Source organism: Streptomyces sp. V1I1 (genome assembly GCF_030817355.1).
GTDB lineage: Bacteria > Actinomycetota > Actinomycetes > Streptomycetales > Streptomycetaceae > Streptomyces.
The window spans coordinates 1,474,030-1,529,999 of the sequence record NZ_JAUSZH010000001.1 but is presented as its reverse complement, the minus strand read 5'-3'; the positions used below and the strand labels follow the sequence as shown (position 1 = coordinate 1,529,999).

The 55,970-nt window shown below is 70.4% G+C and carries 52 protein-coding genes and 5 pseudogenes (1 of these 57 running past the window's edge); 36 read left to right on the top strand and 21 right to left on the bottom strand.

Annotated features, from left to right (window positions below; all coding sequences use genetic code 11):
- Nucleotides 1–256 precede the first annotated feature (256 nt).
- Both QFZ67_RS07495 and QFZ67_RS39065 read left to right on the top strand, forming a co-directional pair.
- On the top strand, nucleotides 257–1,045 hold the full coding sequence (locus QFZ67_RS07495; protein WP_307660311.1) for an AAA domain-containing protein: 789 nt from the start codon (nucleotides 257–259) through the stop codon (nucleotides 1,043–1,045).
- 91 nt (nucleotides 1,046–1,136) lie between these two features.
- Nucleotides 1,137–1,721: pseudogene (locus QFZ67_RS39065) on the top strand (protein kinase); the annotation flags it as partial.
- Nucleotides 1,722–1,784: 63 nt separating this feature from the next.
- On the opposite strand, the pseudogene merB reads toward QFZ67_RS39065, so the two are convergent.
- From merB to QFZ67_RS07465, 4 genes and pseudogenes are all read right to left on the bottom strand, one after another.
- Nucleotides 1,785–1,961, bottom strand: a pseudogene (merB, locus tag QFZ67_RS07485) (organomercurial lyase); the annotation flags it as partial.
- Between the two features lie 259 nt (nucleotides 1,962–2,220).
- The gene (locus QFZ67_RS07480; protein WP_307660310.1) at nucleotides 2,221–3,237 is read right to left on the bottom strand and encodes a DNA-directed RNA polymerase subunit alpha; all 1,017 of its coding nucleotides are present in this window, start codon (nucleotides 3,235–3,237) and stop codon (nucleotides 2,221–2,223) included.
- An 832-nt stretch (nucleotides 3,238–4,069) separates the two neighbouring features.
- The gene (locus QFZ67_RS07470) at nucleotides 4,070–4,798 is read right to left on the bottom strand and encodes a spermidine synthase (RefSeq protein WP_307660309.1); all 729 of its coding nucleotides are present in this window, start codon (nucleotides 4,796–4,798) and stop codon (nucleotides 4,070–4,072) included.
- Nucleotides 4,799–4,938: 140 nt separating this feature from the next.
- The gene (locus QFZ67_RS07465; RefSeq protein ID WP_307660308.1) at nucleotides 4,939–6,624 is read right to left on the bottom strand and encodes a ribonuclease J; all 1,686 of its coding nucleotides are present in this window, start codon (nucleotides 6,622–6,624) and stop codon (nucleotides 4,939–4,941) included.
- Between the two features lie 90 nt (nucleotides 6,625–6,714).
- Here QFZ67_RS07465 and QFZ67_RS07460 point away from each other — a divergent pair, with 90 nt between their 5' ends.
- Complete coding sequence (locus tag QFZ67_RS07460; RefSeq protein WP_307660307.1) at nucleotides 6,715–6,852, top strand: hypothetical protein; 138 nt, start codon at nucleotides 6,715–6,717, stop codon at nucleotides 6,850–6,852.
- 273 nt (nucleotides 6,853–7,125) lie between these two features.
- On the opposite strand, the gene QFZ67_RS07455 is transcribed toward QFZ67_RS07460, so the two are convergent.
- Entirely contained in the window at nucleotides 7,126–7,392 is a 267-nt protein-coding gene (locus QFZ67_RS07455) for a transposase (RefSeq protein WP_373429961.1), read from the bottom strand.
- 474 nt (nucleotides 7,393–7,866) lie between these two features.
- A pseudogene (locus QFZ67_RS07450) lies at nucleotides 7,867–8,468 on the bottom strand (IS701 family transposase); the annotation flags it as partial.
- Between the two features lie 96 nt (nucleotides 8,469–8,564).
- On the opposite strand from QFZ67_RS07450, the gene QFZ67_RS39060 reads away from it, so the two are divergent.
- Nucleotides 8,565–8,966, top strand: coding sequence for an endonuclease domain-containing protein (locus tag QFZ67_RS39060; RefSeq protein WP_373430211.1), 402 nt, complete (start codon nucleotides 8,565–8,567; stop codon nucleotides 8,964–8,966).
- A 529-nt stretch (nucleotides 8,967–9,495) separates the two neighbouring features.
- Here the strand turns inward: QFZ67_RS39060 and QFZ67_RS07445 are convergent.
- Nucleotides 9,496–9,654, bottom strand: coding sequence for a hypothetical protein (locus QFZ67_RS07445; protein WP_307660306.1), 159 nt, complete (start codon nucleotides 9,652–9,654; stop codon nucleotides 9,496–9,498).
- 112 nt (nucleotides 9,655–9,766) lie between these two features.
- Between QFZ67_RS07445 and QFZ67_RS07440 the strand changes: the two are divergent.
- The 7 genes and pseudogenes from QFZ67_RS07440 to QFZ67_RS39055 all read left to right on the top strand — a co-directional run.
- Nucleotides 9,767–9,955 (top strand): annotated as a pseudogene (locus tag QFZ67_RS07440) (short-chain fatty acyl-CoA regulator family protein); the annotation flags it as partial.
- Between the two features lie 604 nt (nucleotides 9,956–10,559).
- Nucleotides 10,560–11,840, top strand: coding sequence for a 4-carboxymuconolactone decarboxylase (pcaC, locus tag QFZ67_RS07435; protein WP_307660305.1), 1,281 nt, complete (start codon nucleotides 10,560–10,562; stop codon nucleotides 11,838–11,840).
- Nucleotides 11,841–11,852: 12 nt separating this feature from the next.
- Nucleotides 11,853–12,485, top strand: coding sequence for an MBL fold metallo-hydrolase (locus QFZ67_RS07430; RefSeq protein WP_307660304.1), 633 nt, complete (start codon nucleotides 11,853–11,855; stop codon nucleotides 12,483–12,485).
- Between the two features lie 45 nt (nucleotides 12,486–12,530).
- A complete protein-coding gene (locus QFZ67_RS07425; protein WP_307660303.1) occupies nucleotides 12,531–13,310 on the top strand; it encodes an exodeoxyribonuclease III in 780 nt (259 codons plus the stop codon).
- Between the two features lie 58 nt (nucleotides 13,311–13,368).
- Nucleotides 13,369–13,815: a DUF6278 family protein gene (locus QFZ67_RS07420; RefSeq protein WP_307660302.1), complete on the top strand. Its 447-nt coding sequence runs from the start codon at nucleotides 13,369–13,371 to the stop codon at nucleotides 13,813–13,815.
- 119 nt (nucleotides 13,816–13,934) lie between these two features.
- Nucleotides 13,935–14,678, top strand: coding sequence for an amino acid ABC transporter ATP-binding protein (locus QFZ67_RS07415; protein ID WP_307660301.1), 744 nt, complete (start codon nucleotides 13,935–13,937; stop codon nucleotides 14,676–14,678).
- Between the two features lie 34 nt (nucleotides 14,679–14,712).
- A pseudogene (locus tag QFZ67_RS39055) lies at nucleotides 14,713–14,857 on the top strand (amino acid ABC transporter permease); the annotation flags it as partial.
- A gap of 47 nt (nucleotides 14,858–14,904) precedes the next feature.
- Here the strand turns inward: QFZ67_RS39055 and QFZ67_RS07410 are convergent.
- Nucleotides 14,905–16,506: a CocE/NonD family hydrolase gene (locus QFZ67_RS07410; RefSeq protein WP_307660300.1), complete on the bottom strand. Its 1,602-nt coding sequence runs from the start codon at nucleotides 16,504–16,506 to the stop codon at nucleotides 14,905–14,907.
- A 152-nt stretch (nucleotides 16,507–16,658) separates the two neighbouring features.
- On the opposite strand from QFZ67_RS07410, the gene QFZ67_RS07405 reads away from it, so the two are divergent.
- From QFZ67_RS07405 to QFZ67_RS07395, 3 genes are all read left to right on the top strand, one after another.
- Nucleotides 16,659–16,817 (top strand): hypothetical protein, encoded by a 159-nt coding sequence (locus tag QFZ67_RS07405; protein WP_307660299.1) that lies wholly within the window; start codon nucleotides 16,659–16,661, stop codon nucleotides 16,815–16,817.
- 88 nt (nucleotides 16,818–16,905) lie between these two features.
- Entirely contained in the window at nucleotides 16,906–17,682 is a 777-nt protein-coding gene (locus tag QFZ67_RS07400) for an alpha/beta fold hydrolase (protein ID WP_307660298.1), read from the top strand.
- Nucleotides 17,683–17,692: 10 nt separating this feature from the next.
- Complete coding sequence (locus tag QFZ67_RS07395) at nucleotides 17,693–18,931, top strand: cytochrome P450 (RefSeq protein WP_307660297.1); 1,239 nt, start codon at nucleotides 17,693–17,695, stop codon at nucleotides 18,929–18,931.
- Nucleotides 18,932–18,944: 13 nt separating this feature from the next.
- Here QFZ67_RS07395 and QFZ67_RS07390 read toward each other — a convergent pair whose 3' ends face one another.
- Nucleotides 18,945–19,688 (bottom strand): hypothetical protein, encoded by a 744-nt coding sequence (locus QFZ67_RS07390; RefSeq protein WP_307660296.1) that lies wholly within the window; start codon nucleotides 19,686–19,688, stop codon nucleotides 18,945–18,947.
- A 105-nt stretch (nucleotides 19,689–19,793) separates the two neighbouring features.
- Here QFZ67_RS07390 and ggt point away from each other — a divergent pair, with 105 nt between their 5' ends.
- Nucleotides 19,794–21,632 (top strand): gamma-glutamyltransferase, encoded by a 1,839-nt coding sequence (ggt, locus tag QFZ67_RS07385; RefSeq protein ID WP_307660295.1) that lies wholly within the window; start codon nucleotides 19,794–19,796, stop codon nucleotides 21,630–21,632.
- A gap of 65 nt (nucleotides 21,633–21,697) precedes the next feature.
- The gene (locus QFZ67_RS07380) at nucleotides 21,698–22,417 is read left to right on the top strand and encodes a glycoside hydrolase family 75 protein (RefSeq protein ID WP_307660294.1); all 720 of its coding nucleotides are present in this window, start codon (nucleotides 21,698–21,700) and stop codon (nucleotides 22,415–22,417) included.
- Between the two features lie 8 nt (nucleotides 22,418–22,425).
- On the opposite strand, the gene map is transcribed toward QFZ67_RS07380, so the two are convergent.
- On the bottom strand, nucleotides 22,426–23,193 hold the full coding sequence (gene map, locus QFZ67_RS07375; RefSeq protein WP_307660293.1) for a type I methionyl aminopeptidase: 768 nt from the start codon (nucleotides 23,191–23,193) through the stop codon (nucleotides 22,426–22,428).
- 55 nt (nucleotides 23,194–23,248) lie between these two features.
- Between map and QFZ67_RS07370 the strand changes: the two genes are divergently transcribed.
- The 9 genes from QFZ67_RS07370 to QFZ67_RS07330 all read left to right on the top strand — a co-directional run bounded on the left by QFZ67_RS07370 (nucleotide 23,249) and on the right by QFZ67_RS07330 (nucleotide 32,420).
- Entirely contained in the window at nucleotides 23,249–23,503 is a 255-nt protein-coding gene (locus QFZ67_RS07370; RefSeq protein ID WP_307660292.1) for a helix-turn-helix domain-containing protein, read from the top strand.
- An 84-nt stretch (nucleotides 23,504–23,587) separates the two neighbouring features.
- Nucleotides 23,588–23,956, top strand: a complete 369-nt coding sequence (locus QFZ67_RS07365) for a helix-turn-helix domain-containing protein (RefSeq protein ID WP_307660291.1) — start codon at nucleotides 23,588–23,590, stop codon at nucleotides 23,954–23,956.
- Between the two features lie 38 nt (nucleotides 23,957–23,994).
- Complete coding sequence (locus tag QFZ67_RS07360) at nucleotides 23,995–24,375, top strand: PPOX class F420-dependent oxidoreductase (RefSeq protein ID WP_307660290.1); 381 nt, start codon at nucleotides 23,995–23,997, stop codon at nucleotides 24,373–24,375.
- 87 nt (nucleotides 24,376–24,462) lie between these two features.
- A complete protein-coding gene (locus tag QFZ67_RS07355; RefSeq protein ID WP_307660289.1) occupies nucleotides 24,463–26,136 on the top strand; it encodes a hypothetical protein in 1,674 nt (557 codons plus the stop codon).
- A 158-nt stretch (nucleotides 26,137–26,294) separates the two neighbouring features.
- Nucleotides 26,295–27,137: a nitrilase-related carbon-nitrogen hydrolase gene (locus QFZ67_RS07350; protein WP_307660288.1), complete on the top strand. Its 843-nt coding sequence runs from the start codon at nucleotides 26,295–26,297 to the stop codon at nucleotides 27,135–27,137.
- Nucleotides 27,134–28,417, top strand: a complete 1,284-nt coding sequence (locus QFZ67_RS07345; RefSeq protein WP_307660287.1) for an aspartate aminotransferase family protein — start codon at nucleotides 27,134–27,136, stop codon at nucleotides 28,415–28,417. The genes QFZ67_RS07350 and QFZ67_RS07345 overlap by 4 nt, the downstream gene beginning before the upstream one ends.
- 29 nt (nucleotides 28,418–28,446) lie before the next feature.
- Nucleotides 28,447–29,853 (top strand): dihydropyrimidinase, encoded by a 1,407-nt coding sequence (gene hydA, locus QFZ67_RS07340; RefSeq protein WP_307660286.1) that lies wholly within the window; start codon nucleotides 28,447–28,449, stop codon nucleotides 29,851–29,853.
- 12 nt (nucleotides 29,854–29,865) lie between these two features.
- Complete coding sequence (locus tag QFZ67_RS07335) at nucleotides 29,866–30,867, top strand: TIGR03842 family LLM class F420-dependent oxidoreductase (protein ID WP_307660285.1); 1,002 nt, start codon at nucleotides 29,866–29,868, stop codon at nucleotides 30,865–30,867.
- 14 nt (nucleotides 30,868–30,881) lie between these two features.
- Nucleotides 30,882–32,420 carry an NCS1 family nucleobase:cation symporter-1 gene (locus tag QFZ67_RS07330; protein ID WP_307660284.1) on the top strand — a complete coding sequence of 513 codons (1,539 nt, stop codon included), beginning with the start codon at nucleotides 30,882–30,884 and terminating at the stop codon, nucleotides 32,418–32,420.
- Nucleotides 32,421–32,452: 32 nt separating this feature from the next.
- Here QFZ67_RS07330 and QFZ67_RS07325 read toward each other — a convergent pair whose 3' ends face one another.
- Nucleotides 32,453–33,247, bottom strand: a complete 795-nt coding sequence (locus QFZ67_RS07325) for an SDR family oxidoreductase (protein ID WP_307660283.1) — start codon at nucleotides 33,245–33,247, stop codon at nucleotides 32,453–32,455.
- 55 nt (nucleotides 33,248–33,302) lie between these two features.
- On the opposite strand from QFZ67_RS07325, the gene QFZ67_RS07320 reads away from it, so the two are divergent.
- The 3 genes from QFZ67_RS07320 to QFZ67_RS07310 all read left to right on the top strand — a co-directional run bounded on the left by QFZ67_RS07320 (nucleotide 33,303) and on the right by QFZ67_RS07310 (nucleotide 36,958).
- The gene (locus tag QFZ67_RS07320) at nucleotides 33,303–34,733 is read left to right on the top strand and encodes an amidase (protein WP_307660282.1); all 1,431 of its coding nucleotides are present in this window, start codon (nucleotides 33,303–33,305) and stop codon (nucleotides 34,731–34,733) included.
- A gap of 5 nt (nucleotides 34,734–34,738) precedes the next feature.
- A complete protein-coding gene (locus QFZ67_RS07315) occupies nucleotides 34,739–35,344 on the top strand; it encodes a TetR/AcrR family transcriptional regulator (protein ID WP_307660281.1) in 606 nt (201 codons plus the stop codon).
- Nucleotides 35,345–35,440: 96 nt separating this feature from the next.
- Nucleotides 35,441–36,958, top strand: a complete 1,518-nt coding sequence (locus QFZ67_RS07310) for a DUF6056 family protein (RefSeq protein WP_307660280.1) — start codon at nucleotides 35,441–35,443, stop codon at nucleotides 36,956–36,958.
- Here QFZ67_RS07310 and QFZ67_RS07305 read toward each other — a convergent pair.
- The 3 genes from QFZ67_RS07305 to QFZ67_RS07295 all read right to left on the bottom strand — a co-directional run bounded on the left by QFZ67_RS07305 (nucleotide 36,933) and on the right by QFZ67_RS07295 (nucleotide 39,361).
- A complete protein-coding gene (locus QFZ67_RS07305) occupies nucleotides 36,933–37,388 on the bottom strand; it encodes a GtrA family protein (protein ID WP_307660279.1) in 456 nt (151 codons plus the stop codon). The two genes, QFZ67_RS07310 and QFZ67_RS07305, sit on opposite strands and share 26 nt — an antisense overlap.
- A complete protein-coding gene (locus QFZ67_RS07300; protein WP_307660278.1) occupies nucleotides 37,385–38,380 on the bottom strand; it encodes a glycosyltransferase family 2 protein in 996 nt (331 codons plus the stop codon). Before QFZ67_RS07300 ends, QFZ67_RS07305 begins: the two co-directional genes overlap by 4 nt.
- Before the next feature lie 198 nt (nucleotides 38,381–38,578).
- Entirely contained in the window at nucleotides 38,579–39,361 is a 783-nt protein-coding gene (locus QFZ67_RS07295; protein WP_307660277.1) for a TIGR02569 family protein, read from the bottom strand.
- Between the two features lie 174 nt (nucleotides 39,362–39,535).
- Here QFZ67_RS07295 and QFZ67_RS07290 point away from each other — a divergent pair, with 174 nt between their 5' ends.
- A complete protein-coding gene (locus QFZ67_RS07290; protein ID WP_307660276.1) occupies nucleotides 39,536–41,272 on the top strand; it encodes a gamma-glutamyltransferase family protein in 1,737 nt (578 codons plus the stop codon).
- Nucleotides 41,273–41,313: 41 nt separating this feature from the next.
- The gene (locus QFZ67_RS07285) at nucleotides 41,314–42,135 is read left to right on the top strand and encodes an inositol monophosphatase family protein (protein WP_307660275.1); all 822 of its coding nucleotides are present in this window, start codon (nucleotides 41,314–41,316) and stop codon (nucleotides 42,133–42,135) included.
- A gap of 86 nt (nucleotides 42,136–42,221) precedes the next feature.
- Here QFZ67_RS07285 and QFZ67_RS07280 read toward each other — a convergent pair whose 3' ends face one another.
- On the bottom strand, nucleotides 42,222–43,016 hold the full coding sequence (locus QFZ67_RS07280) for a nucleotidyltransferase domain-containing protein (RefSeq protein ID WP_307660274.1): 795 nt from the start codon (nucleotides 43,014–43,016) through the stop codon (nucleotides 42,222–42,224).
- Between the two features lie 86 nt (nucleotides 43,017–43,102).
- Between QFZ67_RS07280 and QFZ67_RS07275 the strand changes: the two genes are divergently transcribed.
- From QFZ67_RS07275 to QFZ67_RS07260, 4 genes are read left to right on the top strand one after another with little or no spacing between them, the layout of a single operon-like run.
- Entirely contained in the window at nucleotides 43,103–44,521 is a 1,419-nt protein-coding gene (locus QFZ67_RS07275; protein WP_307660273.1) for an NAD(P)/FAD-dependent oxidoreductase, read from the top strand.
- A gap of 25 nt (nucleotides 44,522–44,546) precedes the next feature.
- The gene (locus tag QFZ67_RS07270) at nucleotides 44,547–45,080 is read left to right on the top strand and encodes an O-acetyl-ADP-ribose deacetylase (protein ID WP_307660272.1); all 534 of its coding nucleotides are present in this window, start codon (nucleotides 44,547–44,549) and stop codon (nucleotides 45,078–45,080) included.
- 49 nt (nucleotides 45,081–45,129) lie between these two features.
- Nucleotides 45,130–46,605, top strand: a complete 1,476-nt coding sequence (locus tag QFZ67_RS07265) for a DNA-3-methyladenine glycosylase 2 family protein (protein WP_307660271.1) — start codon at nucleotides 45,130–45,132, stop codon at nucleotides 46,603–46,605.
- Between the two features lie 9 nt (nucleotides 46,606–46,614).
- Nucleotides 46,615–47,106: a methylated-DNA--[protein]-cysteine S-methyltransferase gene (locus tag QFZ67_RS07260; RefSeq protein WP_307660270.1), complete on the top strand. Its 492-nt coding sequence runs from the start codon at nucleotides 46,615–46,617 to the stop codon at nucleotides 47,104–47,106.
- Nucleotides 47,107–47,131: 25 nt separating this feature from the next.
- Here QFZ67_RS07260 and QFZ67_RS07255 read toward each other — a convergent pair whose 3' ends face one another.
- From QFZ67_RS07255 to QFZ67_RS07245, 3 genes are all read right to left on the bottom strand, one after another.
- Nucleotides 47,132–47,869: a Sir2 family NAD-dependent protein deacetylase gene (locus tag QFZ67_RS07255; protein WP_307660269.1), complete on the bottom strand. Its 738-nt coding sequence runs from the start codon at nucleotides 47,867–47,869 to the stop codon at nucleotides 47,132–47,134.
- A 115-nt stretch (nucleotides 47,870–47,984) separates the two neighbouring features.
- A complete protein-coding gene (locus QFZ67_RS07250; RefSeq protein ID WP_307660268.1) occupies nucleotides 47,985–48,476 on the bottom strand; it encodes an NUDIX hydrolase in 492 nt (163 codons plus the stop codon).
- Between the two features lie 44 nt (nucleotides 48,477–48,520).
- Nucleotides 48,521–49,597 carry an ADP-ribosylglycohydrolase family protein gene (locus QFZ67_RS07245; RefSeq protein ID WP_307660267.1) on the bottom strand — a complete coding sequence of 359 codons (1,077 nt, stop codon included), beginning with the start codon at nucleotides 49,595–49,597 and terminating at the stop codon, nucleotides 48,521–48,523.
- 142 nt (nucleotides 49,598–49,739) lie between these two features.
- On the opposite strand from QFZ67_RS07245, the gene QFZ67_RS07240 reads away from it, so the two are divergent.
- Nucleotides 49,740–50,894, top strand: a complete 1,155-nt coding sequence (locus QFZ67_RS07240; protein WP_307660266.1) for a glycerate kinase — start codon at nucleotides 49,740–49,742, stop codon at nucleotides 50,892–50,894.
- Between the two features lie 303 nt (nucleotides 50,895–51,197).
- Entirely contained in the window at nucleotides 51,198–52,874 is a 1,677-nt protein-coding gene (locus QFZ67_RS07235) for a GNAT family N-acetyltransferase (protein WP_307660265.1), read from the top strand.
- Between the two features lie 24 nt (nucleotides 52,875–52,898).
- Here the strand turns inward: QFZ67_RS07235 and QFZ67_RS07230 are convergent, their stop codons facing one another.
- From QFZ67_RS07230 to QFZ67_RS07220, 3 genes are all read right to left on the bottom strand, one after another.
- Nucleotides 52,899–54,731 (bottom strand): AMP-binding protein, encoded by a 1,833-nt coding sequence (locus tag QFZ67_RS07230; protein WP_307660264.1) that lies wholly within the window; start codon nucleotides 54,729–54,731, stop codon nucleotides 52,899–52,901.
- A 100-nt stretch (nucleotides 54,732–54,831) separates the two neighbouring features.
- A complete protein-coding gene (gene pssA / locus QFZ67_RS07225; RefSeq protein ID WP_307660263.1) occupies nucleotides 54,832–55,689 on the bottom strand; it encodes a CDP-diacylglycerol--serine O-phosphatidyltransferase in 858 nt (285 codons plus the stop codon).
- Nucleotides 55,682–55,970, bottom strand: partial view of a phosphatidylserine decarboxylase gene (locus QFZ67_RS07220; protein ID WP_307660262.1) — the 3' end only. 359 nt of this gene lie beyond the right edge of the window; only the last 289 of its 648 coding nucleotides appear in the window; the start codon falls outside the window, past its right edge — the gene reads right to left on this strand; its stop codon occupies nucleotides 55,682–55,684. The genes pssA and QFZ67_RS07220 overlap by 8 nt, the downstream gene beginning before the upstream one ends.

Here is a 55,970-nt window from a genome sequence, read left to right as displayed (position 1 = left end):
ACCGGATCGACGGTCCGGACGACGCCCCCGTGCTCATCCTCGGCCCCTCCCTCGGCACCACCTGGCACATGTCATAGCGACCGTCCAGGGGCGTCCGGCCGATCCAGGACGGGAGCTTGATGCCAGGTCAGGGCATCATAGTCCGGGGGAGTCAGCACAGTCCGTGAGGTCCGTGTGAGAGCGCGTGAGACGACGAAGCCCCGCCGGAATGCTTCGGTTCTAGTGGTCGTCGCAACACCCCAGCTCAAGGGGTGCGATGGACTTCGAGATCCGTAAGGTTCGCAAGGCTCAGGGGCCTGTGAAGCTCCGAGCCGAGCGGGAGGAATACTTCCGGCTCGTGCAGATGGGGCTGACCAACCGAGAGGCAAGCCGACGTGTCGGTGGCGAATCCGCGCGCGGCGCAGGAGGCCAGTCCTGGCGCAATGCGGCGGAGGCCGAGCAAGTGCGGGAGACGGTGGACGAGCTGCTCGCGCGGCTGCCCGACCATGCGACGGTCGGGGTGGTCACACCGTTCCGAGCCCAGAAGGAAGCGCTGGCATGCGTATGGGCAGATGACGACCGGGTGCGGGTCGGCACTGTTCACGCTTTCCAAGGTGGGCAGCGTGACGTGATGGTGCTGAGTCCGGTAGCGACCGGCAACACCCCTCCGCGTACGACGCACTGGGTGGCGAGCCAGGTCAACCTGTGGAATGTGGCGGTCACGCGGGCCAAGTCGCAGTTGATCACGGTGGGCAGTCACGCCTTCTGGCAGGGCCAGGCCGGGTTGCCGGCGCTGCTCGCGGAGCGAGCGGCGGTGCTGCGAGCGGGGTCGAAACGAAACAGGACGCGGCCTTCGGGATGCGGGCGCCTTCGGGATTGCGTGAAGAGCTCGGGGACCAGCTCCAGGAGTACCTCGGTCTCCGTGGAGTCACCGAACTGGAGCGCGCAGCGATGGTGGGCGGGCACAGCGTGGACCTGCTGTTCACGGTGGATGGTGCGAACACGGCGGTGCTCATTGATCCTGGGCCCGTGCACGGCCAGGATCAGGCCCGACATTTGCGGCTGATGCATGCGCGCGGCGACTTGCTCACTGGACTGCCCTCCGGTGGTACGGGGGCGAAGTTTGAGCCCGTGGAGCGGACTGTCCGGGTGCCGGCATGGCGGATTCTGGCTGGGCCGGCCCTGTTGGACCCACTGTTCGGCAAGCCGTAGGACTCGGTGTTCCTCGGGACGCCGGCAGTTCCGTCGCCTCAAGGGCGGCGGCGACCGTCAGGACAACGCCGCGCTGCATCGCATCGTCTTCACCAGCCTGCGGGCTGGGCGTGCGTGTACTGAGTGCTCGAGAACATGAAGCGGTCGGCGAGGAGTGGGTGCTGCAGGCCACTCGGATCACGCTGGGTCTGCTGGCTCACCGGATCGGCCAGCTCTCCGAGCAGATCCGGGAAGTGGACGCTCGTCTGGCCCGGCTCGTGGAAGGTCATGCCCCGCAGCTGCTCGACGTGGTGGGACGCGGCGCGATGGGCGAGGTGTGGCGAGCGACTGACCAGGTTCTCGGGCGCCCCGTCGCGGTCAAGCTCCTGAGAACGGACGAGGCGACGGACATCGAGCGGTTCCGGCTGGAGGCACAGACCGCGGCCCGTCTCAACCATCCGAACGTCGTGGGCGTGTACGACTTCGGCTCCCTCCACGGCCGGCTCTACCTGGTCATGGAGCTCGTCGACGGCTGGAGCCTGGCCCAGGAGCGGTCGATGCGCGGCACCCTGGCCCCGCACGAGGCGGCCGCCATCGCAGCACAGGTGTCGGCATTGGTTGCAGAAGGACGCACGGACCGTGGTGGGCGCGTCGGGGGTGACGATGGAGACCACGGCGGTGGCCGGCTCCACGTTCGTGGGTCCGTCGGGCGTCGCGGTGAGGCGGACCGGGTCCCCGGTGGCCCGGCATGGGGAGGTGACCTGGGCGGTGTGGCCGAGGACGGCGGGGAACCCCGGCCGGGGTCGCCTTGCGCCAGACCAGCTGGGGTGACGGGCACAGCAGGCAAGCCCAGAAGCCGGCGACCGCGGCTGGCCGAGCAGCGGGTCGTGCGTGAAGTGGCGGAGCTGCGCCGCTTTGTCGCCGGCTGCCTTCGCCAGGGTTTGTGCGCGGGCGCGGACCCGGCCGAGGTCGCCCAGCGGGCAGGGAACAGCGTGGAGGTTCTCCTGTCCCTGTACGCGAGGTGTCTCTATGACCGGCGCAGCGCAGCGTTCAGTATTGCTCGGTCTCCACGAAACCCGCGTCCGCGTCGTCGTCCGCGCCGAGTGCGGCGGCGGTCGGGTCGAATCCGGGCGGGCTGTCCTTGAGGCCCAGGCCCATGCCGGCCAGCTTCGCCTTGACCTCATCGATGGACTTCGCACCGAAGTTGCGGATGTCCAGCAGGTCGGCCTCGGAGCGGGCGACGAGCTCACCCACGGAGTGGACGCCCTCGCGCTTGAGGCAGTTGTACGAACGGACGGTGAGCTCCAGCTCCTCGATCGGCAGCACCAGGTCGGCGGCAAGGGCGGCGTCCGTCGGGGACGGGCCCATGTCGATGCCCTCGGCGTCGATGTTGAGCTCGCGGGCCAGACCGAACAGCTCGACCAGGGTCTTACCGGCCGACGCCATGGCGTCACGAGGACGCATCGCCTGCTTGGTCTCGACGTCGACGATCAGCTTGTCGAAGTCGGTGCGCTGCTCGACACGGGTCGCCTCGACCTTGTACGTGACCTTCAGCACCGGCGAGTAGATCGAGTCGACCGGGATGCGCCCGATCTCCTGGCCCACCTGTTTGTTCTGCACGGCGGAGACGTAACCGCGACCGCGCTCGACGGTCAGCTCCATCTCCAGCTTGCCCTTGCCGTTGAGCGTGGCGAGGACGAGGTCGGGGTTGTGCACCTCGACACCGGCCGGGGGCGCGATGTCGGCGGCGGTGACAAGACCCGGGCCCTGCTTGCGCAGGTACATCACGACCGGCTCGTCCTGCTCCGAGGAGACGACCAGCTGCTTGATGTTGAGGATCAGGTCGGTGACGTCCTCCTTGACGCCCGGCACGGTGGTGAACTCGTGCAGAACGCCGTCGACGCGGATGGACGTGACCGCCGCACCCGGGATCGAGGAGAGGAGCGTACGACGCAGGGAGTTGCCGAGGGTGTAGCCGAAGCCCGGCTCCAGCGGCTCGATCACGAACCGGGAGCGGAACTCGTCGACGACCTCTTCGGTCAGGGACGGACGCTGAGCAATCAGCACGGGGTGTTGCCTCCAGTGGTTGGGCGCCCGCTATGACGCCGTAGACACCACGAAGGGTACGGGCGATACGGTCTCTGGTGACCACGTGCACTTCCTCGTGGTGCACGGCGCCCGCAACCTCAAGTGCCTCATGGGATGAGCTTTAGTGCTCGTCCCCGATGGCATGACCCTGTACGTCGGTCCTTCGGGGTGGACTCCTGATCGAGGTCACATCGGGGATGGTGAGGCCGGAGCCCGCCGGTGGCGAGCGCAACATAGACCATGATCGCCGGTTAGCCAAACGTCTCCTCGTCACTCAGTTGTGTCAGAACCACCGAAGCCCTCGCGCGCTCCGCCCGACGGACCCGAGCAGACCTGCACTTGGTCCCGCCTCCGCGGCCGTAGATCGGCCCGCGTGACGGCCAGTCAGCTCGCTGCCCTCAGAATTACCCGCCTGACCAGCAGCAATAGCGAACCGCTAGACTTGGAGTGGAAGCCCGGCCCGCTGGTGCGTCCGGTACGGGGTACGGGGATGTGGTGGCGCTTCATGCCGTGCGTCGCTGTGAGTGCGCTGAGCCATCCGGGGCTGCTTCGCGACCGGAACGAGGACAGCCTCGTCATCGGCCCGTGGAGGCTGTGCGTCTCCGTGACCGAGAATCTGCAGACCCTGGTCCTCCTGCTCGGGACACCCTTAGGGTCCAGTTCGCCTCACCTCAGCGGCGCGGGCCGCAGCCGTCCTGGTCGCCGTCGTCGAGGCGCTGCTTCCGGACGAGGCTGGCCGCACCTTCCACCTGATGCGGCCCTGGTACGCGGTGATGGCGATGACCGACCCGGGGCTGGCCGAACTGTTTGCCTACGGCGGGCCTGGTTCTGTCCTGGCCACGTAGACGGTGTTGGTCGAGGTGCCTCCTTGCAGGGGATTGTCGAAGTCGACGAGATGGACCGCTGATTGCGGGAAGACCTCTGTGAGTGCGGAGGTGAACTGTTTGTCTGGCGGGTCGTTCGACCACAGGGCGAAGGCCCCGTTGGGGTGCAGGCGTTCGGTGAGAGCGCGTAGCCCGGCAGGCTGGTAGAGCGCCGCGTGGCGCGGGTGGAGCACATGGCGCGGCGAATGGTCGACATCCAGCAGAATGGCGTGGAAGCGGCGGCCCGGCTCCCTCGGGTCCAGACCGCACGAATCGGCCGCCATCGCGAAGAAGTCGCCTTGAACCAGGCGGCAGCGGGCGTCCGAAGTTAGCCGGGCGCCGAGAGGGACCAGGCCCCGCTGATGCCAGTCGATGACTTCGGCGAGCGTTTCGATCACGGTCAGCGAGCGCACTCGGGGGTCGTCCAGCACAGCCTCGGCGGTGTACCCGAGTCCGAGTCCGCCGACGGCAATGTCCAGTTCGGCGCAGGGCAGTTTCGCCAGTCCGAGTTCCGCAAGCGCGATCTCGCCGGTTGTGAAGAGGCTGGACATCAAGAACTCGTCGCCGAGCTTCACCTCGTATACATCGGTGTCCGATGCCGGGTCGCGTCGGCGCCGCAGGCTGATGTCGCCCATCGCTGTCGGGCGCCAGTCGATCTCCTCGAAACGCGCGCTCATCCGTTTACCTTTCTGACGCGCCGTCGGTGCCCGAAGTCGGTGCCTGGAACGCCGCTCTGCGCAGGTGTGGACGCAGGCGCGAAACCGTCCCTGCTGCCGCCAGGGCAGGGCAGGGCAGGAGAGGGCAAGGGGGCCGCCGGTCAGGCGTCGATGATGACGGGGATGATGAGGGGCCTGCGGCGGTGGGTACGGAAGGCCCAGTTCGCCACGGCACGGGCGATGAGCTGTTCCAGCTGGTGTGCGTCGCCGACGCCTTCCTGGGCTGCGGTCGCCAGAGTCTTCTCGATGACAGGGATGACCGGTTCGAAGGTGGTGTCGTCGTGGACGAACCCGCGGGCCAGGAAGTCGGGAGTCTCGGCAAGGGCGCCCGTGTCGGCATCGACGATCGCCACTACGGTGACCACGCCTTCCTCCGCGAGAGTGACGCGGTCCTTCAGGGACGCCTCGGTGGCGCCGCCGACCTCCATGCCGTCCACGTAGACGTTGCCCGCGGGCACCTTGCCGGTGATCGACGCACGCCCCTCCACGAGGTCGACGACGACGCCGTCCTCGGCGATGACCACCCGCTCGGGATCGACCCCCGTACGGATGGCCAGGTCGGCGTTGGCCCGCAGGTGGCGCCATTCGCCGTGCACGGGCATGACATTGCGGGGCTTGACGATGTTGTAGCAGTACACGAGTTCACCGGCGCTGGCGTGCCCGGAGACGTGCACCTTGGCGTTGCCCTTGTGGACGACATGGGCGCCCCATCGGGTCAGCCCGTTGATCACCCGGTAGATGGCGTTCTCGTTGCCGGGGATCAGGGAGCTGGCGAGCAGGACGGTGTCGCCCTTGCCGATGCGGATCACATGGTCGCGGTTGGCCATCCGAGACAGAGCCGCCATCGGCTCGCCCTGGGATCCGGTGCACACCAGGGTGATCTTGTGGTCCGCCAGCTTCTCCATTTCCTTGATACTCACGACCAGGCCGCTGGGAACCTTCAGGTACCCGAGGTCGCGGGCGATGCCCATGTTGCGGACCATGGAGCGGCCCACGAAGGCGACCTTGCGGCCGTGCTGGTGCGCGGCGTCCAAGACCTGCTGGATGCGGTGCACATGGCTGGCGAAACTGGAGACGATCACCCGGCGCGGGGCGGTACGCATCACCTGCTCGATCGCCGGGTTCAGGTCGCGCTCGGAGGTGGTGAAGCCAGGGACCTCGGCGTTGGTGGAGTCGGTGAGGAAAAGATCGACGCCTTCCTCGCCGAGGCGGGCGAAGGCGCGCAAGTCGGTGATGCGGTCGTCCAGCGGGAACTGGTCCATCTTGAAGTCACCAGTGTGCAGCACCAGCCCGGCCCCGGTGCGGATCGCGACCGCGAGACCGTCCGGGATGGAGTGGTTGACCGCCACGAATTCGCAGTCGAAGGGGCCGAAGCCGCGCCGGTCGCCCTCACGTACCCGCACCGCGCGCGGCCGGATTCCGTGCTCTTTGAGCTTGGCCTCCAGGAACGCCAGTGTCAGCTTCGAGCCCACGACAGGGATGTCGGAGCGCTCTCGCAGCAGATACGGCACGCCACCGATGTGGTCCTCGTGGCCGTGGGTGAGCACCACGGCCACGATGTCGTCCAGGCGATCACGGATCGAGGTGAAGTCCGGCAGGATCACGTCCACGCCGGGCTGGGTCTCTTCGGGGAACAGCACGCCGCAGTCGACGATGAGCAGCTTGCCGGCATGCTCGAAGACGGTCATGTTGCGGCCGATCTCACCCAGACCGCCCAGGGCGACGACCCTCAGCCCTCCTTCAGACAGGGGAGGGGCGGCTTTCAGTTCGGGATGCGGATGACTCATATTCTGACGTTACCGGAGAGTCTGCCGAGGTGATCCACTGGCTGCCCCAACCAGCCGGTTCAACACGGCGCGGCTGCGGCGGTCAGCGGGGTGGAGCGGGGCTGCGCCCGCGCCAGTAGCGACGACGAACTCGCCCTGCTGGATGCCGTCGTCGCCGTCACCAAAGACCTGTCCGGCCAAGCGGACGCGGCCGTCGACCAGGTCGTACGCCGGGTGAGTGCTGCCTGACACTCCCGGACGTTGATCGGCGAACACCTCGGCGCCAGGTCTGCTGCTGATGACCGCGCCGACATCCGTGCCCCTCGCGCCGCCCCCTAGCCGCCGGGCCGCGCTCACCCGGCGCATACGGATCCTGGTCGCCGGTCGCCGCCACCATCACCTACAACATCCTCGAGGCGATTGTCGCGATCGCCGTCGGCACCCGCGCCTCCTCCGCTCTGATCGGCTTCGTACCCGCTCAGCCACCAGCACAGCTTCCCTGCCGCGCACTGCCGGCGAGTGTCATGCCGTCGGCGTGCCGATCCGCAGCCGGTTGCCGTCAGGGTCGCGCAGCTCAATCTCACGCGCCCATGGAGAGTCCTCGAAGACCGCGGCAGTCGGCCGGATCGCTGCCTCCATCATCCACGCCAGCCGGGCGCGCACATGGGCCGGATCCCACGGGCTGGTGGTCACGAAATGGGCCATGGCCTGGCGGTTCCCGTCCTTCCCGAGTCGCGCTGCCATCGGCTCCACCGACTTACGCCGCCCGTCGGGTCGTCGGCGAGCCACGCGCAGGTGCGGAAGAGTTCTCCATTGTTCAGCCCGGCCAGCTTTTCCCGCAGGTTCGGGTCGGCAGTCAAGCCCCCGTCATAGGCGCAGTGACACGTGATGGTTACTGAGGCCCCCGCCGGGCAGGTGCTGGGGGGGTGCCCCTATGGCCTGGGTGCGGGCCTTGACTGCCGAGCCCTTGGCGAGTTTGTACATCCGGGCGATCTGCACCGGTCCATCGCCCGACTTGCTACACCCCTGGGGCCCGTGGTGGCGCGCAGCAGCGGGGGCTGGTACGGAGGCTGGTGCAGCTCCCCTGGATCCCCAGCGACAAGCAGTGGCGGGCCGTGCTGGCGGTAGCCGCCGCCGAGCCGGTACGCACCCGGCTCATGCTGGCCCTGGCCTACGATGCTGCCCTGCGCCGCGAGGAGTTGTGCTCACTGCGCACCGACGACCTGGGCCCAGGTCGTCGGATGGTGCGGGTGCGGGCCAGTCCTGTCCATAGGCCTCGTCGGCGGTCACCCATGCGGCGGGCAGACCTGCGGCGATGCAGCGACGGACCAGATCCTTGGCCAACTCGCCCTTGGTCGCGAAGGCGCGCTCGTCGGGGATCTTCGCCGCCCGGTACCGCTCTCGATCCTTGGTCCAGGACTTGGGCAGGTAGAGCTCGCGGTCGACCAGGGCCCGTCCGCGGGCGGTGGCGTAGGCCGCGAAGACACCGATCTGGCAGTTGTCGATCTTCCCGGACGTGCCGGTGTACTGCCTCGACACCCCGGCCGACGTGGTGCCTTTCTTGATGAACCCGGTGTCATCGATGATCAATACCCCACCCGGGCCCAGCCGTTCGCCGACGTACTCCCTCATGTCGTCTCGAACGGCATCGGCGTCCCAGCGGGCACCGTTCAGTGCTGCAGCCCGGCAGGGTCGCGATGTCCTGCGTACTCGGCCAGTTGCCAGCCGTTCTTGCGGCCCACCGGCGCCAGCAGCCCGCGGACGTAGTCCCGCATCCGCCACCGAAGGTCTGCCCGCCCGAACCGTCCCGCAACACGCGCGAAGACCGACTCCAACTCCGCTGCCCAGCCCTCGACTTCAGCAATCCCCTCCACGACCGGACAACGAGAAGAACCAGCTCAGGACACGATTTCTGACTGGAGTACTAATACAGGGGAGAAGGTCGACGCGCAGGGCACTGCCTGAGCTGTAGTCGGATAGCCCGGCAAGGTCGCCGATACAACCTGACGGCAGGCGATGTGAGGGCCATCCTGGAGCTTCAGGGCGGAGTATGTGCGTTGTGCGGGCGCGGGCCCGACCGTGACGGAAGCTCCTCGTACTGGCACATCGACCATGATCACGCATGCTGTGAGCCGTCGGACGCCGCTTGGTCCATATGCGGAGCGTGCGTCCGCGGCCTGCTGTGTAGCGGGTGCAATGCTCGTGGCCTTGCCTGGTACGAACTCCTCCCCAGAGACCGTAGGGACTGGGGGCGCGTGAACGACTACCTGGCCAACTCACCTGCCCGTCGCCTTCGCCTTGCTGGAACGCTGAAGTTCTGCCTGGGGCACCTCGCGCATGCCGGTGCGGCTCGACACCGGTAAGCCCGCAAGCCCCAGATGGATCCTGCCAACTCGTGTGGATGGCAGTGGTGTTGGCTACTATGTACGTGGTTAACGAGACCCTTGAAAGGCAAGGTGCATCGGTGCAGATGGCCGACTATCACGGCGCGGTGGCAGAGTCCCTATAGGGGCGCCTGGTCGGCGCTCACCTATGGCGACGCCCGATGGGCGGCGACGTCGTGACTCAGATCCGGCGGCGGGTTGACTCCTGCCCTGGTTCCGTAACGGCGCTCTGACGATGCCTGGGAGGGCCCTCCTTGTCCGCAACCACCTCTACCTGCGACCACCGCGTGTACCACGTGGTCGTTGTCGCCTTGATCTCCATGATTGTTGGGCTTACCACCGGGGTCGGCTTTGCCGCTCTCGGACAGTCCCCCCTCACCGCTGTTGCTTCCGGCGGGGCTGTCGTGCCGTTCGTCTTTTCTACTGGCATGACCGCAGTCGCATACGTGAAGCGGCAGGCACGGTAGGCGACTTCGTGGGGTGGCTCCTTCAGGCCACCCCACGCCTGTTACTCGGCGAGCCCCAAGTCCTTCTTGTAGTCAGCGATGGCGAGGACAGCCGCGGACTGCTCCTCGGGCTCAGACTCGTGCAGTTCAATGCGCACACGGCGCCGGTCGCCCTCGGCGACGAGGAGTCGCTCGAAGGCGGAGTAGATCGTCTGAAGCATCTGGCCCGACCGCTACTCCGACTTCTTGCAATGGCAGAGGTCTTCGCACAGCGAATAGGCCAGCACCCAATCGGACTGCTGGTAGAAGTCGGTCTGGCCGGACTCCTTCTACGAGATCCGCCAAGCCCACCGGCTCGTCTACTCCGACGGTCTCGACCTCGGCCGCACCGCGGTCACCACCCCCATCGGGATGGGCTGCCGCGTCTGCGAACGCCTTGAGCGCCCACGGCGGGCGGCGCCGTTGCTCGGCCGCCCACTGAGTAGCGGTCCGAACGCAGCAGGTTGTTGCCCTGCCCCGTAGCGCACGCAGCCGTGGAGAAGCCGCACCGGTCGTGGAGCAACCTGAACGAAGGTGTCGGCTTCTGTGCCGTATGACGATCGGCCGGAGTCAGATCCGGGATGTCCCTGGGGCTGGGACTGAACATGCTCAGTGTTTGTGGGTGGGGATGCTGTGACGGGCGGGAGGATGGGTGGGTGCTGTCCCGGGTCCGCGGTCTGACTCATGACACCTTTGACCGGAGTGTCTGAATTACACAGTGTCGGCCATTGGCTGGGGTTGGTGCGTTGTCGGTGCCGGGCCGGCGGGGCGTGTCCCGATAGGGGCCTGCCGTTCGTTGTGGCGTCCTCACGATTCTGACCGCCCGACGCGGCCCGGTGCCGGCAACGCGACGCGCCGTCGGACCGGAAAGGGGAACGGGCATGTCCAGTTCGACCCTGTCCAGTACGCCGCCTGCTCCGCAGACCTGTCGTCGTCGCCCTGCGGGGGAGGTGGTGCTGGGAGATACGCAATCGGGCCAGGAACTGGGAAGCCGTGAGGCGGCCCGGGCGGTCTTCCACCTGGTCAAACAGCTACAGCCAGGACCCCGCTCATAGGGGCTGTCGTGACAGATGAGAGGGTCGGACGGGTGAGCGAGACACCGAAGAACACCCTGCAATACCGCTTTGACGGGCCAGAAGACGCTCCTGTCCTGATCTTGGGTCCCTCACTGGGTACCACATGGCACATGTGGGACCGGCAGATCGCCGATCTGTCCCGCCAGTGGCGGGTGCTCCGCTTCGACCTGCCGGGCCACGGCGGCGCCCCCGCCCACCCCGCCACCGCCGTCGCCGAACTCGCCGACCGGCTGCTCGCCACCCTCGACGAGCTGGGCATCCAGCGCTTCGGCTACGTGGGCTGCTCCATCGGCGGCGCGATCGGCGTCGAGCTTGCGCTGCGTCATCCGCACCGGCTGGCCTCCCTCGCGCTGGTCGCCGCATCGCCCCGGTTCGGGACCGCGGACGAGTTCCGCCAGCGCGGCGTGATCGTCCGTACCAACGGTCTGGACCCGATGGCCCGCAGCGCACCCGAGCGCTGGTTCACGCACGGTTTCGCCGCCGCCCAGCCCGCGATCGTCGAGTGGGCAGTCCAGATGGTTCGCACCACGGACCCCGGCTGCTACATCGCCGCCTGCGAGGCGCTCGCGGCCTTCGACGTGCGCGGCGAACTCGGCCTGGTGGGTGTCCCCACCCTCGTCCTGGTCGGCTCCGAGGACCAGGTCACCGGTCCCGCCGAGGCCCGCACCCTGGTCGCCGGGATTCCTGACGCCCGGCTCGCGCTGGTGCCCGGCGCCTCGCACCTCGCGCCGGTCGAGCAGCCCGCCGCCGTCACCGACCTTCTCGTACGCCACTTCTCCACCGCCTGGAACGACACACTCTCCGCCATCGCTGCCCCGCCGGTCGCGCCCGCGATCTCCGCCCCGGTGGCGCCTGTCGGCGAGATCGCGTCCGCCTCGCCCGCGCAGCCCGAAGCGGTGCATTCGGGCCGCCCCGATCCGTACGTCGCGGGCATGAAGGTCCGCCGCGAGGTCCTCGGCGACGCGCATGTGGACCGGGCGACGGCCGCCGCCGACGACTTCACCGGCGACTTCCAGGAGCTGATCACCCGCTACGCCTGGGGCGAGGTCTGGACCCGCGAGGGTTTGGACAGACGCACCCGCAGCGTGGTGACGCTGACCGCGCTGGTCGCGGGCGGGCATCTGGACGAGCTGGCCTTCCACACCCGGGCCGCCCTGCGCAATGGCCTGACCCCCGCCGAGATCAAGGAAGTCCTGATCCACGCGGCCGTGTACTGCGGCGTCCCGGCGGCGAACTCCGCCTTCAGGGTCGCCCACGCCGTCATCCAGGAGGAGACCACTCCGGGGCCGTAGCAGGATGGAGGCATGAGGCTCACGAAGAAGACGCATGCCTGCATCAGGCTGGAGAAGGACGGGCAGACGCTCGTCATCGATCCCGGCACCTTCAGCGAGGAGGACGCCGCCGTCGGCGCGGACGCCATCCTCGTCACGCACGAGCATCTCGACCACTTCAACGAGGACCGGCTGCGCGCCGGCCTCGAAGCCAACCCGGCCGCCGGAATCTGGACGCTGCGGAGCGTCGCCGAGAAGATCTCGGCGGCCTTCCCGGGCCGCGTCCACACGGTCGGCCACGGCGACACCTTCACCGCGGCCGGTTTCGACGTGCAGGTCCACGGCGAGCTGCACGCGGTGATCCACCCGGACATCCCGCGGATCACCAACGTCGGCTATCTGGTGGACGGTTCGGTCTTCCACCCGGGCGACGCCCTCACCGTCCCCGACCAACCGGTCGACACCCTGCTGATCCCTGTGCATGCCCCGTGGAACAAGATCTCCGAGATCATCGACTACGTGCGCGAGGTGAAGCCGCAGCGCGCCTTCGACATCCACGACGCCCTGCTCACCGATCTCGCGCGGCCGATCTACGACAGCCAGATCGGCTCGCTCGGCGGCGCCGAGCACGACCGGCTGGTCCCGGGCGAGTCGGCGGACCTGTGACCGCCGCCCTCCTGACTGTCAGACCCCACAGCTAGGCTGTCGCACATGCGCATCGCGACCTGGAACGTCAACTCGATCACCGCTCGGCTGCCCCGGCTGCTGGCCTGGCTGGAGAACACCGGCACGGACGTGCTGTGCATCCAGGAGACGAAGTGCACCGAGGAGCAGTTTCCCTCCGACGAGCTGCGCGAGCTCGGTTATGAATCCGCGGTCCACGCCTCCGGCAGGTGGAATGGCGTGGCGCTGGTCTCCCGGGTCGGTCTTGACGACGTGGTCAAGGGTCTGGCCGGCGGTCCGGACTACGGGGGGCTGCAGGAACCGCGGGCGATCGCGGCGACCTGCGGCCCGGTCCGCCTCTGGTCGGTCTATGTGCCCAACGGCCGCGAGATTGCCCATGAGCACTACGCCTACAAGCTGCGCTGGCTGGAGGCGCTGCAGGCCGCGGTGGCCACGGACGCGTCCGGGAGCCGTCCCTTCGCGGTCCTCGGCGACTTCAACATCGCGCCAACCGACGACGATGTGTGGGACCCGTCGTTCTTCGAGGGGATGACCCATGTCACCCCGACCGAGCGTGCGGCGCTGGAGGCCCTGCGCAAGGCAGGGCTAGCCGATGTGGTGCCGCGCCCCCTGAAGTACGAGCACCCGTTCACGTACTGGGACTACCGCCAGCTGTGCTTCCCCAAGAACCGTGGCATGCGCATCGACCTGGTCTATGGCAATGAATCCTTCGCCAATGCGGTCAAGGACAGCTATGTCGACCGCGAGGAGCGCAAGGGCAAGGGCGCATCGGACCACGCCCCGGTTGTTGTCGATCTGGACATCTGAGGTTTGTTGACGCGCGCCTTGTGGTGCGTGCGGCGGCCGGGATGCGAGGCTGAGCGGTATGAACATCCCTTTCTTGGACAACTGGCTCAAGCGGCACGTCGCTGAGCAGGAGGAGGACGACCTCTCCGCCGAGTACGACCCGGAGCGCGCGGCGGCCGTCGCCGAGCTGCTCTCCGAGTGTGAGCTGCTGCGTGTCCGAGCGGGGCAGGCGGGGCTCGAACTGGACGACTCCCCGACCTCTTTGGCCGCCCTCGACCAGCTGCCGCCGCGCTGGCGCGACGACCCGGAGGAGTTGCCCTGGCTGGGCAATGACGCGGGCCTCTACCTCGGCACCGTGATCGTCCGTACGGTGCGGGGCGCGGCCTGGCACATCTGGCCGGGCGGCCATCCCGTGGTGCGGCTCGCCTCCGGCCGCGAGATCAGCGTGGTGGAGGCGGGCCTCGAGTGGGCGGTCAATGGAGCGCCCCAGCTGTCCCAGGTCTACGCGGAAGCCGCCGAAGCCTGACCTGCGAAGTCGTTATTAATACGGCTTATGCCCTATTTATGCGTGTCGGGTGTGAAGTCCCTTGTCCGGCTGGATAGTTTGCGCTGACCCGACACAGCTGAGAGTGGGTGGGGCAGCGTATGGCCGGCGATCCGTTGATCGAGCTGCGTGACGTCAACAAGCACTTCGGACAGTTGCACGTCCTCCAGCACATCGACCTCACGGTCGGCCGCGGAGAAGTGGTGGTGGTCATCGGCCCGTCGGGCTCCGGGAAATCCACGCTCTGCCGGGCGATCAACCGCCTGGAGACGATCGAATCGGGCTCCATTTTCATCGACGGCCAGCCGCTCCCCGAAGAGGGCAAGGCGCTCGCCAGACTCCGTGCCGACGTCGGCATGGTCTTCCAGTCCTTCAATCTCTTCGCGCACAAGACCGTCCTGGCCAATGTTTCGCTCGGACAGATCAAGGTCCGCGGGCGCAAGAAGGACGAGGCGGAGAAGCGCTCGCGCCGGCTTCTCGAACGCGTCGGACTCGCCGACCAGGCCGACAAGTATCCGGCCCAGCTCTCCGGCGGTCAGCAGCAGCGCGTGGCCATCGCCCGCGCGCTCGCCATGGATCCCAAGGTCATGCTCTTCGACGAGCCGACCTCGGCACTCGACCCGGAAATGATCAATGAAGTGCTGGAGGTGATGCAGCAGCTCGCACGCGACGGCATGACCATGGTCGTCGTCACCCACGAGATGGGCTTCGCCCGTTCCGCCGCCAACCGCGTCGTCTTCATGTCGGACGGCCGCGTCATCGAGGACCGTGCCCCGGACGACTTCTTCACCCACCCCGAGAGCGACCGTGCCAAGGACTTCCTTTCCAAGATCCTCAAGCACTGACGGGGGGATTCTCGCCACGGGCCCGCTCAGCCACTACGATTTGTCGTTCATCCCAGTGGTGATGGTGATCTCGCCGATCTACATCGGGCTACGCCCGAAAAGAGGCCGTGGATGTCGCCCCGGCCGAACCAGGAACGCTGCTGCCGGGTGGGGTTCGCCCCACGGCCCCCAGGTCGTAGGGGGAGCAGTGGCTCAGGGGCAGTACCCGCCCGGCAGCAGCCGGTGATCACTTCTCGCGCAGCGGGACCGACAGATAGGACGGGTCGGCTGCGGACGAGGAGAAGGTCAGCTGCGCGCCGGACGGGTTGTGCTCGATGTAGAGCGGGTCGACGGTGTCGACGACCAGGGCGAGACGGTGGTCTGCCGGAACGTCATAGGCGGTGGAGAACAGCTCCAGGTCGACGGCGAACGGCTTTCCGGGTGACTTGCCGTGGAAGGTGTACGGCGCACTGCTGACCAGCTTGCCGAGGCCGAGCGGGCCCACGTCGTAGAGATATGCGACGAGGGTGCCGCTCTCCTTGGTGCTGGTGACCGTGGTGTGCAGCCTGGCGGTGCCGCGGATCTGCTGCTCGGAGGCGTAGCGCTCGGACTGCCAGACGGCGGCGAAGAGGCGCGGCAGCAGCGGGATCGACGCCATAGGAGGCAGCTTGGCGAACTGGTCCAGGGCGCTGGAGAGGATGGTGACCCCGCCGTTGGCGCCGGAGTCGATATTGGCGGAGATCCTCTTGCTGCCGCCGAGGCCGATCTTGCGCTCCGTCGCGGCCACCGACTTCCAGTCGGGGTAGTTCTCATAAGCGCCGGTGGAACGGGACTTGATGCGGACCGGCTGCTCGCGGTCGACGCCGTTGTCGACGCCCTTGAGGTGGTGGTCGAGCCAGCGACGGGCGCTGGTCCAGGCGTCGTTGGGCAGACCGAGCAGACCGGTGCCCTCGGCCGTCGCATGGTCGCCGGGGCGGAACTCCAGGCGCTTGGGGCCGGTGAGCTTCTCGTAGAAGTCCGCGTACTGGTTGGGCGGGAAGATCGTGTCCCCCCAGGCGTTGCCGAGCATGATGGCGGCGCCGTTGGCATTGATCCGGTCCAGGTAGGTGATGGGGGAGCGCTTCTTCCCCCAGTCGATCAACCCCTGCTCCTTGGCGAGATTGGAGGAGAAGAAGTCCGCCGTGATCTGCTGGAACTCCTTGCTCGGTCGGCCGGTGAGATATCCCGCCCCGGTGAGCAGCGCCGTGGCCTGCACATGCTGGGTGCGGCCGCTGTAGATGGACTCGACGAGGTCGGCCCAGCCGCTGAGCGCCGCGACCGCCTTGATCCGCTTGTCGTGGGCGGCGGCCAGCAGAGAGATGCCCGCGCCGTACGAGACTCCGGCCATGCCGACCTTGCCGGGGTCGGCGGGGGTGTTCGCCAACGCCCAGTCGATCACCTTGGACGCGTCGGCGATGTCGGCCGGTCCTGCCACCTCGATGTAGCCGCCCGACTGCCAGAAGCCGCGGGCGTTGTAACTCACCACCACATAACCGGAGTCGGCGAGTTTCTTCGCCTGGGCGAGGTACTCGATCTGGGGCGTGGCCCAACTGGTGGGCAGCACGATCACGGGGTGGCTGCGACTGTCGTCCGCGCCGGCCGGGGTGACCACATTGGCCTTGAGTACGGTGCCGCCGTCGCCCTCGATGTCGACGAACCGTACGTCCGCGGCCGTGGATTGGGCCTGCGCCCGGGCCTGGGGCTGTGCCGTCGGGGCGGCCGGTGCCGCCCCGACGGCGGGTCCGGCGAGAAGCGCGGCGGAGACCGTACCGATCGCGGTCGTGCGCAGGGCATGGCGGTGCTGTCCCACGGGTCACTCCTCACACGTGTCACTGCAAAGTGACCTGACGGTAACCTCGGGGACTTACTCGGGGTAACTCCTCGGTAAGTTACGCGAGGGTAACGATTATTGGACGCGGTGTCAGTGAGCGGGGCGTGCCGCCGACTTGCCGGGTGCGGGCCGTGTACCGAAGGCTCGCCCCGGAACTGGACCGTTCCTCGGACGGCAACGGGCTCTGTTTCGAGACACAGATTTTCGATCTGGATCCGGCCGAACTACTCGACGCCGTCAGGCAGTACGCGCCGGTAGGGCTCGCGGCCACGGACGAAACGCGCCAGTAGCCTCCACAGGCCCCCTTCCCGGGCTTGCCCGGAAGGGCAGTTGACACCACCGTGGTGGTGTAGGTCTGTGTCGGCGAACGGAGAAGCCGTGGCCCCCTTCCTCCTGCCCCATTCGCTGCACGGATCGGGCCCCCACCGCGTCATCGCCGTGCACGGCTGGCTCGCCGACAGAGCCGACTACGCCGCGACGCTCCCCGACCTCGACCGGCAAAGCTTCAGCTACCTCTTCGTCGATCTGCGCGGCTACGGCGAGGCGCGCGACGCGCCCGGCGCGTACACCACCGCCGAGGGAGCCGCCGACATCCTCACCCTCGCCGACCGGCTCGGCTGGGACTCCTTCTCGCTCATCGGGCACTCGATGGGCGGAGCGGTCGTCCAGCGCGTCCTCGCCGCGGCACCGCACCGGGTACGGCGCCTGGTCGGGATCTCGCCGGTGCCCGCGAGCGGCCTGAAGATGCCGCCGGAACAGTGGGAGCTGTTCGCCTCCGCCGCCGAGAAGCCGGAGAGCCGCCGCGTCATCATCGACACCACCACCGGATCGGTACGTCCCGCGGCCTGGCTGGAGCGGATGGTCGACCGGTCCGTGGCCCGCAGCGACCCGCTGGCCTTCCGCGCCTGGCTCGACTCCTGGGCCGGCGAGGACTTCACCGCCGAGGTGGCAGGCTCCGAGACGCCGGCGCTCGCGGTGACCGGGGCGCTCGACCCGGCGGTCAGCGCGGACTTCATGCGCCAGACCTGGCTGCGCTGCTATGTGCGCGGCGAGGTGGTGGAGCTGGCGTGCGCCGGACACCACGCGATGGACGAGACCCCGCTCCAGCTCATCCGTACCGTCGAGGACTTCCTCCGCGCGGGCGTCCACAGCTGACAATGCCTGTATGACGAGGTCCGATCAGACCGTGCCCGATGTGTTCGATCCGCGGATCTACGCCGCCGGGCTGCCGCACGAGGCGTTCCGCGAGCTGCGGGACGGCCACCCGGTGTCCTGGCAGCAGGAGTACGAAGTCCTGGGCTGGCCCGCCGGACCCGGCTTCTGGGCGGTCACCCGGCACGCCGACGTCGTACGGGTCCTCAAGGACTCGGGAACCTACTCCTCGCACCTCGGGGCCACCCAGATCCGCGACCCCGACCCGGCCGACCTGCCCTTCATCCGGCGGATGATGCTCAACCAGGACCCTCCGGACCACGGGCGGCTGCGGCGTCTGGTGAGCCGCGCCTTCACCCCCGGCCGCATCGACCGCTTCACCGCGGCCGCCCGGACCAGGGCCCGCCAACTGCTCACCGCCGCACGGGACACGGGACCTGTCGTGGACCTCGTCTGTGCCGTCACCGACGACTACGCACTGCTCAACCTCGCCGACCTGCTCGGCGTCCCGGAGAGCGACCGTGGCCTGCTGCTGAAGTGGACCGAGCGCGTCATCGCCTACCAGGACCCCGACGAGCCGCCGGTGCTCGGACCCGACGGGCGGCCCGTCAACCCGCGCTCGCCGGCCATGCTCCAGGAGATGTTCACATACGCCCAGGAGCTCGCCGCGTACAAACGGCGCAGCCCCGCCGACGACGTCATGACCTCGCTCGCGCAGTCGGAACTCTCCGACGCAGAGCTGGAGATGTTCTTCTTTCTGCTGACGGTCGCGGGCAACGACACCGTCCGCAGCGCCGCCCCCGGCGGCTTTCTGACGCTGGCGGAGCACCCGGACGAACAGCGCAGGCTGCGGGCGGGCGAGGCCGATCTGGACCGGGCCGTCGACGAACTGCTGCGCCGCCACCCGCCCGTCCTCAGCTTCCGCCGCACCGCCACCCGCGACACCACTCTCGCCGGGCAGCAGATCCGTACGGGCGACAAGGTCGTCGTCTTCCACGTATCCGCCAACTACGACGAGCGGGTCTTCGATGCGCCGTACGGGCTCGACCTCGACCGTTCCCCGAATCCGCATGTCTCCTTCGGGGACGGGCCGCATGTCTGCCTCGGCGCCCACTTCGCCAGGCTCCAGCTGCGCGTACTGCACGAGCAGGCGCTGGATGTGTTGCCGCCGCTGGTGACCGCCGGCCAGCCCCGGCGGCTGGTGTCCAACTTCATCAACGGCATCAAGTCGCTGCCGCTGACGGCGGCCTGACCGGCCGGGCGGGTCAGCTCGCCGAGCGGTGGGAGTTGCGCGCGGCGGGGGCCGGGGCCTGCGCGGTCCGCGTCACATCGGCGACCAGCTCGACAACATCGGGTCCGTAGGCCGTGGAGTTGACGACCTTGAGTAGCAGGCAGAAGGAGTTGGCGCCGTGCTTGCGGGCGAGCTTCTCGTGGTTGCGGGCCAGATAGCGGGTGGCTGCCTGGTTGGTGATGGCGCGCTGGCCGCAGAAGAGGAAGACGGGCCGGGCGTCCTGCCCCGCCGTGAGCCGCGCCAGCATGACGTACTCGGCGAGGCCCGGCTCCATGCGGTAGCGCTCCGAGCCGATCTGGAACGCGCCCTGGTCGGGGCCCGGCTCAGGGTCCGTGTTGACCTTCACGCCGGGGAGCAGCGAGTGCAGATGCGCGGCCATCCGGCGATTGGAGAACGGGCCGCCCACACAGAATTCCGTACGCTCGCCGAAGCCCTGCTGGGCTATGTCGTGCCAGATGATCTGGGCGTTCGCCCCGCAGTCCTTGATCAGCGCGGAGAGCTCGATCAGTGCGAAGACGTCGAAGCGGTGCACGGAGCCGTCCCGCCCGGCCTCACGGTTGACGACAAGCAGCGATTCGGCGTTTCCCGGCAGCCCGAAGAAGGCCTGCTTGCGGCGGAGTCTGCGCTTCCACAGGTATGTGCGGGCGAGCCAGCCGAGCGTGGCGCTGATACCGGCGGCCAGCACGCCGAGCACGATGTTGCGTACGTCGTCAGTCATGGGCGCGCATGTTAGCGGGGTTGTTGGAACATTGTTCGAGGTGGCCCTGACGAGGCGGCGGTGGTGAAGTTACGCTGCGCGGACGTACGTTGACTGGAGGTACGGATGCGTCGCTCCACCGCACGGTATGTGTCGGTTCTCGCCGTTTCGGCGGCCGTGGTCTCGATCGGCGCGGCCGCGCCGCCGGCGGACTCCCCGCCGGTCAGCACTCCCGCGAAGACGCCGGTGGCGGCCGGGTACGGCGGGGCGGTGGCGAGCGTCGACCCGGACGCCTCGGCCGCCGGGATCGAGGTGCTGCGGCGGGGCGGCAATGCCGTGGACGCGGCGGTGGCGACCGCGGCGGCCCTCGGTGTCACCGAGCCGTATTCGGCGGGCATCGGCGGTGGCGGCTTCTTCGTCTACTACGACGCGAAGTCCCGTACGGTCCAGACCATTGACGGCCGCGAGACCGCACCCCGCTCCGCCGACTCCTCCCTCTTCCTCGAGAACGGCAAGCCCATCCCCTTCGAGGAGGGCATGACGAGCGGCCTGGGCGTCGGCACCCCGGGCACCCCCGCGACCTGGGACGCGGCACTGGATGCCTGGGGCAGCAGGCCGCTGCGGCAGCTGCTGCAGCCGGCCGAGCGGCTGGCGAAGGACGGCTTCACCGTCGACGCCACCTTCCGCTCGCAGACCCAGGCCAACCAGGCGCGCTTCGCGGACTTCCCCGACACGGCGGAGCTCTTTCTGCCGGGCGGTCAGCTGCCGGTGGTCGGCTCGGTCTTCAAGAACCCCGACCTGGCGCGCACGTACAAGGAGTTGGGACGCAAGGGCGTCGGTGCGCTGTACCGCGGCGAGCTGGCCGAGGACATCGTCGACACGGTGCGGAAGCCTCCCGTGCGGGAGGGTGCGACGCGGGTCGTGCGGCCCGGCGATCTGACGGTGCGGGACCTGCGGTCGTACGAGACGGAACGGCGCGCGCCCACCAGGCTCTCCTACCGCGGGCTCGACGTGTACGGCATGGCGCCGTCTTCGTCGGGCGGCACGAGCGTCGGCGAGGCGCTCAACATTCTGGAGCGGACCGACCTTTCGAAGGCCACGCAGGCGCAGTATCTGCACCGCTTCATCGAGGCGAGCCGGATCGCGTTCGCTGACCGGGGGCGCTGGGTCGGTGACCCGGCCTTCGAGGACGTACCGGTCAAGGAGCTGCTGTCCCAGCGGTTCGCGGACTCGCGCGGCTGCCTGATCAAGGACGACGCGGTGCTCACCAGCCCGCTGGCTCCGGGCGACCCGCGCAAGCCCGCGGCGTGCGGGACTTCGGGCCCGGCCGCACCCACCACGTACGAGGGCGAGAACACCACCCATCTGACGGCCGCCGACAAGTGGGGCAACGTCGTCGCGTACACCCTGACCATCGAGTCGACCGGCGGCAGCGGCATCACCGTGCCCGGACGCGGCTTCCTGCTCAACAACGAGCTGACCGACTTCTCCTTCGCCCCGGCGAACCCCGCCGTTCACGACCCGAATCTGCCCGGCCCCGGCAAGCGTCCGCGCTCGTCCATGTCCCCGACGATCGTCCTCGACCACGGCCGACCGGTGCTCGCCGTCGGCTCCCCGGGCGGCGCGACCATCATCACGACGGTGCTGCAGACGCTGACGGGCCATCTGGACCGGGGCCTGCCGCTGGTCGAGGCGATCGCGGCGCCGCGCGCCAGCCAGCGCAACCAGGCGACGACGGAGCTCGAGCCGGCGCTGTGGAACAGCCCGCTGCGCGCCGAGCTGGAGGCCATCGGCCACGCCTTTCGGCAGAACCCCGAGATCGGCGCGGCGACGGGCGTCCAGCGACTGCCCGACGGGCGGTGGCTCGCGGCGGCCGAGAAGGAGCGCAGGGGCGGTGGATCCGCGATGGTCGTCCACCCGAGCGGTGCTGCGGCGGCAGGCCTGCGTAACCCGTCCGGCGGCTGATCGGACGCGCCGGGCCCGCGAACGGGTAGGGAGCCTTTCGTACACTTTCGAACGAAAGGCTCCCTGTGTGCATACGACATGCCGCTCTCGCCGCGGCCGCCGGTTCCGCCCTGCTCGCGGCGGCTGCGCTGCCGGCCGATGCCCTCGCCGACCCCAACCCCAACCCCTGGGGTGCCGCCAGCAACGACTTCGCGAGCTACGAGGGGTCAGTCAGCGCGTCCGACCTGCTCGCCAAGGTCAATGACTGCCAGCAGATATCGAACGGCGGATACCGGACAGACGAGAGCGCGCCCGCGAACATACCGGTCTGCGCCAAGAACGGGGCCGTGTTCTGGCAGGCCGACATGGACATCGACTGCGACGGCCAGCCGACCGACCGGTGCAATGCCGCGACCGACCCGTGGTTCCAGGACGCGACCACCTTCCAGCAGTCCGACGGTGCGCAGTTGAACGCCGAGACACTGCCGTACATCGTCGTGCCCGAGAGCGGGATCTGGGACTACGGCTCGTCGAGGATCACGGGCGGAACGGTCGCCGCCGTCATCTATGAGGGCCGGGTCCAGTACGCGGTCGTGGGCGACACGGGACCCACAGGGATCATCGGCGAGGCCTCGTACGCCACCGCCGAGGCCCTCGGTATCAACCCCGACCCCATGGGCGGCGGCGCCGAGTCGGGGGTCACGTACATCCTGTTCGAGAACTCCCTGGTGTCGCCGATCGAGAGCCACGATGGTGCCGTGACCCTCGGTGAGGCCCTTGCCAGGGACTTCCTGCAGAACAACTAGATCCGGGGCTACAGGGCAGTGAGGATGCGGGGGCCGTCGTCCGTGATCGCCACCGTGTGCTCCGCGTGGGAGGCCCGGCTGCCGTCCGCCGTACGGACCGTCCAGCCGTCGCGCGCCGTGTAGTGGCGGTCCGTGCCGCTGCCGATCACCATCGGCTCGATCGCCAGCACCATGCCGTGGCGCAGCGGCATGCCCCGTCCCGGGCGTCCCTCGTTGGGCACGCCGGGGTCCTCGTGCATGTGGCGGCCCACGCCGTGGCCCCCGAAGCCGTCCGGGATGCCGTACCCCGCCGAGCGGCACACGCGGCCGATGGCGTGGGCGATGTCGCCGATGCGGTTGCCGACGACGGCCGCCGCGATGCCCGCCTCCAGGGCCGCTTCGGCGGTGGCGATCAGTCGTACGTCCTCGGGGCGGGCGCGGCCGACGGTGAAGCTGACGGCCGCGTCGCCGACCCAGCCGCCCCGGATCGCACCGCAGTCGATGCTCACCAGGTCGCCGTCGTGCAGCCGGTAGTCGTCGGGGATGCCGTGCACGATCGCGTCGTTGACGGAGGTGCAGATGACGGCGGGGAAGGGGGTCGGCGCCCACTGGGGGCGGTAGTCGAGGAAAGGCGAGCCGGCTCCGGCCTCGTCGAGGACCGCGCGGGCGGCCCGGTCCAGGTCGCGCAGGGAGACGCCGGTGGCCGCGGCCTCGCGGACCGCCGTGAGCGCCTGGGCGACGATCCGGCCCGCCTCGCGCATCGCCTCGATCGATGTATCGGTCTTGATCTCCACCATGCCAATTACTATACCGGTCCTTCCGGTATTTGAATACCGGCATTAGAATACCGGCATGGTGCGCACCCCCCTCACCCCCGAAGAGCGCGAACGCGGCGAGCGGCTCGGCCAGTTGCTGCGCCGGGCACGCGGCGACCGCAGCATGGTGGAGGTGGCCGCGGCCGCCGGACTGTCCGCCGAGACACTGCGCAAGATCGAGACGGGCCGCGCCCCGACCCCCGCCTTCTTCACCGTCGCCGCGGTCGCCGCGGTGCTCGGCCTGTCCATGGACGAGCTGGTGGTGCGCTGCGCCCTGTCGCCCGCGGCGTAGCTGGTCGGCCACTGCCAACTGGATGCGGTGGTGGCGCGGGTGCTCGATCTCGGCCGTCTCCCGCAGCGTCTCGAACTCCGCGGCATGCCCCTGACTCGGGCAGACGTGTTCGGCGATCCGGACTGCGCGGGCCCACTGCAGCCGTTCCGCTTCGGCGACAAGTGGTCCGGGATGGTGCTGCGCTGCCCGAAGGACGGTCCGTGCCGCTTCTCCGAGCTCAGGATTCCGCTGCACTGGATCACCCCCAAGGTGCTCACCGAGACGCTGCGCGCGATGGAACGCAACGGTTTCCTGACAAGGACCGCGCACGACGAGAACCCGCCGCGCGTCGAGTACGAACTCACCGGGCCCGGCTGCTCGGCGCTCGGGCCGATGGACGCGGCGTGCGAGTGGGCCAGTACGCATCTGCCGGAGCTCGCCGAGGCGAGGGAGGCGTACGGGCGCAGAACCTGACGCGCGACTCGAACTCCGGTACGGCATAGTCTCGCCGTGTGACTCCTGAGGACTTCGCAGACGCCAGGTACATCAGTCTGACCACGTTCCGTAAAGACGGGACGGGCGTCGCCACGCCCGTCTGGTTCGCGGTGGACGGCGGTGAACTGCTCGTGTGGACCAACTCCGAATCCTGGAAGGTCAAGCGGCTGCGCAAGGACAGCCGCGTCGTCGTCACCGTCTGCGACGCGCGCGGCCGGATCGCGGACGGCGCACCGAGCGCCGAGGGCACGGCGCGACTGCTGGACGCCGCCGGGACGGGCGCGATTCGCAAACTGCTCGCCCGCAAGTACACCTGGCAGTTCTGGCTGGTCGACTGGCCGGCCATGGTCGTGCGGCGGGGCAAGCGGCCGCAGACCGGCATCGCGGTGACGATCTGAAAACTGCGCGTAGCAGAGCCGTAACACGCCTGGGGTCGAATGCCAGCGGACCGAAAGGTTCCAGGCGGCGGTTGGGCAGGGGCGGCGATGGCGGTGCATCAGCTTCCGGTAGAAGCCGGAGTGTTCGCGCGGTACCTGAAGGGTCTGACCGCGCTCCTCGACCGGAGCAGCGGTTGGTACGGCATCTTCTGGCAGCGTGACCCCGACGGGATGCGCGCCTGTCTGGACGGCGTCGAGATCCCGCCCTGGGACGTGGTGGAGTCGCTGCTCCACGACCTCGCGGCACGGCGCGGGGCGGGCGTCGCGGAACAGGAGTCCGTCCGCGCGAGACACCTCCATGCGGCGTCGGCGGCGGCCCACGACCGGCGGCCGGGCGGCCGCGAGGCGTTGGGGGAGCGGCTGGAGCTGATGCTCCGGGAAGAGGTCTACGCGACGGGCCGGGCGGAGGAGCTGCTGCGCCGCCTGGCGGGCGAGCCGGAGGGGACGCCCACGGCGGAGCAGCTGGCCCACGAACTGGAGTGGACCCGCGACGACTACGCGCGAGCGACGTCGCGCGTCGTCGAGCTGCGTTCGAGGCTCGGCGCGCTGGACGCGTCGACGCGCGGCCGACGCCGGACGCCGGGCGTCGCAGACGCGGGGTACGGGCCGGGGCCCGGCGGAAGTGGGACGCCCGAGGGGTACGTTCCCGCGCAGGCCGGACCGGTGGACGACTGGTACGAACCGGACGCCAGGTGGCCCGGAGGCGGGGACGCGTCCGCCGCGCCGGACGCCGGGTACGGGCCGGGGCCCGCCGCGACGGACGCCGGGAAAGACGTACGGGATACGCCCGGGCCGGACGGGTCGTACGAGGCCTACGAGCGCCCCGGCGAGCCCGCCCTCCCCGACGGTTGGTTCCGGCCCGAGTCGGAGGCCGCCCCGGTCCCGGACCCCGCGAGCGAGCCCGCCCTCCCCGACGGTTGGTTCCGGCCCGAGTCGGAGGCCGCCCCGGTCCCGGACCCCGCGGGCGCCCTTGCCGAAGGACCCCCGACGCCCCCCGCACCCACCGAACGCACCGCACCCGCCGCCAAGAAGCGGCGTCCCCGTGGTGCCCGGTTCGCCGGGGTCGAGGACGACGGCGAGGAGATCGCAGCCGTGCCCATGCTGCCCGTCGCCGGTGATGTGCCGCGCGGGGCGCGGTACGGCGGCGCAGGCCCCGAGCAGCAGGCGCCCGCCCCGCCCGTCGCCCCCGCCGGAGCGGGCCGGGCCGCCCGCGAGACCGTCGCCGAGCTCGGGCGGCTGAGAGCCGAGGGCCGCAGCGGTGAGGCGCATGCCGTGCTCGTCGAGGCCGCCGCCCGGCCGGCCCCCTGGCTGCCCCTCCTCGCCGCCGAGCTGCACCGCGCCGGCCTCGACGCCGACTGGGCCACCCTGCTCTGGGAGACCGCGTCACAGCCCGCCTTGAGGCTCGCCGCCGCCGCCGGCGCACTCGCCGCGGCCGGCCGTACCGAGGACAGCCGGCAGCTGCTGCGCCAGGGCGTCACCCGCCCCGCCGACGACATCGCCGACGCCGTACTCGCCCTCGATGACGAGGGCCGGGAGCCGGAAGCCCGGGCTTTACTGGCCGCCTATGTACAGATCCACGCCGCCGAGGACACCGCCCGGATCGCCGACCGCGACCCCCGACGCCTCGTGCCGCAGCTGCTCGACGTCGCCCGCGCGATCTCCGCCGATCAGGAGCGGGATATCGTCCACGCACTGCGCGTAGCAGGTCATCTCGGTACGTGAAGCGTTCGGTGTGGACCGCTCGGGTGTGAAACATGATCGACTCTGCGGGTTAACGACGATGGTCTTGCCCCAGTGTGTGACGGGGCTTACGTTCTCCTCCTACGCATGAGCATCTACGTGCGTAGAGGCTCTCTGACGCCCCGCCGAAGGAGCAGCTCATGGCTAACGTCGTACGCGCCGCACTCGTCCAGGCGACCTGGACCGGCGACACCGAATCCATGATTGCCAAACATGAGGAACACGCCCGCGAGGCCGCCCGCCGGGGTGCCAAGATCATCGGTTTCCAAGAGGTCTTCAACGCTCCCTACTTCTGCCAGGTCCAGGAGCCCGAGCACTACCGCTGGGCCGAGCCCGTCCCGGACGGCCCCACCGTCCGCCGGATGCAGGAACTCGCCCGCGAGACCGGCATGGTGATCGTGGTCCCGGTCTTCGAGATCGAGGGCGCGGGCTTCTACTACAACACCGCCGCCGTGATCGACGCCGACGGCTCCTACCTCGGCAAATACCGCAAGCACCACATCCCCCAGGTCAAGGGCTTCTGGGAGAAGTACTACTTCAAGCCGGGGAATCTGGGCTGGCCGGTCTTCGACACCGCCGTCGGCAAGGTCGGCGTGTACATCTGCTACGACCGGCACTTCCCGGAGGGCTGGCGTCAACTCGGCCTGAACGGCGCCCAGTTGGTCTACAACCCGTCCGCCACCTCGCGTGGCCTCTCGGGGTACCTCTGGCAGCTGGAGCAGCCCGCGTCCGCCGTCGCCAACGAGTACTTCATCGCCGCCATCAACCGCGTCGGCCAGGAGGAGTACGGCGACAACGACTTCTACGGCACCAGCTACTTCGTCGACCCGCGGGGCCAGTTCGTCGGCGACGTCGCCAGCGACAAGGAGGAGGAACTGCTCGTACGGGACCTCGACTTCGACCTGATCGACGTCGTACGACAGCAGTGGGCGTTCTACCGCGACCGCCGCCCCGACGCGTACGAGGGGCTGGTGCAGCCATGACCCATCTGTACGACCGCCACAAGGCCGTCATCCCCGACTGGGTCGCGCTCTACTACAAGCAGCCCATCGAGATCACCCACGGCGAGGGCCGCCATGTCTGGGACGCGGACGGCAACCGCTACCTCGACTTCTTCGGCGGCATCCTCACCACGATGACCGCCCACGCCCTCCCCGAGGTCACCAAGGCGGTGAGCGAGCAGGCCGGGCGGATCATCCACTCCTCGACGCTCTATCTCAACCGCCCGATGGTCGAGCTCGCCGAGCGGGTTGCCACCCTCTCCGGCATCCCCGACGCACGGGTCTTCTTCACCACCTCCGGCACCGAGGCCAATGACACCGCCCTGCTGCTGGCGACCGGCCACCGCCGCTCCAACCAGATCCTGGCGATGCGCAACAGCTACCACGGCCGGTCCTTCTCGGCGGTCTCCATCACCGGAAACCGGAGCTGGTCGCCCACCAGCCTCTCCCCGCTGCAGACGCTGTACGTGCACGGCGGCGTCCGCACCCGCGGCCCCTACGCCCAGTTGTCCGACGCGCAGTTCATCGAGGCGTGCGTGGCGGACCTGGAGGACGTCCTCGGCCAGACCCGTGGCGGAGTCGCCGCGCTGATCGCCGAACCCATCCAGGGCGTCGGCGGCTTCACATCCCCGCCCGACGGTCTGTACGCCGCGTTCCGCGAAGTCCTCAGCCGGCAGGGCATCCTGTGGATCTCCGACGAGGTGCAGACCGGCTGGGGCCGCACCGGCGAGCACTTCTGGGGCTGGCAGGCGCACGCCGAGAACGGTCCGCCGGACATCCTCACCTTCGCCAAGGGCATCGGCAACGGCATGTCCATCGGCGGCGTCGTCGCCCCCGCCGAGATCATGAACTCCCTGGACGCCAACTCCATTTCGACCTTCGGCGGCTCCCCGGTCACCATGGCGGCGGGCGCCGCCAACCTCTCGTATCTGCTGGAGCACGACCTCCAGGGCAACGCCCGCCGCGTCGGCGGCCTGCTGATCGAGCGGCTGCGAGCCATCGGCGCGGGTGTGCCCGCCGTACGAGAAGTACGCGGCCGCGGCCTGATGATCGCCATCGAGCTGGTCAAGCCAGGCACCGACGAGGCGAACCCCGAAGCGGCATCGGCCGTCCTGGAGGCCGCCCGCGAGGGCGGGCTGCTGATCGGCAAGGGCGGCGGCCACAACACCAGCGCCCTGCGCATCGCCCCGCCGCTCTCGCTGACCGTCGCCGAGGCGGAAGAGGGCGCCGCCATCCTCGAACAGGCCCTGCACAGCGTCTAGATCGACTGCACAAGAGGGAGCGCACCAGCATGAGCAGCACCCGCACCCTGATCCGCGGCGGCCTGGTCATCACGGCCGCGGACGAGGTCCATGCCGACGTACTGATCGAGGACGGCCGGATCGCCGCGCTCGCCGCGCACGGCTCCGCCGTCGCCGATGCCTGGACCGCGGACCGCACCATCGACGCGGCCAACAAATACGTGATCCCGGGCGGCGTCGACGCGCACACCCATATGGAGCTGCCGTTCGGCGGGACCTTCGCCTCCGACTCCTTCGAGACCGGCACCCGGGCCGCCGCCTGGGGCGGCACCACCACCATCGTCGACTTCGCCGTGCAGTCGGTCGGGCACGCCCTGCGTGAAGGACTTGACGCCTGGTACGCCAAGGCCGACGGCAAATGCGCCATCGACTACGCCTTCCACATGATCCTCTCCGACGTCAACGAGTCGTCGCTGAAGGAGATGGATCTGCTGGTGGAGGAGGGCATCACCTCCTTCAAGCTCTTCATGGCCTACCCCGGCGTCTTCTACAGCGACGACGGGCAGATCCTGCGCGCCATGCAGCGCTCCGCCACCAACGGCGGGCTGATCATGATGCACGCGGAGAACGGCATCGCCATCGACGTCCTGGTGGAACAGGCGCTCGCCGCGGGCCGCACCGACCCGCGCTACCACGGAGAGGTGCGCAGGGCCCTCCTCGAGGCGGAGGCAACCCACCGCGCCATCCAGCTCGCCCGGGTCGCCGGCGCCCCCCTCTACGTCGTGCATGTCTCGGCCGAGGAAGCCCTCGCCGAGCTCGCCGCCGCCCGCGACAAGGGGCTCAACGTCTTCGGCGAGACCTGTCCGCAGTACCTCTTCCTCTCCACCGACAACCTCGCCGAGCCGGACTTCGAGGGCGCGAAGTATGTGTGCTCAACTCCCCTGCGGCCCAAGGAACATCAAGCCGCGCTCTGGCGCGGACTGCGGACCAACGACCTCCAGGTCGTCTCCACCGACCACTGTCCCTTCTGCTTCGTCGGCCAGAAGGAACTGGGCCGCGGCGACTTCTCCAAGATCCCCAACGGGCTGCCGGGCGTGGAGAACCGGATGGACCTCCTCCACCAGGCGGTCGTCGACGGACACCTCACCCGCCGCCGCTGGATCGAGGTCGCCTGCGCGACCCCCGCCCGGATGTTCGGCCTCTACCCGAAGAAGGGCACCATCGCGCCGGGCGCGGACGCCGACGTCGTCATCTACGACCCGCACGCCGAGCAGACCCTCTCGGTCGAGACCCACCACATGAACGTCGACTACTCGGCATACGAGGGCAAGCGGATCACCGGCCAGGTGGAGACCGTGCTCTCGCGCGGCGATGTGGTCATCGACCAGCGCAAGTTCACCGGCCGGGCGGGACACGGCCAGTACACCCCCCGAGGCACTTGTCAGTACCTGAACTAGGAGCTCCACGTCATGGACTTCGGACTCGTCCTGCAGACCGACCCGCCGGCCTCGGCCGTCGTCTCACTGATGCGGCGCGCGGAACGCAACGGCTTCCGCTACGGCTGGACCTTCGACTCGGCGGTGCTCTGGCAGGAGCCCTTCGTCATCTACAGCCAGATTCTCGAGCACACCCAGAAGCTCCACGTCGGACCCATGGTGACCAACCCCGGGACCAGGACCTGGGAGGTGACCGCCTCCACCTTCGCGACGCTGAACGACATGTACGGCAACCGCACGGTGTGCGGCATCGGGCGCGGCGACTCCGCGATGCGGGTCGCGGGCCGCAAGCCCAACACCCTCGCCAGGCTGGGCGAGTCGATCGGCGTCATCCGCGACCTCGCCGAGGGCCGGGAGGCCGTCGTCGACGGGCAGCCCCTCCAGCTGCCGTGGGTCCGGGACGGAAAGCTGCCGGTGTGGATGGCGGCGTACGGGCCCAAGGCGCTGGCTCTCGCGGGCCAGAAAGCCGACGGATTCATCCTCCAGCTCGCCGACCTGTATCTGACCGAGTCAATGGTCAAGGCGGTCCGCACCGCCGCGTCGGACGCCGGGCGCGACCCGGACTCCGTCACCATCTGCGTCGCCGCGCCCGCGTACGTGAGCGACGACATCGAGCACGCCCGCGAGCAGTGCCGCTGGTTCGGCGGAATGGTCGGCAACCACGTCGCCGACCTCGTGACCCGCTACGGCGAGCACTCCGGCCTGGTGCCCGACGCCCTCACCTCGTACATCAAGGCGCGCGAAGGCTACGACTACAGCCACCACGGCCGCGCCGGGAACCCGTCCACGGACTTCGTCCCGGACGAGATCGTCGACCGCTTCTGTCTGCTCGGCCCGGCCGAGGCGCACATCGAGAAGCTGAAGGCGCTGCGCGAGCTGGGTGTCGACCAGTTCGCGGTCTACAACATGCACGACGCGAAGGAAGCGACCATCGACGCGTACGGCTCCGAGATCATCCCGGCACTCAACCGCTGAAGGAGCCACCGCAGATGGCCGAGACAGTTCCGCCCGCTCCGGCCGGCGGCTCGATAGACGATTCCGCCGGCCGCGTCGAGCTCGCGCCCGGCGCGGTTCCCCCCGACAGCCGCTTCGTCAACGACGATCTGCTGCCCGTCCCCGTCACGCAACGCCGCTGGACGACGTACAACTTCGCCGCGCTGTGGGTCGGCATGGCCCACAACATCCCGTCCTGGCTGCTCGCTTCCGGCCTCGTCGCCCTCGGCATGGACTGGAAGCAGGCGGTGTTCACCATCGGCCTCGCCAATCTGATCGTGCTCGCGCCGATGCTGCTGACCGGGCACGCGGGACCGAAGTACGGCATTCCCTTCCCCGTCCTCGCGCGCGCCTCCTTCGGGCTGCGCGGAGCGAACCTGCCGGCACTGGTCCGGGCCGCGGTGGCCTGTGCCTGGTTCGGCATCCAGACCTGGATCGGCGGGCAGGGCATCTTCATCCTGCTCGGCAAGATCTTCGGCGGCTGGACGAAGGCGGCCGAGGTCGGAGGGCAGCCGTGGACGCTGTGGGTGTGCTTCGTGATCTTCTGGGCGGTCGAACTGGCCATCATCTACCGGGGTATGGAGACGCTGCGGCGGTTCGAGAACTGGGCCGCGCCGTTCGTCATCGTCGGCGCGCTGGTCCTGCTGGTGTGGATCACCGCCAAGGCGGGCGGCCTCGGACCGCTCCTCGACCAGCCTTCGAAGCTCGGCTGGGGCGCCGACTTCTGGCCGGTCTTCTTCCCTTCGCTGATGGGGATGATCGCCTTCTGGTCGACGCTGTCCCTGAACATTCCGGACTTCACCCGCTTCGGCGCGGGCCAACGCGCCCAGATCTGGGGCCAGTCGCTCGGTCTGCCGACGACGATGACCCTCTTCGCACTGCTGTCGGTCTTCGTCACCTCCGGCTCCCAGGCGGTGTACGGCGCGGCGGTCTGGGACCCGGTCGAGCTCGCCGCCAAGACCGACAACGTCTTCGGCCTGCTCTACGCCCTGGTGACCGTGTTGGTCGCGACGATCTCGGTGAACATCGCGGCCAACGTCGTCTCACCCGCGTACGACCTGGCGAACCTCGCGCCCAAGCTGATCAACTTCCGCAGGGGAGCGCTGATCACGGGCATCGTCGGCGTCCTGATCATGCCGTGGAAGCTCACCGAGACACCCGAGCTCTACATCTTCACCTGGCTCGGCCTGGTCGGTGGTCTGCTCGGTACGGTCGCGGGCATTCTGATCGCCGACTACTGGGTCATCCGCCGCACCGTCCTCGACCTGGCCGGTCTCTACACCCCGGGCAGCCGCTACTGGTACACCTCCGGCTGGAATCTGCGCGCCGTCGCCGCGTTCGCGGTCGGCGGGGTGCTGGCGGTGGGCGGCTCGCACTCGGCGGAAGGGAAGGGGCCGTTCCCCGAGGACGGACTGATCCCCTTCCTCAAGCCGCTCGCGGACTACGGCTGGGCGGTGGGCCTCGCCGCGGCGCTGGTGCTCTATGTGGTGCTGATGCAGCCGGTGGCCCGCGCCGCCCGGCACTCAGGCCCCTGAGGCCCCGAGGCAGAGCGCACGGCGGCCAGGCGTCAGCGGCTTTCGCGTTGTGCCTCCACGATGTGGCGGACCGTACGGTCCGCGCCGCTCGCGCGCCGCTGGACGCGTTCGGAGAAGCCCGGGAACTGGCCGCCGATCGCGGTGAGCACCTTCATCTCGACGGGAGCGACGTTCACTTCGGCCCGGTCCTGCTCGATGGCGCGGACGACGCCCGCGACGACCTGCCGGGGTGAGACCGTGCGCAGCCCCGCCGGGGCATCCGCTCCGGTCGCCGCGAACATGCCCGCGTCCCGTACGAACCCGGGCTGGACGATCGACACGCCGACTCCGTGGTCGTGCAGATCCTGGCGCAGCGAGAGCGCGAAGCCGCGCAGGCCGAACTTGGTGGCGTCGTACAGCGCGGAGTACTTCGTCGCCGTCTTGCCCGACATCGAGCCGACGAACGCCAGGTGGCCCCGCCGCGCCTCGACCATCGCCGGGGCGAGCAGCCGGGCGAGCATGGCCGGGGCGCGGAGGTTGACCGCCAGGGCGCGGTCGATCTGGTCCGGGGTGTAGTCCAGCAGTTCACCGCTGGAGGGCAGGGCGGCGTTGGCGATCAGGATGTCCGTGCCGGCGGCCTCGCGGGCGAGCCGTTCCACGTCGTTCGGGTCGGCGAGATCGGCGACGACTGTGCGGGCGCCATAGCGGTCGGCGAGCGGTTCCAGCGCCTCGCGGCGGCGGCCGGTCAGTATCAACTTCGTGCCCATGGCGGCCAGTTGGGCGGCGAGCGCGCCGCCGATGCCGCCGGTGACCCCGGTGAGCAGAACGGTTGCTCCGGTGATGCGCATCTGGTTACCCTCCAGTTCTGTTCGTTCGAACGAACAATAGGGAGGCGGGGCGGTCGTGTCCACAGAAGATTCCGGCGGACTGGCAGAGCACACACGTGAGTTGACGGACGGTCGGACGACGTCCGAAGCGCTGGTGAAGAGCGCGATCGAGCGCATCGAGGCCAGCCAGTCCACCATCAACGCCTTCCGCTGGGTGCGCGGCGATGCGGCGCTCGCGGAGGCAAGGGACGCGGACCGGCGCCTCGCGGCGGGGGAGCGGCTGCCGCTCCTCGGCGTGCCCCTCGCAGTCAAGGACGACACCGACGTGGCAGGGCTGCCCACCCTCTTCGGCTGCTGCGGCGAGCTCGCTCCGGCCGCCACGGACGGCGAAGCGGTACGCCGCCTCCGCGCGGCCGGGGCCGTGATCGTCGGCAAGACCAACTCCTGCGAACTCGGCCAGTGGCCGTTCACCGAGGGACCCGCCTTCGGCGCCACCCGTAACCCCTGGTCCACCGACCACACCCCGGGCGGCTCGTCCGGTGGCTCAGCGGCCGCCGTCGCCGCCGGGCTCGTACCCGCCGCGCTCGGCTCCGACGGCGCGGGATCGGTCCGCATCCCGTCTGCCTGGACCCACCTCGTGGGCATCAAACCGCAGCGCGGACGCGTCTCCCTGCACCCCTACGCCGACGCCTTCCAGGGGCTCGCCGTCAACGGCCCGCTCGCCCGCACCGTCGCCGACGCCGCGCTGCTGCTCGACGTGGTGCAGGGCCCGCACCGCGAGGACCTGCACAGCCCGGACGCCATCAACGCCTCCGCCGCCGCCCGCCGCGACCCCGGCCGGCTGCGCATCGCCCTGGCCTGGCGGCCCCCGCTCACCCTCACCCGCACCGCGCCCCACCCAGAGGTGCGCCGCGCCGTCACCGCGCTCGCCGAAGCGCTCGCCCGCCTCGGCCACCACGTGGAGGAGGCCCGGCCGCGCTACGGCCTGATCGGCCTCGCCTTCGTCCCCCGCGCCACCGCGGGCATCGCGGAGGTCGCCGCCCTGCACCCCGAGCCCGCCCTGCTCGACCCGCGCACCCGCCATGCCATGCGCAACGGCCGCCGGCTCGGCGGCCGCGTCGTGCGCGCCGCCCGCGCCCGCGAGGCCCGACAGCACGCAAGGATCGGCGCGATCTTCGACTCGTACGACATCGTCCTCACCCCGACCACCGCGGCCCCGCCCCCGCGCATCGGCGCCTTCGACGGACTCAGCGCCTGGCGCACCGACGCGACGATGGCGGCCGCGTGCCCCTACGCCTGGCCCTGGAACGTCCTCGGCTGGCCCGGCGTCAACGTCCCCGCCGGACTCACGGCCGAGGGACTGCCCGTCGGCGCCCAGCTGCTCGGCCCCGCGGGCAGCGAGGAACGGCTGATCTCGCTCGCCGCCCAACTGGAAGCGGACCAGCGCTGGTACGAGAAGCGGCCGCCCGCCCCGGTGATCCCCGGGAGCGTGCCGGTGGAACAATGACCGTCATGTCCAATCCGGCCCGCTCCGCCCCGACCCGGCAGCGCATCATCACCGCCGTCCTGCACATCATCGGCAAGGACGGAGTCGCGGCGGTCACCAACCGGCGGATCGCCAAGGAGGCCGGGGTCTCGCTCGGCTCGGTCACGTACCACTTCGAGACCCAGCACGAGCTGTTGCGCGAGAGCTTGCTGCACTTCGTGCGCGAGGAGACCCGCCGCTTCACCGAACTGGCAGACCAGTGCCAGAGCGACGGCGTCGACATCGACGGCGCCGCCGCCCTGGCCGGGCAGGTGGCAGGCGGCACCGCCTTCGACAGCGAGCACATCGCGCCCTTCGAGCTGTACGTCCAGGCCGGGCGCGACGAGCGGCTGCGGGAAGCGGCCGCCGAGGCCTTCGCCGCGTACGACCGGCTCGCGGCGCAGATCCTCACCGGCCTCGGCGTCCCGGACGCCGAACGCCTCGCCGCCACCACAGTCGCGCTGGTGATGGGCCTTCAACTGCGCAGACTGGCGACGGGCGACCCGGCCGACGACCTGGTTGACGCGCTGCTGCTGCTCGCGCGGGGAGCGGTCGGCCACGACGCCGGGCGGGCCGGTTTCTCGGGCAGCTGACCCATTCGCCGGTCTTGCCGTGCGGACCGTGGGACGGCACCGCGAAAATTCACCTCTATGGTGTCGGACCGGGGTTCCCGAGAGGCAGTGGTGAAAGTGGCCGTCGGCGCATCGCGCGTCACCATCCCACGGGAACCGGGTGACGGCCTCGGCCCGCGGCTGTGGAAGGGCCGCCGACGTCTCCTCCGCTCGTGGACGACCGCCTGGCCGGTGGGCCTCTCCCTGCTGCCTCTCGGGCTGCTCGCAATGGCCTCGTGGCTGGGCCGCCACGTCCGCCCCAGTGCGGATGAGTGGTGCTTCCTGCCCACCGTGCGTGACCACGGCGTCTCGGGGCTGATCGCGAAGTTCTACGTCACCGACAACGGGAGGATCGGCAATGGCGTGCTCATCGGGCTGTACACGAAATTCCCGGTCGCCGGCCATCAGTGGTTCGCTCTGATCAGCGGTGTTCTCATGCTGGTCCTGCTGTGGGCCCTGACCGTGCAACTGCTGCGCATGGCCGACCAGACGGTGCCACGCGGAGCCCTGCTGCTCGTGGCGTCCATGATCACGGCGGTGTTCCTCTTCGCCACCCCCAATACGTACAAGACGTTCTACTGGCCCGCCGCCTCGGTCTCGCACACCGTGGCTCCGGTGCTGGCCTGCGCGGCGGCCATCCCGTTGCTGCGGGCGCGCAGTCGGCGGGGCCGGATCGCTGCTCTGGCCGTCGTGCTGGTGGCGGGGGTCTTCATCGGGACGCTGTCCGAGGAGACATCGGTCGTCGCCCTGGTGGTGCTTTCGGGGGTGGTGCTGCTCAGCTGTCGGCTCTTCACCGAGCGAGTCCGGGCCTTCGCCCGTGACTGGTCCCTGGCCGGCATGGCCGGGATCGGCATCGGAACGCTCGTGCTGGTGACGTCCCCGGGGTCGCGCAACCGGCGTGCGCGATACGGCGCCGAGACCGACTCCATGCTCGCCCCCGAATCGCTGATCGCCTCGCTGCGCGGGTACGTGCACATCCTGGAGACGATCCTCACGACCTGGCAGTACGCGGGAGCGTTCGCGGCCGGAGTACTGCTGGGCCTGCTGGCGCGGGGCCCGGGCGAGAGGGGAGGGAATCGGGCGGTCCTGCTGCCGTGCCGACCGCTGCTGCTGACATCCTTCGGCGCACTGGCCTTCCTCCTTTCCGGCTACCTCTGCACCGTCATCACCTACCCGGTCTTCGGCGCACGGGTGGTGGCCGCGGAGCGAACGTGGAACGACTACCTCCTGCTGTATGTCCTGCTGCTCGTGGGCGTCGGCGCCTTCCTGGGACGCGCGCTGCGTCTGCGTGGGCGGCTGATGGGCGTGGCGACGGCAGCGGCCGCGACGGTGTGCGCCGCGGCCGTAGGGGGCCTGCTCGCCCCGCTCCACCACCTGGGCCAGGAAATGCAGGTACGGGCTCGCCAGTGGGACCGTCAGGACCACTGGCTGCGCGACCAGGCGGCGCGCGGCGCGAAGGTTCTTCCGTACAAGCCGCTCTCAGTCAGCGGAATGCTGGAGCCGTTCGGCTCAGACGGGCGCAGGATCTGGTCGGCCCGGTGCGTCGCCGACTACTACCACCTGGACCGGGTCACTCATTCGGAGCAGCTCCCCTGACCTGCTCCTGTGAACGCTGCGGGGGCTGCGGCTCGGAACGAGGGGTGGCAGTCGTGCCGGGGGTGAGGGCCCATCGGGCGAGCAGGAACGAGAGCGGTGTGACGAGGACACCGGCGGCGATGGCGGAGAGGTTCTCGTCCATGCCCAGCCTGCTCACGGCGAGATGGAGAAGGATTCCGCCGCCCACGACGTTGGCCGCGCCCGACAGCGGATACCGGGCGAAGGCACGCCAGGTCGGCCGCGTACGGACGGTGACGTACGAGTTGAGCAGGAACGAACCGGTGATGCTCACCGCGTAGCCCACGACATGGGCTGCCAGATAAGGCATCCAGATGTTCAGCGAGGCGTACACGCCGTAGTAGACGGCCGTGTTGGCGAGGCCGAACGCGGCGAAGACTGTGAACTGCCGGAAGGTGGCCCGAGAGTTCATGGCTCCCGCCGCACGTGTCCGGCGGCTTTCAGCGAGAGGCCGGAGTTGCCGGAGTTACGGAGGACTGCGGTGGAGTCGTCCGTTTCGCGGACCACATAGTGCGGCCGACGCTTCGACTCGTGGTAGATCCGGCCCACGTACTCCCCGATGACGCCGAGAGTGGCCAGCTGGATTCCACTGAGCGCGACGATGGCGGTGATGAGTGTCGCGTAACCGGGGGTCTGGACACCGTTCAGTACGACGTTCGCGACGATCCACAGGGCATAGGCGAGCGCGGACAGAAAGAGCCAGAGACCGGTGTGGATGGCCAGCCGCAGCGGACGGCTGTTGAAGGAGAGCAGCCCGTCGATGCCGTAGTTGAGCAGACGCCGGCCGCCCCACTTGGACTGCCCGGCAGCTCGCTGGACGTTCTGGTACGTGAAGCTGACCGTGTCGAAGCCGATCCAGGAGAAGAGTCCCTTGGAGAATCGGTTGCTCTCCGGGAGCGACAGGACGCAGTCCACCGCACGACGCGACAAGAGCCGGAAATCGCCCGCCCCGTCGACGATCTCGACGTCCATGAAGTGACGTACAAGGCGGTAGTAGGCCCTGCTGAGGGCGGTCCGCAGGACACCTTCGCCCGTACGGTCGCGCTGGGCCACGACCTGGTCGTAGCCGTGGTGGTGCAGCTCCAGCATGCGGGCGAGGAGCTCGGGGGGATGCTGCAGATCGGCGTCCATGAGGACAACCACAGCACCGCGGGACATGCGCATTCCGGCGAGGACGGCGGATTCCTTGCCGAAGTTCCGGCTGAAGGAGGTGTAGCGCACCCGCGGAGCAGCTCCCGCGAGGTTTCTCAGACGCTCCATGGTCCGGTCGCTGCTGCCGTCGTCGACGTAGCAGATCTCGAAGGTCGCCCCGGTCGGTTCGAGAGCGGTGATCAGAGCGCCATGAAAGGCGTCGATCACTTCGCTCTCGTTGAAACACGGCACGACGACCGAAATATCGACCATTGCCATCTCACTCCATGCGCCGGTGTGCGGGTGGCGGCTGCACGGTCGTGGAACGTGCGCGGCCATCTCCAGTGGAGCGCGGTGGCGGGCTGAGGACAGTCCCACGCACGCCACACGGGTGACCAGAGCTGCGCAGTGGACCATGTCTGCGATCCGCTGCGAGGCGGCAGTACGCAGCGACGAACCGCTGCGGCCAGTTCAGCCGGCGTGGAGGACGAGGTCCACGACCGGCCGGTAGGCGTCCTCCGTCGCGCCGCCCAGCGTCGCGTGGGTCGCGATACGGAAGATCAGGGCGCGGATGAGGAGTTGACGCCAGTCGGGCAGGTGCGACCACCGCTCGAGCAGCGCGGGATCGGCCTCGTACCAGCACAGCGCGTCGACGGCGACGACCGCGGAGGCGTAGGCCGCGGGACGCCAGTAGGGCGGCCAGTCGATGATCGCGGGAGGCCGGCCCGGCTCGAAGAGGACGTTGCCCAGCAGATCGCCGTGGACGACCTGGGCGGGGGCGTCGACGGTGCCGCGCTCGGCGAGGAGGGGCTTCAGCAGGGGGAAGTCCGGGGCCTGCTCGGCCTCCTGCCAGGCCAGCCGGTCCGCGCGGGACCAGGGGGTGTCGCGTACGCGAAGGAAGCGCGGCCTGGGCAGGTGCGCCAGTGCCGTGTGGAAGGCCTCGCCCGCCCGGATGACCTCGTCGGCGCGGTGCGGATCGGTGGATCCGCCGACCAGCCGCCAGGCCTCCCAGCCGTGTGCCGCCCACGATCCGTCCGTCGCCGGGACCGGGCGGGCGACCCGGAAGCCGGGAGCCTCGGGCAGATGGTGCAGGACGCCCGCGCGCCACGCGGTCTCCGGCTCCATCGCGGCGGGCTTGAGGACCAGGGCGCCGGCGCGCCAGGCCGAGCCCTGGCCGCCGGGGAGGGGGACCGGTGTTCCGGCGGCCCCGAAGGCGGCGAGCACGGAAGAGGATGGGGCGGGGGACTGGCTCATGGCCGGGGATCGTAGGCGGCTAGCCTGCACGGACGCCGAACATTCTCTCCGTGCCCGATGAATTCGCGGTGCCGCGCGGGCCGTACGAATTCGCGGTGCCGCGCGGGCCGTTCCACGAGTACCGGTCAATTCGGCGAGTACCAGTGGACGAGCACCAGCGAGGGAGCCGCAACCGTGTTCACCACCCGTCCCACCCTCCAGGGCACCTTCGGCATGGTGTCCTCCACCCACTGGCTCGCCTCGCAGTCCGCGATGGCCGTCCTCGAGGACGGGGGCAACGCCTACGACGCCGCCGTGGCCGCCGGGTTCGTGCTGCATGTCGTCGAGCCGCATCTGTGCGGTCCCGCGGGCGAGGTGCCTATCATCCTCGCGCCGGCGGGTGGCGAGGTGCGGGTGCTCTGCGGGCAGGGGACCGCGCCGGCCGGGGCGGGCATCGGGCACTACCGCTCCCTGGGGCTCGACCTCGTGCCCGGTACCGGGCCGCTCGCCGCCGCCGTGCCGGGCGCGTTCGACGCGTGGATGGTGCTGCTGCGCGACCACGGCACCAAGTCCCTTGCCGACGTGCTGCGTTACGCCATCGGATACGCCGAGGACGGGCACGCGCCCGTCGAGCGCGTCGGCGCGACCGTCGAGAGCGTTCGCGAACTCTTCGAGACCGAGTGGACCTCGTCCGCCGAGGTCTATCTGCCGGGCGGCAAGTCCCCCGCGCCGGGAGAGCTGCTGCGTAACCCCGCCCTCGCCGCGACTTGGCGGCGGCTGATCGCCGAGTCGTCCGGCGGCGGGCGGGTCGCCGAGATCGAGGCCGCGCGGAAGGTGTGGAGCGAGGGATTCATCGCCGATGCGCTGGTACGGCAGGCCGCCCGCCCCACCCTGGACACCAGCGGTGAACGGCACACGGGCACGCTGACCGCGGCCGACCTCGCCGGATGGTCCGCCTCCTACGAAGCCCCCGTCGCGTACGACTGGAACGGCTGGACGCTGTGCAAGGCGGGCGGCTGGAGCCAGGGCCCCGCGCTGCTGCAGCAGCTCGCGCTGCTCCCCGACGAGCTGCCGGAGTACGGATCGGCGGAGTACGTCCATCTGCTCATCGAGGGCTGCAAGTTGGCGATGGCCGACCGGGAGGCCTGGTACGGGGACGCGGCCGAGGTGCCGCTCGGCGAGCTGCTCTCGGAGCCGTACAACGCCCGCCGTCGCGCGCTCGTCGGCGAGAAGGCCTCGTACGAGCTGCGGCCGGGCAGTCCGGGCGGACGGACCCCGAAGCTGAGCACCCATGCCACCGCTGTGGCCGCGGGCGAGCCCGGCTTCGACGTGAAGGGGATAACGGCGGCGGGCGCGGGGGAGCCGACGGTCGCCAGGAACGGCGCCTCGCCGCTGCCCGGCGAGCCGGACGTCACCGCGGACGGCGGCACTCGCGGCGACACCTGCCACCTCGACATCGTCGACCGCTGGGGCAACATGGTCGCCGCCACGCCCAGCGGCGGCTGGCTCCAGTCCAACCCGGTCGCGCCCGAACTCGGCTTCCCCCTCGGCACCCGCCTCCAGACGGCCTGGCTGGAACCCGGGCTGCCGAACTCCCTCACCCCAGGCCGCAGGCCCCGCACCACACTCGCACTGCGCCCCGAGGTACGCGGAGGGCTCGACCTCCAGGGCGCGATCGACGCGCCGAACTGGCACAGCGACAGCTTCCCCAGCTCCTTCTACCCGCGCGGCATGCGGCCGGGCAGCGTCACCGTCGAGTCCCGCATGGACCCGGGCGTCATCGCCGGGCTACGGCTGCGTGGCCATGACGTCAACGTCGGCGACGCCTGGTCGGAGGGCAGGTTGTGCGCGGTCGCCAGGGACCCGCGCACGGGTGTGCTGTCAGCCGCGGCGAACCCTAGGGGAATGCAGGGTTACGCGGTGGGGCGCTGAGCGGACAGTCCGATGTCAGCGGGCCGTGCTTAGCTGGAGGAATGATCGATGACTTTCTGAACGGTGATCTGTCCGACGTCGAGGAGGCGGTCCGCAAGGCGGCCGCCACCGAGATCATGCCGCGTTTCCGCCAGCTCGCCGCGCACGAGATCGTCGAGAAGAGCGGGCCCCACGATCTGGTGACGACCGCCGACCGTCTCGCCGAGGAGCACCTCACCGCGTCCCTGACGGCCCTGCTCCCCGGCTCCATGGTGGTCGGCGAGGAGGCCGTGCACGCGGACCCGTCCGTGTACGAGACGCTGCACGGCGACGCACCCGTGTGGATCGTCGACCCGGTCGACGGAACCTGGCACTTCGCCCACGGGGATCCGGGGTTCTGCACGCTGGTCGCCCTCGCCCAGCGCGGCGAGGTGCTCGCCTCCTGGACGTACGCACCGGTGTCCGACGAAATGGCGACAGCGATACAGGGCGGCGGCGCCCGCCTCAACGGCACGCCGCTACGGGCGGGTTCACCGGCGCCGGGGGTGGCGCTGGAGGTGGCCATGTCCCACCCGGACTACACGACCCCGGACCAGAAGCAGGCGCTGCTCGGCCTGAACGTGGAGGGGGTGCACGCGCGGGCCTGCGGCTCGGCGGGCCTGGAGTATCTGCGCGTGGCACGGGGCGAGTTGGACGCGGTTGCCTTCTCCTGGGAGAACGCGTGGGACCACGCGGCGGGCCTCCTCCTGGTGACGGAGGCGGGCGGGGCGCACATGACGGTGGCGGGCGAGCCGTTCCGTATCGCGGGCGGGAACGCGCTCCCGTTCACGGCGGCGAGGGACGCGGAGACGGCGGAGCGGGTACGGAGCCTGCTGGCGGGGTGACAGGGAACGACCCTGCGCGGCCGCGGGTCCCGCGGCCGCGCACCTGCGCGCGTGTGTCAGCCCAACGCCGCTCGCAACCGCCCAGGTCAGCCCAACGCCGCCCGCACCTCGCGGACCAGTTCCCCCGCCGCCTCGACCGCGCCCACGTCGAGCCCCCTCAGCGCCGCCGCGACCCGCCCCGCGAAACCGTCCGGCGCGGCCCGCAGCGCCGTCGCCGTAGTCAGCGCGCCCTTTTCGTTCAGGCACCACACCCTGGCGTGCGCGTGCAGGGACTGCACCAGGACGCCGAACGCCCGGGACAGGCACAGCGACACATGCAGCACATCGCCCGAACCCACCGACTTCCGTGCCGCCGCCACCGAGAAGTCCGCCTCCCACGCGGCGTCGGTCAGCGTCCGGCGCAAGGCCTCCGGGTACTCCTGCGTCTCGGCCCGCAGCGCCGCCAACTCGCCCTGGGTGTCGGCCAGTACGCGGCACAGGGCCACCTCGCCCGCGTACGCGGGCGACCAGAAGCCCAGCGGGTGCCCCGGCTGTACGCCTGTCTCGTAGCGGCCGGCCCGGCAGTCCGCCCAGACCCGCTCCACCCGGTCCAGGTCGCGCAGGATCCAGTCCACCGGCGTGCCGTCCACGGACAGCCACGCGCCGCCGTTGACCCACGGGCCCCAGCCCCCGGGCCCGGCGACCTCCACCGGCTCGCCGGTAACCTCCGCGGCGAGGGACGCCAGAGCTCCGGTATCCAACGAACCCCGGTAGTAGACGCCCAGGTCCCAGTCGGAGTCGGGGCGGTGCGATCCGCGGGCGCGGCTGCCGCCCAGGGCCACCGCACGCACCCCGCGCACCGTTGTGAGCTGCTGCGCCATCGTTTCGATCTTGGAATTCATCGCGCCGGACACTACCCCGGCCCCGGCTGTCGGCGCCCCGGAATATCCTGGGGACCTTGGCCATCGGCTGACAAAGGAGTCCGAAGGTGCCGTCGATGCTCGATGCCGTCGTCGTGGGGGCGGGACCCAACGGACTGACTGCCGCTGTCGAACTGGCCCGCCGCGGCTTCTCCGTGGCGGTTTACGAAGCCTTGGACACGATCGGCGGCGGAGCGAGGACCGAGGAGCTCACCCTCCCCGGCTTCCGCCACGACCCGTGCTCCGCGGTCCACCCCCTGGGCATCGGCTCGCCCGCCTTCGCCGCCATGCCGCTCGCGCGCCACGGCCTGGAGTGGCTGCACCCCGGACTGCCGCTCGCCCATCCCTTCCCGGACGGCACCGCCGCCGTGCTGAGCCGCTCGGTCGGCGAGAGCGCGATGTCGCTGGGAGCCGGTGACGCCGGGGCGTACCGCCGGCTCGTCGCCCCCTACATCGGTCACTGGGACACCCTCGCCGCCGACTTCCTGCGCACCCCCTGGGACGGGCTGCCCCGCGACCCGTACCGCTTCGCCCGCTTCGGACTGAATGCGATCCAGCCCTCCACCTGGCTCTCCCGCCGATTCCAGGGCGAGCGGGCACGTGGCCTGTTCGCGGGGCTCGCCGCCCATGCCATCGCCCCCACCAGCGGGCTGGCCACCGGCGGGGTCGCCCTCATGTTCGCCCTCGCCGCCCACGAGAAGGGCTGGCCGGTGCCGCGCGGCGGTTCGCAGGCGATCTCCGACGCCCTCGCCTCGTATCTGCGCGAACAGGGCGGTGCGATCCACACGGGCGCGGAGGTGAAGCGGCTGGACGAGCTGCCGCCGGCCCGGGCCTACATCTTCGACACCTCTCCGACCGCGCTCGCCAGGATCGCGGATCTCGGCCAGGCGTATCAGCACTATCGGTACGGCGCCTCCGCGTTCAAGATCGACTACGCCCTGTCGGGTCCGGTGCCGTGGACCGCGAAGGAGGCCCGCGTCGCCGGGACCGTGCACATCGGCCCCACCGCGGGTGAGATCGACACGGCCCTCAGGGCGGCAGTCGGGGGTGCCGCCCCCCGGGTGCCTTTCCTGATCACCTCCCAGCCGAGTGTGATCGACCCGTCCAGGGCCCCGGCGGGCAAGCACGTCCTGTGGGCGTACGGGCATGTGCCGGCCGGCTGGGAGGGCGATGCCACCGATGCCATCGAGCGGCAGCTGGAACGCTTCGCGCCCGGTTTCCGTGACCTCGTGCTGGCCCGCGCGGTCGCGGGACCGCCCCAACTCGCCCAGCGCAACGCGAATTACGTCGGCGGGGACATCGCCTGCGGGGCGTTCGCCGGGCTTCAGACGCTGATCCGCCCCAAGCTCGCCCGCGTCCCGTACGCCACCGCGCACCCCTCGGTCTTCATCTGCTCGTCCGCGACCCCGCCGGGCCCCGGAGTGCACGGCATGTCGGGCCATCACGCGGCGAAGGCGGTGTGGCGGCGTCTGAGGGCGGCCGGGTGACGCCCGTCGGAGAGATGATGGCGGTATGACAGAGCAGTCGCCCGCCATCGTCCTCGTACGGGGAGACATCACACAGCAGCATGTCGACGCCATCGTCAACGCCGCCAACTCCTCACTTCTCGGCGGTGGGGGAGTCGACGGTGCCATCCACCGCCGCGGCGGCCCCGAGATCCTCGTCGAGTGCCGCGCCCTGCGCGCCTCGCACTACGGCAAGGGCCTGCCCACAGGCCAGGCCGTCGCCACCACCGCGGGCCGCCTCGACGCCCGGCATGTGATCCACACCGTCGGCCCCGTCTGGTCCCGGCAGGAGGACCGGTCCGCCCTCCTCGCCTCCTGCTACCGCGAATCGCTGCGCGTGGCACAGGAGCTGGGAGCCGAGTCCGTCGCCTTCCCCGCCATCTCGACCGGTATCTACGGCTGGCCGATGGACGACGGCGCGCGCATCGCGATCCGTACGGTGCGCGAGGCGGCAGCGGCGCCCGTCGCAGAGGTACGGTTCGTGCTCTTCGACGAGCAGGCGTACAAGGTCTTCGAGGCGGCCCTGGCAGAGCAAGGTTGATGTCGTTTTCTCGCCAGCCCTGGCCTCCCTCGTGCCTGATGCTTGAGCCATGCACACCGACACCGAGCGCTGCGTACGCGCCGTCCAGTCGAAGGACGCCCGCTTCGACGGCTGGTTCTTCACGGCCGTGCTGACCACGCGGATCTACTGCCGCCCCAGCTGCCCCGTCGTGCCGCCGAAGGTCGAGAACATGACCTTCTACCCGAGCGCCGCAGCCTGCCAGCAGGCCGGATTCCGGGCCTGCAAGCGCTGCCGCCCCGACACCAGCCCCGGCTCGCCGGAGTGGAACGCCCGCGCCGACGCCGTCGCCCGCGCCATGCGCCTCATCCGGGACGGCGTCGTCGACCGCGAGGGCGTGCCCGGCCTGGCCGCGCGCCTCGGCTATTCCACCCGCCAGATCGAGCGCCAGCTCCTCGCCGAGCTGGGCGCGGGACCGCTCGCCCTGGCCCGCGCACAGCGCGCCCAGACCGCGCGCCTGCTCATCGAAACCACCGGTATCCCCATGGCCGAGGTCGCCTTCGCGGCCGGTTTCTCCTCCATCCGTACCTTCAACGACACCGTCCGCGAAGTCTTCGCGCTCGCCCCGGGCGAACTGCGCACCCGCGCCTCCCGCAGCAGGTCCACACCCCCGCAGACCCCCGGCGTCATCGCACTGCGGCTGCCGTACCGTGCACCACTCAACCCGAGCAACCTCTTCGGACACCTCGCCGCGACCGGCGTCCCGGGTGTCGAGGAGTGGCGGGACGGTGCGTACCGCCGCACCCTGAGCCTCCCGTACGGACACGGCATCGTCGCCCTCACCCCGCACCCCGACCACATCGCCTGCCGGCTCTCCCTCACCGACCCGCGCGACCTCACCATCGCGATCAGCCGCTGCCGCTGGATGCTCGACCTGGACGCCGATCCGGTCGCCGTCGACGACCAGCTGCGTACGGATCCGCTGCTCGCCCCACTGGTCGACAAGGCGCCCGGCCGACGGGTCCCGCGCACCGTCGACGCGGCGGAGTTCGCGGTACGGGCGGTGCTCGGCCAGCAGGTCTCGACCGCCGCGGCCCGCACTCACGCCGCCCGGCTGGTCACCGCCCACGGCGAGGCGATCGACGACCCTGAGGGCGGCCTCACCCACCTCTTCCCGTCCTCCGCGGCGCTGGCGGCGCTGGACCCGCAGACGCTGGCGTTGCCCCAAAGCCGCCGCACCACTCTGACGACCCTCGTCGGCGCGCTGGCCGAAGGATCGCTGCAGCTCGGCCTCGACAGCGACTGGGAGAAGGCCCGCGCCCAGCTGATCGCGCTGCCCGGCTTCGGCCCCTGGACGGTGGAGGTGATCGCGATGCGGGCACTGGGCGATCCCGACGCGTTCCTGCCGGGCGACCTCGGGATGCGGCGCGCGGCGGCCGATCTCGGTCTGCCCTCCACGCCCGCCGCTCTCACCGAGCGCGCCGCCGCCTGGCGGCCCTGGCGGGCGTACGCCGTCCAGTACCTCTGGGCCACCGACGGCCATCCCATCAACCACCTCCCCGTGTAAGGAAGCCCGGTGAAACAGCACACCGTCACGGACAGCCCGTACGGCCCGCTCACCCTCGTCGCCACCGACGGCGTGCTGAGCGGCCTCTACATGACTGCGCAGCGCCACCGCCCCGACGAGGAGACCTTCGGCGAGCCGGACCCCGCTCCCTTCGGCGATACGATCCGCCAGCTCGACGCGTACTTCGCCGGGGAGCTCAAGGAGTTCGACCTGCCGATGCGGCTCGAAGGAACGCCCTTCCAGCGTGGCGTCTGGAACCAGCTGCGGAAGATCCCGTACGGCGAGACACGTACGTACGGGCAACTGGCCGAGGCGCTCGGCAATATCGGGGCCTCCCGCGCGGTGGGCCTGGCCAACGGCAAGAACCCGATCGGGATCATCGTCCCGTGCCACCGGGTCATCGGCTCGACGGGCAGCCTCATCGGCTACGGCGGCGGACTCGACCGCAAGCAGCGGCTGCTGGCGTTCGAGTGCGGCACGCCGGACGACGCCCTGTTCTAGCCGGGCTCCGCGCCGGATCCCCTCCTCAATCGCTGGACGGGCTTGAATTCAGCCGCTTCAGCAGCGCGGGCAACGCCGTGCCGATCGGCTCGCGGACGATCTCGTCCGCCAGTTCGTCGTAGGGCGTCGGCTCGGCATTGACGATCGAGAGCCGCGCCCCGTGCTCCGCGGCGATCCCCGCAAGCGAGGCCGCGGGCTGCACCTGCAGGCTCGTGCCGACCGCGATGAAGACCTCGCTGGCCTTGGCGATCGCCATCGCCTCGGCCAGCACCGCCGGATCGAGCCGCTGCCCGAACATCACCGTCGCCGACTTCAGGATCCCGCCGCACGCACGGCACGGCGGGTCCTCCTCGCCGGCCTCGACCCGCTCCAGCGCCTGAGCCATCGGTGAGCGGGCGTGGCAACGGGTACAGGTCACCGTGCGTGCCGTGCCGTGCAGTTCGAGCACCTTGCGCTCGGGCATGCCCGCCAGCTGGTGCAGCCCGTCGACGTTCTGGGTGATCACCCGGACGGCGACCCCGGACTGCCGGTCCAGCTCGGCGACGGCGAGATGCGCGGCGTTCGGCCGGGCGCGCCAGGTAGTGCTGTCGCGCCGCATCCGCCAGGAGCGGCGGCGGATGTCCGGATCGGCCATGTAGTAGTCGTACGTGACGAGCTTCTCGGCCTCCGGATCGCGCCGCCACAGGCCCTTCGGCCCGCGGTAGTCGGGGATGCCGGAGTCCGTGGAGATGCCGGCGCCGCTGAGGATCGCGACGAGAGTCATGCCGCGAGCGTACGCAGCGGGCCCCCGCGGCGGCGAGCCGATTTGGCCCGGTGCCCTCGTCGAGCGAGACGAGCCCGTACTGCCCGGCGGGAGGCAGTGCCGGCGGGGCGGCAGGTCAGGCGGGCGGCAGGCCGTTCTCCAGCTCCACCGTCCCGGTGCCCGCCTCCACCACGTCGAGAGCGGCCAGCACCCGGTGGCCCAGCGACCCCAGCAGATACTTGCGGATCTCGTCACGGGGTACCAGCCGCCAGGAGACCAGCTCCTCCTCCTGCAGCCGGATCGCCTCGATCTGCGTCTCGGTCAGCACCCCGCCGTCGTATACATACGCGGCGATCGGGGGCCGCGCCACGCCCGGCACCCAGTCGACCGCCAGCAGCGCGCCCAGCTCCACAGCGAGCCCGATCTCTTCGAGCGTCTCCCGCCGCGCCGCCCGCCGCGGGGTCTCGCCCAAGTCCGACTCGACGGTCCCGCCGGGCAGCACCCAGCCCTCGCGGTAGTTGGGCTCGACGAGCAGCACGCGCCCCTGGCCGTCACGGAAGAGCACGGCCGCGCCGGCGAGGATGCGGGGGAGGGATGCGATGTACGTGGCGTAGTCAGAAGTAGTCACTCGGGGAAGCGTAATAGGGGCCGCACCACGGCGACGGGTTCGCGTCAACCCGCGGAGACCGCCGCCAACCGCACCGTACGCTCGGCCAGTTCGCTGATCCTTACGCCGTCGAACCCGAACACCGCGCTGCGCACCCGGTCCTCCAAGGGGTCTGTCCAGTGGGCGGGGATGGCGGCGGCGCCGCACAGCACACCTGCCACCGAGCCCGCCGTCGCTCCGTTGGAGTCGGTGTCCAGTCCGCCGCGGACCGTGAGGCTGATGGTGGAGGTGAAGTCACCGGCGCCGTACAGCAGTCCGGCCGTGATGACGGCCGCGTTCGGAACGGTGTGGATCCAGCCCAGGTGGCCCGTCTCCGCGGCCATCTCGGTGAGCGTGTCGGACCAGGGTGTACCGGAGGCGTGCAGAGCGGTGGTGTGGCGTACCGCGCGGGCGAGGCGACAGCTCGCGGGGATGCGTTCCAGCGCAGTGTCGATCGCCTTGCGCGGGCTGTTCGTGGTGAAGGCGGCGGAGATCAGGGCGGCCGCCCACATCGCGCCGTACACGCCGTTGCCGGTGTGCGACAGGACCGCGTCGCGGCGGGCGAGCGCGGCGGCGCGGTGCGGGGAGCCGGGGCAGGTCCAGCCGAAGATGTCGGCGCGGATGAGGGCCCCGATCCACTCCTGGTAGGGATTGTCGTGGGAGGCGGTGAGCGGGGGTTTGAGTCCGTTCGTGAGATTGCGGTAGGCGGCCCGCTCGGCGGTGAACGTCTGCAGGACCGGGAGGTGCAGCAGCCAGGCGTCGCCCACCTGCTCGGTGGTGAAGCCGAAGCCGTGGGTCTCGAGAAGGTGAAGGCCGAGGATCGTGTAGTCCACGTCGTCGTCGCGGCAACTGCCGTGGATCCGGCCCCTCACGCACTCGCGCCATTCGGGACGCAGCTCGAAGTCGTCGGCGCCCCCGTCCGGCGGGGGCTCGGGAATGTAGTCGGTGAGCGGGAGGGCGTCGGCGCGGCGCAGATAGCGGTCGATGCGATCGCGCGTCCAGTAGTCGCCGAGCTCGACGGGCTTGCCGAGCATATTGCCGGCGACTCTGCCCAGCCAGCCGCCGTGGATCCGGTCGGCAAGCTCCGAGTGAGGTAGGCCCATAGGTCCGGTTTACCGAAATGCCGCCGGTTCTGCGCGGTGGTGGGCTCGGGCGACTGACCAGGGCGTGGGGTGGCACGCCCGCTGACCGGGCGGATAGGGTCGAGGCGGCGCGACTGCCTGTTCGAAAGCAAGGGATAGCAAGGTGACGAACGGAGCAGTTATTCGGCCCGCGCACGTGCTCGTCGCGGCTGACAAGTTCAAGGGCTCGCTCACGGCCGTACAGGTCGCGGAGCGGGTGACGGCAGGCCTCCAGCGGATGGTGCCCGGTCTGGCGGTCGAGACCCTGCCCGTCGCGGACGGCGGCGACGGCACGGTTGCGGCGGCGGTGGCGGCGGGATTCGAACGCCGCGAGGTCCGGGTGACCGGGCCGCTCGGGGAGCCCCTGTCGGCGGCGTACGCCCTGCGGGACGGCACTGCGGTGGTGGAGATGGCGGAGGCGTCGGGCCTCCAGCACCTCCCGGCGGGTGTGTTCGCGCCGCTCACCTCGACGACGTACGGGTCGGGCGAGCTGTTGCGCGCCGCGCTCGACGCGGGGGCGCGGACGATCGTCTTCGGCGTCGGCGGCAGCGCGACGACGGACGGCGGCGCGGGCATGCTGGCGGCGCTCGGCGCGCGCTTCCTGGACGCGGCCGGCGAGCCGGTCGGCCCGGGCGGCGGCGGTCTGCGCGACCTGGCGTCGGCGGACCTGTCCGGCCTCGACCCACGCTTCAAGGACGTGGAGCTGGTCCTCGCGAGCGACGTGGACAACCCGCTGACGGGGCGGAAGGGGGCACCGGCGGTGTACGGCCCCCAGAAGGGCGCGAGCCCCGAGGACGTCGCCACGCTGGACGCGGCGCTCGCCCATTACGCGTCCGTCCTTCAGGCGTCCGTCGGCCCCAAGGCCGCCGAGTACGCGCTCTGGCCCGGCGCGGGCGCGGCGGGCGGGATCGGCTACGGCGCGCTGGTCGGCCTGGGCGCGAGCTTCCGGGCGGGTATCGAGGTCATGCTCGACGTGCTCGGCTTCGCCCCGGCGCTGTCGCGGGCGACGCTGGTGATCACGGGCGAGGGTTCCCTCGACGAACAGACCCTCCACGGCAAGGCCCCGGCGGGCGTGGCGGCGGCGGCCCGCGCGCAGAACATCGAGGTGGTGGCGGTCTGCGGCCGCCTGACGCTGCCGCCCGAGGCGTTGGGCCGCGCGGGCATCCGGCGGGCGTACGCCTTGACGGAACTGGAGCCGGACCCGGCGCGGAGCATGGCGGAGGCGGGACCCCTGCTGGAGCGGGTGGCGGAGAACATCGCGAGGGATTTCCTGACCTAGGAGGCTCGGGTGCGGGCAGGTCTTTTCCCGGCCCCGGAACCGGGGCAGCCCCGGGCGCCGAGCCCGCACCCCGCCGAGCCAGCAGGACGCCCACCCCGCACCCCGCAACCCAAGATGCTGGGCTCGCCAGGCGGCTGATGTCGCCGCGTGGGGATGTGGATACGTGACGGTCGCCCGGACGAGGCGGCAGAGTCGTACAAGTCGGCCGGCTGAGCGGGCTGAGCCCCCGAAATTCAGCCTCGCCGGCGTTTGAGGCGCGGGGGTCTGGGCGGAGAGTCCCAGGGGACGGCCTAGGGTCGTGCCGTGTGGATACGTGACGCCCAGGCCCACGAGGCCGACGCCCTGACCGCCCTGGTCGTGCGCTCCAAAGCGCACTGGGGCTACGACGCCGCGTTCCTGGCGGCGTGCCGCGACGAACTCACCATCAACGAAGGGGAGTTGACGGCACGTCGGATCGTCGTCGCCGAGGACGACACCGCAGTCCTCGGCGTCACGTCACTGGAGGGCGAGCCGCCGGACGGTGTGCTCGGGCTGCTCTTCGTCGAACCGTCGGCGATCGGCGGCGGCATCGGAAGAACGCTCTACGCGCATGTCCTCGACACGGCCCGCGAGCTCGGATTCAAGCGGCTGACCATCGACTCCGACCCGCACGCCGAGCCTTTCTACCGGGCGCTGGGCGCACGACCGGTCCCGGCCGGCGAAGGGCCGCTGCCGCGCCTGGAGGTGACGCTGACGCCGCGCGCCGACTGGGCGCAGGCCTGGACGGGCGGGCGGCGGGCGGTGCACTTGGGCAATGTCGCCGAGTTCCAGGGCCAGTTCGGCGAGGTGACGGACCAGGCGCGCCGGGCGGCCGGGCACTACGCATGCCTGGCCGCCTTCGCGAGCCCGCATCCGGCGGCGCTCGTCCTGCCCAGGCCCGTACCCGGCGAGTGGATCGCCCTGGTGGCGCGGCAGCTCGGCTGGGGCCAGGTCGAGGTGTACGAGGACCTCACAGGACCCGATGTGCTGACCCGCCCCGCCCTGGTCCGGCATCTGCGCGGGCTCGGTCTGCCCTTCGTGCCCTGGGGCCACACCGCGGCGTCCGGCGAGCTGTCCGGATGCGGGCTCCCTTCCCAGGCGCTGCGGTACGAGTCCAAAAGGGCCTCCCACACCCTCTTCCGGCATCTGGCCCCGGACCATCCCGGCATCGCCGTGCCCGAGCAGTGGACGTCCGCCACCCGCCGCGAGGCGGCCCGGCTGATCGCCGCCCGGGCCCGCTCCGGAGCGGCAACCGTCGTCAAGTCCGAGCACGGCGCGGGAGGTTCGGGCACCCGCGTGCTGACGCGCCGGGCCCGCGCACGCTCACTGCCGCGCGGTCCACTGCTGCTCGAGGAGTACGTGGCGGGCGACGGAACGCCGAGCGACCCGACGTACGACGGCCTGGTGGACGGCGAGGGCCAGGTGCACGACGTGGGCGTCGCGGCCATGGACGTCGCGGACACGGCCTATCAGGGGGCCACGGTGGGCCCCGGTGTCGTACCGGATGAACTCGCCGCGCACGCCCTGCGATTCGGGCACGCGGTCGGCCGGGAGCTCGCCGCCACCGGCTACCGCGGCTGGTACGACGTCGACTTCGTGACCGGCCCCGGAGGCCGGCTCGCCCCGACCGAGATCAACCTGCGTCTCACCGGGCCTTCCGCGGCCTTCATGGCGAAACTGCGCCTCGACGAGACCCGCGGCGGCGACCACCTCGTACGCTCCCTCGACCGCGTCCCGCTCGGCGCACGCCTGCCCGAGCCCGAACTGATCTCGTTCCTACGGGAGATGACTGAGCGCTGCGCTGGGATCGACGCGGTCCTCATCCCGTCGATCCCCACGGCGGGCTACGAGCCGGATCCGTACGTGGGCGTGCTCATCGCGGCCCGTACGGCCGGCCGGCTGGACGCCGCCGAAGCGCTGGTGCGCGCCGCGAGCGCGGATCTGGCCCGGCTGTTCGGCTGACCGCTCGCTCCTCGGCCTCGGCCCTCACTCCTCGGCGTCGGACTTCAGCCCGCCCCACACCGCCCAGGCCGCCACCACACCCGCCGCGATCATCAGCGGGACATTGAACGTGTAGACGAGCGCTGCCTGCCGCGGCCAGTCCTGCTTGGCCGCCAGCCGGTACAGATTGTCCTGCGGCCACCAGGAGGCGAGCAGCCAGACGATGGCCAGATGGGCCGCCGTCGTCAGCCCCCGCGGCCTGCCGCGGCTCGACATCAGCCGCCGCCCGCCGATCAGGAACCCCACACCGGCCGCGAGGGCCAGGCTCTCGGCGAGATACAGACCGCGGAAGAACCACGCCCAAGGGTCGGGCACCAGGGAGAGATCGGTGGAGCCGGGCCAGATGACGTCGGTGAAGAAGAACGACATGATCGCGACCGGGAGCGCCACGGCCAGCCCGGTGGCCGCCCGGTCCTCGGACGTGAGCGGGCCGCCGCCCTTGCTCCCGCTCTTGTTGCTCGCCGAGGACCGCACCGGCGGCTTCACCAGCGCCTTGCGGTCGACCTTTCCTGCGCTGTTGCGCGGCAGGGACTTGATCGGCACCACGGTGCGCGGGATGTCCGCCGTTGGTACGGCGCCGGTGAGATGGCTCCGTACGGTCTCCGCACCCGGCGCGCTCCCCGAGGCAGGCAGCACATAGGCGATCAGCTGCCCGTCGCCCGCGTCCACGACGGACTCGCGGATCCTGGGATGCCCGGCCAGCGCGGCCTCCACGCGGTAGGTGTCGACGGTCCGCCCATTGACCTTGACCCGGTGCGCCATCCGGCCCCGGAACTCCAGAGGACCTTCGCCGTTCCGCCGCCCCAGATCCCCGGTGGGCACGGCGTCACCGCCGCCGGGAGGCGTCAGCCAGACCTGCCCCTTGCGGATGCGCGCCTCGCAGCCGGGGAACGGCTGCCCGAGATACGCGTGCCGCTCGGGATTCTCGACCGGGCCCGGCAGCTGGCCGGTCTCGAACCAGGTGCCGCATCCGACGGCCTCGGTCGGCCCGTACACACTGATCAGCCGCGCGCCGGGCGCGAGCTGCCGCTGGAGGCGCACCTGTTCGTCGAGCCGCAGCCGTTCCCCGCCCACCGCGACCAGCCGCAGGCCCGGCGGTTCCTTGCGGCCGTCGAGCAGGGAAGCCGCGGTGAGGGGATCGGTGTCGGCGACGGTGATCGCTTCGCGCCGGGAGAGCACCAGTGTGGCGCCCGAGCCGAGGGTCCGTATCCAGCCGCAGGTGAACTCGGTGGTGTCCGGCGCCGCCGTCACCAGCACCTGGTCCTCCGGCGTGAGCCGGTAGACCTCGGTCCAGGCGTCGTACGCCGCCCGCAGCTGCCCGTGCGAGGCGGTGACGGGGCGGCGCATGCCCGTGGTCCCGGCGGTGAACAGCACGACGGCTCTCCGGCCGCTGGCGGCGGGTTCGTCGAACAGTTCGCCCGAGTGGGCCCCGATGGCCGCGGCGTCGCCGTCCAGAGTGATGAACCGCCGCCCCCTGCCGTCGTCGATGCGGGCCAGATGCGCCTGATGCGTGATGACAGCCCTGGCATCGGTCAGGAACGGCGGCTCCGACTGATCGGGCCCGATGACGGCGTACGCACCGCCCGCTTTGAGCACGCCCAGGACGGCGACCAGCACATCGGGCGCCCGCAAGGTGCGTATGGCGACGAGGCCACCGGCCGGCAGCCTCAGGGTCTCGACGAGATGCCGGGCCAGCCGGTTGGCCCTTGCGTCCAGCTGCCGGTAGCTCAGCCGGGCGCGGTCGGTGATGACGGCGGTACGGTTCGGCTCGATCCGCACCCGGTCCTCGAACAACTGGTGAAGCGTTCCCCCTGACATGACGGTCGATCATTCCAGAAGACGCGGGGCATGACGAGGGCCCGGGTGCGGATCGCACCCGGGCCCTCGTCATGCATATGCACTGTTCTGGCGTACTGCTCTAGGGGAGCTGAGCCGCCCTTGCCTCGCGGCTCTCGCGGCGGTTGTCGCGGAACGTGTTCACACGCCGCGCCGTCGCGAAGAGCGGGATCGTCGCCGCCATCACGATCTGCAGTGCGCAGCCGGTCTGGAGCAGCACCTGTCCGCCCGGAGCGTCGAACGCCCACGCCGCCAGCATCCCCATCGCGGAGACGATCCAGCCGAGCATCGCCACCGCGAGGACACCCCGCGGCTTCGGGTACTCGACCCGGCTCACCATCAGCCATGCCGTACCGATGATCGCCAGCAGCGTCGGGATGAACGGCAGCTCGAGCAGGATGATCGAGACGACCGTGAGCGCACCGAAGGGGCTCGGCATGCCCTGGAACATGCCGTCCTTCATGGTCACACACGAGAATCTCGCAAGCCGCAGCACCACCGCCAGCAGCACGACGATCGCGGCCACCGCCGAGACCTTCTGCTGGGCGTCGTCCGCGACCATTCCGTACACGAGTACGAAGTACGCGGGGGCCAGCCCGAAGCTGATCAGGTCGGAGAGGTTGTCCAGCTCCGCACCCATGGGCGAGCTGCGCAGCTTGCGCGCCACGAGCCCGTCACAGAGATCGAAGATCGCCGCCAGCAGCATCAGGATCACGGCGGTGGCGGCGCTGTTGCGCGCCATGCCGCTCTCGTTGCTGCCGGTGAGGTGCGGGATGAGGATCCCGGTGGTGGTGAAGTACACCGCCATGAAGCCACACGTGGCGTTACCGAGTGTGAGGGTGTCCGCTATCGACAGCCGCAGCGAGAGCGGCATGTCCTCCGCGTCGTCCTCGTCCGCCGCCTCGGCGACCCAGCCGGCCTGTGTGTCAGGATCAATCACGGTCAATTCGAGTCACCCCCGCGGTCGTGGTCTGACCGACCTCGACAGCGACGTCGACACCTTCCGGAAGGTAGATGTCAACGCGCGATCCGAAGCGAATCAGACCAATGCGCTCGCCTTGCTCGACCTTGGTCCCCTGCGGGATGTACGGGACGATGCGGCGGGCGACAGCACCCGCGATCTGCACCATCTCGATGTCGCCGAGCTCGGTGTCGAAGTGCCAGACAACGCGCTCGTTGTTCTCGCTCTCCTTGTTGAACGCCGGCACAAAACCGCCGGGG

What these genes read in the sequence shown, in the direction of transcription:
- QFZ67_RS07495 (WP_307660311.1), top strand. Translation starts at nt 257, where the DNA reads ATGGACTTCGAGATCCGTAAGGTTCGCAAGGCTCAGGGGCCTGTGAAG.
- QFZ67_RS07470 (WP_307660309.1), bottom strand. Translation starts at nt 4,798, where the DNA reads ATGAGCGCGCGTTTCGAGGAGATCGACTGGCGCCCGACAGCGATGGGC.
- QFZ67_RS07465 (WP_307660308.1), bottom strand. Translation starts at nt 6,624, where the DNA reads ATGAGTCATCCGCATCCCGAACTGAAAGCCGCCCCTCCCCTGTCTGAA.
- QFZ67_RS07445 (WP_307660306.1), bottom strand. Translation starts at nt 9,654, where the DNA reads ATGCTTCAGACGATCTACTCCGCCTTCGAGCGACTCCTCGTCGCCGAG.
- QFZ67_RS07430 (WP_307660304.1), top strand. Translation starts at nt 11,853, where the DNA reads ATGAGGCTCACGAAGAAGACGCATGCCTGCATCAGGCTGGAGAAGGAC.
- QFZ67_RS07425 (WP_307660303.1), top strand. Translation starts at nt 12,531, where the DNA reads ATGCGCATCGCGACCTGGAACGTCAACTCGATCACCGCTCGGCTGCCC.
- QFZ67_RS07420 (WP_307660302.1), top strand. Translation starts at nt 13,369, where the DNA reads ATGAACATCCCTTTCTTGGACAACTGGCTCAAGCGGCACGTCGCTGAG.
- QFZ67_RS07415 (WP_307660301.1), top strand. Translation starts at nt 13,935, where the DNA reads ATGGCCGGCGATCCGTTGATCGAGCTGCGTGACGTCAACAAGCACTTC.
- QFZ67_RS07395 (WP_307660297.1), top strand. Translation starts at nt 17,693, where the DNA reads ATGACGAGGTCCGATCAGACCGTGCCCGATGTGTTCGATCCGCGGATC.
- QFZ67_RS07390 (WP_307660296.1), bottom strand. Translation starts at nt 19,688, where the DNA reads ATGACTGACGACGTACGCAACATCGTGCTCGGCGTGCTGGCCGCCGGT.
- ggt (WP_307660295.1), top strand. Translation starts at nt 19,794, where the DNA reads ATGCGTCGCTCCACCGCACGGTATGTGTCGGTTCTCGCCGTTTCGGCG.
- map (WP_307660293.1), bottom strand. Translation starts at nt 23,193, where the DNA reads ATGGTGGAGATCAAGACCGATACATCGATCGAGGCGATGCGCGAGGCG.
- QFZ67_RS07370 (WP_307660292.1), top strand. Translation starts at nt 23,249, where the DNA reads ATGGTGCGCACCCCCCTCACCCCCGAAGAGCGCGAACGCGGCGAGCGG.
- QFZ67_RS07365 (WP_307660291.1), top strand. Translation starts at nt 23,588, where the DNA reads ATGCCCCTGACTCGGGCAGACGTGTTCGGCGATCCGGACTGCGCGGGC.
- QFZ67_RS07355 (WP_307660289.1), top strand. Translation starts at nt 24,463, where the DNA reads ATGGCGGTGCATCAGCTTCCGGTAGAAGCCGGAGTGTTCGCGCGGTAC.
- QFZ67_RS07350 (WP_307660288.1), top strand. Translation starts at nt 26,295, where the DNA reads ATGGCTAACGTCGTACGCGCCGCACTCGTCCAGGCGACCTGGACCGGC.
- QFZ67_RS07345 (WP_307660287.1), top strand. Translation starts at nt 27,134, where the DNA reads ATGACCCATCTGTACGACCGCCACAAGGCCGTCATCCCCGACTGGGTC.
- hydA (WP_307660286.1), top strand. Translation starts at nt 28,447, where the DNA reads ATGAGCAGCACCCGCACCCTGATCCGCGGCGGCCTGGTCATCACGGCC.
- QFZ67_RS07335 (WP_307660285.1), top strand. Translation starts at nt 29,866, where the DNA reads ATGGACTTCGGACTCGTCCTGCAGACCGACCCGCCGGCCTCGGCCGTC.
- QFZ67_RS07330 (WP_307660284.1), top strand. Translation starts at nt 30,882, where the DNA reads ATGGCCGAGACAGTTCCGCCCGCTCCGGCCGGCGGCTCGATAGACGAT.
- QFZ67_RS07325 (WP_307660283.1), bottom strand. Translation starts at nt 33,247, where the DNA reads ATGCGCATCACCGGAGCAACCGTTCTGCTCACCGGGGTCACCGGCGGC.
- QFZ67_RS07315 (WP_307660281.1), top strand. Translation starts at nt 34,739, where the DNA reads ATGTCCAATCCGGCCCGCTCCGCCCCGACCCGGCAGCGCATCATCACC.
- QFZ67_RS07305 (WP_307660279.1), bottom strand. Translation starts at nt 37,388, where the DNA reads ATGAACTCTCGGGCCACCTTCCGGCAGTTCACAGTCTTCGCCGCGTTC.
- QFZ67_RS07300 (WP_307660278.1), bottom strand. Translation starts at nt 38,380, where the DNA reads ATGGTCGATATTTCGGTCGTCGTGCCGTGTTTCAACGAGAGCGAAGTG.
- QFZ67_RS07295 (WP_307660277.1), bottom strand. Translation starts at nt 39,361, where the DNA reads ATGAGCCAGTCCCCCGCCCCATCCTCTTCCGTGCTCGCCGCCTTCGGG.
- QFZ67_RS07285 (WP_307660275.1), top strand. Translation starts at nt 41,314, where the DNA reads ATGATCGATGACTTTCTGAACGGTGATCTGTCCGACGTCGAGGAGGCG.
- QFZ67_RS07280 (WP_307660274.1), bottom strand. Translation starts at nt 43,016, where the DNA reads ATGAATTCCAAGATCGAAACGATGGCGCAGCAGCTCACAACGGTGCGC.
- QFZ67_RS07270 (WP_307660272.1), top strand. Translation starts at nt 44,547, where the DNA reads ATGACAGAGCAGTCGCCCGCCATCGTCCTCGTACGGGGAGACATCACA.
- QFZ67_RS07265 (WP_307660271.1), top strand. Translation starts at nt 45,130, where the DNA reads ATGCACACCGACACCGAGCGCTGCGTACGCGCCGTCCAGTCGAAGGAC.
- QFZ67_RS07255 (WP_307660269.1), bottom strand. Translation starts at nt 47,869, where the DNA reads ATGACTCTCGTCGCGATCCTCAGCGGCGCCGGCATCTCCACGGACTCC.
- QFZ67_RS07245 (WP_307660267.1), bottom strand. Translation starts at nt 49,597, where the DNA reads ATGGGCCTACCTCACTCGGAGCTTGCCGACCGGATCCACGGCGGCTGG.
- QFZ67_RS07230 (WP_307660264.1), bottom strand. Translation starts at nt 54,731, where the DNA reads ATGTCAGGGGGAACGCTTCACCAGTTGTTCGAGGACCGGGTGCGGATC.